The organism is Ruegeria sp. F12 (genome assembly GCF_056533885.1).
The window spans coordinates 57,672-113,699 of the sequence record NZ_JBQFOV010000005.1; the positions used below are offsets into that span (position 1 = coordinate 57,672).

At 59.2% G+C, this 56,028-nt stretch carries 54 protein-coding genes (2 of these 54 running past the window's edge); 30 read left to right on the plus strand and 24 right to left on the minus strand.

Going from position 1 to position 56,028, the window contains the following annotated elements:
* The 4 genes in view from ACR0CA_RS08640 to xdhA are tightly spaced (each overlapping or abutting the next) and all read right to left on the minus strand, a layout consistent with a single transcriptional unit that may run on beyond the window.
* Positions 1-273, minus strand: the beginning of a protein-coding gene (locus ACR0CA_RS08640; RefSeq protein ID WP_170768971.1) for an ABC transporter ATP-binding protein. The gene continues 1,245 nt to the left of window position 1, outside the view; 273 of the gene's 1,518 nt are visible here — the first part of the coding sequence; the start codon lies at positions 271-273; the stop codon falls past the left edge of the window.
* The gene (gene xdhC, locus ACR0CA_RS08645; protein ID WP_480898356.1) at positions 270-1,205 is read right to left on the minus strand and encodes a xanthine dehydrogenase accessory protein XdhC; all 936 of its coding nucleotides are present in this window, start codon (positions 1,203-1,205) and stop codon (positions 270-272) included. Before xdhC ends, ACR0CA_RS08640 begins: the two co-directional genes overlap by 4 nt.
* Complete coding sequence (gene xdhB / locus ACR0CA_RS08650; protein ID WP_480898358.1) at positions 1,205-3,607, minus strand: xanthine dehydrogenase molybdopterin binding subunit; 2,403 nt, start codon at positions 3,605-3,607, stop codon at positions 1,205-1,207. The genes xdhC and xdhB overlap by 1 nt, the downstream gene beginning before the upstream one ends.
* Positions 3,604-5,001, minus strand: coding sequence for a xanthine dehydrogenase small subunit (gene xdhA / locus ACR0CA_RS08655; RefSeq protein WP_480898360.1), 1,398 nt, complete (start codon positions 4,999-5,001; stop codon positions 3,604-3,606). The genes xdhB and xdhA overlap by 4 nt, the downstream gene beginning before the upstream one ends.
* Positions 5,002-5,345: 344 nt before the next feature.
* Between xdhA and dnaE the strand changes: the two genes are divergently transcribed.
* Complete coding sequence (gene dnaE / locus ACR0CA_RS08660) at positions 5,346-8,846, plus strand: DNA polymerase III subunit alpha (protein ID WP_480898363.1); 3,501 nt, start codon at positions 5,346-5,348, stop codon at positions 8,844-8,846.
* A 210-nt stretch (positions 8,847-9,056) separates the two neighbouring features.
* On the opposite strand, the gene ACR0CA_RS08665 is transcribed toward dnaE, so the two are convergent.
* On the minus strand, positions 9,057-9,251 hold the full coding sequence (locus tag ACR0CA_RS08665; RefSeq protein WP_170352274.1) for a SlyX family protein: 195 nt from the start codon (positions 9,249-9,251) through the stop codon (positions 9,057-9,059).
* A 124-nt stretch (positions 9,252-9,375) separates the two neighbouring features.
* On the opposite strand from ACR0CA_RS08665, the gene hisS reads away from it, so the two are divergent.
* From hisS to hisG, 3 genes are read left to right on the plus strand one after another with little or no spacing between them, the layout of a single operon-like run.
* Positions 9,376-10,863 (plus strand): histidine--tRNA ligase, encoded by a 1,488-nt coding sequence (gene hisS, locus ACR0CA_RS08670; RefSeq protein ID WP_480898366.1) that lies wholly within the window; start codon positions 9,376-9,378, stop codon positions 10,861-10,863.
* A gap of 3 nt (positions 10,864-10,866) precedes the next feature.
* Positions 10,867-11,955, plus strand: a complete 1,089-nt coding sequence (locus tag ACR0CA_RS08675; protein WP_170788148.1) for an ATP phosphoribosyltransferase regulatory subunit — start codon at positions 10,867-10,869, stop codon at positions 11,953-11,955.
* Complete coding sequence (gene hisG, locus ACR0CA_RS08680) at positions 11,952-12,641, plus strand: ATP phosphoribosyltransferase (RefSeq protein WP_170753491.1); 690 nt, start codon at positions 11,952-11,954, stop codon at positions 12,639-12,641. Before ACR0CA_RS08675 ends, hisG begins: the two co-directional genes overlap by 4 nt.
* On the opposite strand, the gene ACR0CA_RS08685 is transcribed toward hisG, so the two are convergent.
* Positions 12,638-13,069 (minus strand): DUF1489 family protein, encoded by a 432-nt coding sequence (locus ACR0CA_RS08685; RefSeq protein ID WP_480898369.1) that lies wholly within the window; start codon positions 13,067-13,069, stop codon positions 12,638-12,640. The two genes, hisG and ACR0CA_RS08685, sit on opposite strands and share 4 nt — an antisense overlap.
* Positions 13,070-13,198: 129 nt before the next feature.
* Here ACR0CA_RS08685 and ACR0CA_RS08690 point away from each other — a divergent pair, with 129 nt between their 5' ends.
* From ACR0CA_RS08690 to ACR0CA_RS08705, 4 genes are all read left to right on the plus strand, one after another.
* Complete coding sequence (locus tag ACR0CA_RS08690) at positions 13,199-15,481, plus strand: adenosylcobalamin-dependent ribonucleoside-diphosphate reductase (RefSeq protein ID WP_480898371.1); 2,283 nt, start codon at positions 13,199-13,201, stop codon at positions 15,479-15,481.
* 180 nt (positions 15,482-15,661) lie between these two features.
* Positions 15,662-16,156: a hypothetical protein gene (locus tag ACR0CA_RS08695; protein ID WP_170788152.1), complete on the plus strand. Its 495-nt coding sequence runs from the start codon at positions 15,662-15,664 to the stop codon at positions 16,154-16,156.
* Positions 16,157-16,356: 200 nt separating this feature from the next.
* Positions 16,357-16,977 carry a 30S ribosomal protein S4 gene (rpsD, locus tag ACR0CA_RS08700; RefSeq protein ID WP_170325974.1) on the plus strand — a complete coding sequence of 207 codons (621 nt, stop codon included), beginning with the start codon at positions 16,357-16,359 and terminating at the stop codon, positions 16,975-16,977.
* Positions 16,978-17,123: 146 nt separating this feature from the next.
* Complete coding sequence (locus ACR0CA_RS08705; protein ID WP_480898373.1) at positions 17,124-17,612, plus strand: hypothetical protein; 489 nt, start codon at positions 17,124-17,126, stop codon at positions 17,610-17,612.
* A 5-nt stretch (positions 17,613-17,617) separates the two neighbouring features.
* On the opposite strand, the gene ACR0CA_RS08710 is transcribed toward ACR0CA_RS08705, so the two are convergent.
* Positions 17,618-18,079 carry an Lrp/AsnC family transcriptional regulator gene (locus tag ACR0CA_RS08710; protein ID WP_170788153.1) on the minus strand — a complete coding sequence of 154 codons (462 nt, stop codon included), beginning with the start codon at positions 18,077-18,079 and terminating at the stop codon, positions 17,618-17,620.
* A gap of 102 nt (positions 18,080-18,181) precedes the next feature.
* Here ACR0CA_RS08710 and ACR0CA_RS08715 point away from each other — a divergent pair, with 102 nt between their 5' ends.
* The 4 genes from ACR0CA_RS08715 to ACR0CA_RS08730 all read left to right on the plus strand — a co-directional run bounded on the left by ACR0CA_RS08715 (position 18,182) and on the right by ACR0CA_RS08730 (position 22,471).
* Positions 18,182-19,597, plus strand: coding sequence for an aminotransferase class V-fold PLP-dependent enzyme (locus tag ACR0CA_RS08715; protein WP_480898375.1), 1,416 nt, complete (start codon positions 18,182-18,184; stop codon positions 19,595-19,597).
* 65 nt (positions 19,598-19,662) lie between these two features.
* The gene (gene hisC / locus ACR0CA_RS08720; protein WP_170768985.1) at positions 19,663-20,748 is read left to right on the plus strand and encodes a histidinol-phosphate transaminase; all 1,086 of its coding nucleotides are present in this window, start codon (positions 19,663-19,665) and stop codon (positions 20,746-20,748) included.
* Entirely contained in the window at positions 20,745-21,659 is a 915-nt protein-coding gene (locus tag ACR0CA_RS08725) for a prephenate/arogenate dehydrogenase family protein (RefSeq protein WP_170768986.1), read from the plus strand. Before hisC ends, ACR0CA_RS08725 begins: the two co-directional genes overlap by 4 nt.
* Positions 21,660-21,661: 2 nt before the next feature.
* Entirely contained in the window at positions 21,662-22,471 is an 810-nt protein-coding gene (locus tag ACR0CA_RS08730; protein WP_170768987.1) for an extensin-like domain-containing protein, read from the plus strand.
* On the opposite strand, the gene ACR0CA_RS08735 is transcribed toward ACR0CA_RS08730, so the two are convergent.
* Positions 22,468-23,469 carry a DUF2125 domain-containing protein gene (locus tag ACR0CA_RS08735; protein WP_480875649.1) on the minus strand — a complete coding sequence of 334 codons (1,002 nt, stop codon included), beginning with the start codon at positions 23,467-23,469 and terminating at the stop codon, positions 22,468-22,470. The two genes, ACR0CA_RS08730 and ACR0CA_RS08735, sit on opposite strands and share 4 nt — an antisense overlap.
* A gap of 67 nt (positions 23,470-23,536) precedes the next feature.
* Here ACR0CA_RS08735 and ACR0CA_RS08740 point away from each other — a divergent pair, with 67 nt between their 5' ends.
* The 3 genes from ACR0CA_RS08740 (at position 23,537) to ACR0CA_RS08750 (ending at position 27,044) form a co-directional block, all read left to right on the plus strand.
* Entirely contained in the window at positions 23,537-24,067 is a 531-nt protein-coding gene (locus ACR0CA_RS08740) for a gamma-glutamylcyclotransferase (protein WP_170768989.1), read from the plus strand.
* Positions 24,068-24,137: 70 nt separating this feature from the next.
* Positions 24,138-25,319 (plus strand): biopolymer transporter ExbB, encoded by a 1,182-nt coding sequence (locus tag ACR0CA_RS08745; protein ID WP_170768990.1) that lies wholly within the window; start codon positions 24,138-24,140, stop codon positions 25,317-25,319.
* Between the two features lie 3 nt (positions 25,320-25,322).
* The gene (locus tag ACR0CA_RS08750; protein WP_480898380.1) at positions 25,323-27,044 is read left to right on the plus strand and encodes a peptidoglycan -binding protein; all 1,722 of its coding nucleotides are present in this window, start codon (positions 25,323-25,325) and stop codon (positions 27,042-27,044) included.
* A 19-nt stretch (positions 27,045-27,063) separates the two neighbouring features.
* Here the strand turns inward: ACR0CA_RS08750 and ACR0CA_RS08755 are convergent, their stop codons facing one another.
* The 3 genes from ACR0CA_RS08755 to gloB form a co-directional block, all read right to left on the minus strand.
* Positions 27,064-27,951 (minus strand): YHYH protein, encoded by an 888-nt coding sequence (locus ACR0CA_RS08755; RefSeq protein ID WP_480898382.1) that lies wholly within the window; start codon positions 27,949-27,951, stop codon positions 27,064-27,066.
* A gap of 158 nt (positions 27,952-28,109) precedes the next feature.
* On the minus strand, positions 28,110-30,434 hold the full coding sequence (gene clpA, locus ACR0CA_RS08760) for an ATP-dependent Clp protease ATP-binding subunit ClpA (RefSeq protein ID WP_170783775.1): 2,325 nt from the start codon (positions 30,432-30,434) through the stop codon (positions 28,110-28,112).
* Positions 30,435-30,609: 175 nt separating this feature from the next.
* Positions 30,610-31,377, minus strand: coding sequence for a hydroxyacylglutathione hydrolase (gene gloB, locus ACR0CA_RS08765; protein ID WP_480898384.1), 768 nt, complete (start codon positions 31,375-31,377; stop codon positions 30,610-30,612).
* 62 nt (positions 31,378-31,439) lie between these two features.
* Here gloB and ACR0CA_RS08770 point away from each other — a divergent pair, with 62 nt between their 5' ends.
* The 7 genes from ACR0CA_RS08770 to ACR0CA_RS08800 all read left to right on the plus strand — a co-directional run bounded on the left by ACR0CA_RS08770 (position 31,440) and on the right by ACR0CA_RS08800 (position 37,812).
* The gene (locus ACR0CA_RS08770) at positions 31,440-32,174 is read left to right on the plus strand and encodes a class I SAM-dependent methyltransferase (protein ID WP_170768995.1); all 735 of its coding nucleotides are present in this window, start codon (positions 31,440-31,442) and stop codon (positions 32,172-32,174) included.
* 311 nt (positions 32,175-32,485) lie between these two features.
* Positions 32,486-33,046: a F0F1 ATP synthase subunit delta gene (locus ACR0CA_RS08775; protein ID WP_480898386.1), complete on the plus strand. Its 561-nt coding sequence runs from the start codon at positions 32,486-32,488 to the stop codon at positions 33,044-33,046.
* On the plus strand, positions 33,047-34,585 hold the full coding sequence (gene atpA, locus ACR0CA_RS08780; RefSeq protein ID WP_170788158.1) for a F0F1 ATP synthase subunit alpha: 1,539 nt from the start codon (positions 33,047-33,049) through the stop codon (positions 34,583-34,585).
* 12 nt (positions 34,586-34,597) lie between these two features.
* The gene (locus ACR0CA_RS08785) at positions 34,598-35,476 is read left to right on the plus strand and encodes a F0F1 ATP synthase subunit gamma (RefSeq protein ID WP_170788159.1); all 879 of its coding nucleotides are present in this window, start codon (positions 34,598-34,600) and stop codon (positions 35,474-35,476) included.
* A gap of 20 nt (positions 35,477-35,496) precedes the next feature.
* Positions 35,497-36,921 carry a F0F1 ATP synthase subunit beta gene (atpD, locus tag ACR0CA_RS08790; RefSeq protein WP_170783779.1) on the plus strand — a complete coding sequence of 475 codons (1,425 nt, stop codon included), beginning with the start codon at positions 35,497-35,499 and terminating at the stop codon, positions 36,919-36,921.
* A 12-nt stretch (positions 36,922-36,933) separates the two neighbouring features.
* Entirely contained in the window at positions 36,934-37,344 is a 411-nt protein-coding gene (locus tag ACR0CA_RS08795; protein WP_480898388.1) for a F0F1 ATP synthase subunit epsilon, read from the plus strand.
* A 117-nt stretch (positions 37,345-37,461) separates the two neighbouring features.
* Positions 37,462-37,812, plus strand: a complete 351-nt coding sequence (locus ACR0CA_RS08800; protein WP_170768999.1) for an H-type lectin domain-containing protein — start codon at positions 37,462-37,464, stop codon at positions 37,810-37,812.
* A 12-nt stretch (positions 37,813-37,824) separates the two neighbouring features.
* On the opposite strand, the gene rpiB is transcribed toward ACR0CA_RS08800, so the two are convergent.
* Both rpiB and ACR0CA_RS08810 read right to left on the minus strand, forming a co-directional pair.
* The gene (gene rpiB, locus ACR0CA_RS08805) at positions 37,825-38,265 is read right to left on the minus strand and encodes a ribose 5-phosphate isomerase B (protein WP_170769000.1); all 441 of its coding nucleotides are present in this window, start codon (positions 38,263-38,265) and stop codon (positions 37,825-37,827) included.
* A 60-nt stretch (positions 38,266-38,325) separates the two neighbouring features.
* Positions 38,326-39,345: a ribose-phosphate pyrophosphokinase gene (locus ACR0CA_RS08810; RefSeq protein ID WP_170753405.1), complete on the minus strand. Its 1,020-nt coding sequence runs from the start codon at positions 39,343-39,345 to the stop codon at positions 38,326-38,328.
* 108 nt (positions 39,346-39,453) lie between these two features.
* On the opposite strand from ACR0CA_RS08810, the gene ACR0CA_RS08815 reads away from it, so the two are divergent.
* A complete protein-coding gene (locus ACR0CA_RS08815) occupies positions 39,454-40,056 on the plus strand; it encodes a 2-hydroxychromene-2-carboxylate isomerase (RefSeq protein ID WP_170769001.1) in 603 nt (200 codons plus the stop codon).
* Between the two features lie 8 nt (positions 40,057-40,064).
* Entirely contained in the window at positions 40,065-40,877 is an 813-nt protein-coding gene (locus ACR0CA_RS08820) for an alpha/beta fold hydrolase (RefSeq protein ID WP_480898390.1), read from the plus strand.
* Positions 40,878-40,917: 40 nt separating this feature from the next.
* On the opposite strand, the gene ACR0CA_RS08825 is transcribed toward ACR0CA_RS08820, so the two are convergent.
* From ACR0CA_RS08825 to ACR0CA_RS08860, 8 genes are all read right to left on the minus strand, one after another.
* Positions 40,918-41,952, minus strand: a complete 1,035-nt coding sequence (locus ACR0CA_RS08825) for a threonine aldolase family protein (RefSeq protein ID WP_480898393.1) — start codon at positions 41,950-41,952, stop codon at positions 40,918-40,920.
* On the minus strand, positions 41,952-42,425 hold the full coding sequence (locus ACR0CA_RS08830; protein ID WP_170788164.1) for a YcgN family cysteine cluster protein: 474 nt from the start codon (positions 42,423-42,425) through the stop codon (positions 41,952-41,954). The genes ACR0CA_RS08825 and ACR0CA_RS08830 overlap by 1 nt, the downstream gene beginning before the upstream one ends.
* Positions 42,422-43,354: a bifunctional riboflavin kinase/FAD synthetase gene (locus ACR0CA_RS08835; RefSeq protein ID WP_480898396.1), complete on the minus strand. Its 933-nt coding sequence runs from the start codon at positions 43,352-43,354 to the stop codon at positions 42,422-42,424. Before ACR0CA_RS08835 ends, ACR0CA_RS08830 begins: the two co-directional genes overlap by 4 nt.
* A 47-nt stretch (positions 43,355-43,401) precedes the next feature.
* Entirely contained in the window at positions 43,402-43,845 is a 444-nt protein-coding gene (locus tag ACR0CA_RS08840) for a MaoC family dehydratase (RefSeq protein ID WP_170352332.1), read from the minus strand.
* A gap of 100 nt (positions 43,846-43,945) precedes the next feature.
* Positions 43,946-44,821, minus strand: coding sequence for a TIGR01459 family HAD-type hydrolase (locus ACR0CA_RS08845; RefSeq protein WP_480898399.1), 876 nt, complete (start codon positions 44,819-44,821; stop codon positions 43,946-43,948).
* 106 nt (positions 44,822-44,927) lie between these two features.
* Positions 44,928-46,004, minus strand: a complete 1,077-nt coding sequence (locus tag ACR0CA_RS08850; RefSeq protein WP_170788167.1) for a DUF389 domain-containing protein — start codon at positions 46,002-46,004, stop codon at positions 44,928-44,930.
* Between the two features lie 130 nt (positions 46,005-46,134).
* Entirely contained in the window at positions 46,135-47,055 is a 921-nt protein-coding gene (locus ACR0CA_RS08855; protein WP_480898404.1) for a manganese-dependent inorganic pyrophosphatase, read from the minus strand.
* A gap of 99 nt (positions 47,056-47,154) precedes the next feature.
* Positions 47,155-48,135: a TraB/GumN family protein gene (locus ACR0CA_RS08860; protein ID WP_480898407.1), complete on the minus strand. Its 981-nt coding sequence runs from the start codon at positions 48,133-48,135 to the stop codon at positions 47,155-47,157.
* Positions 48,136-48,274: 139 nt separating this feature from the next.
* On the opposite strand from ACR0CA_RS08860, the gene ACR0CA_RS08865 reads away from it, so the two are divergent.
* The 6 genes from ACR0CA_RS08865 (at position 48,275) to ACR0CA_RS08890 (ending at position 54,138) form a co-directional block, all read left to right on the plus strand.
* Complete coding sequence (locus ACR0CA_RS08865; protein ID WP_480898408.1) at positions 48,275-48,949, plus strand: DUF2161 domain-containing phosphodiesterase; 675 nt, start codon at positions 48,275-48,277, stop codon at positions 48,947-48,949.
* Positions 48,950-49,101: 152 nt separating this feature from the next.
* Complete coding sequence (groES, locus tag ACR0CA_RS08870) at positions 49,102-49,389, plus strand: co-chaperone GroES (protein ID WP_170352338.1); 288 nt, start codon at positions 49,102-49,104, stop codon at positions 49,387-49,389.
* Positions 49,390-49,444: 55 nt separating this feature from the next.
* On the plus strand, positions 49,445-51,085 hold the full coding sequence (gene groL, locus ACR0CA_RS08875; protein ID WP_170440794.1) for a chaperonin GroEL: 1,641 nt from the start codon (positions 49,445-49,447) through the stop codon (positions 51,083-51,085).
* 250 nt (positions 51,086-51,335) lie between these two features.
* Positions 51,336-52,178 carry a DMT family transporter gene (locus ACR0CA_RS08880; RefSeq protein ID WP_480898411.1) on the plus strand — a complete coding sequence of 281 codons (843 nt, stop codon included), beginning with the start codon at positions 51,336-51,338 and terminating at the stop codon, positions 52,176-52,178.
* 38 nt (positions 52,179-52,216) lie between these two features.
* Positions 52,217-52,990, plus strand: a complete 774-nt coding sequence (locus tag ACR0CA_RS08885; RefSeq protein WP_170769026.1) for an alpha/beta fold hydrolase — start codon at positions 52,217-52,219, stop codon at positions 52,988-52,990.
* Complete coding sequence (locus ACR0CA_RS08890) at positions 52,987-54,138, plus strand: alpha-D-ribose 1-methylphosphonate 5-triphosphate diphosphatase (RefSeq protein ID WP_480898413.1); 1,152 nt, start codon at positions 52,987-52,989, stop codon at positions 54,136-54,138. The genes ACR0CA_RS08885 and ACR0CA_RS08890 overlap by 4 nt, the downstream gene beginning before the upstream one ends.
* A gap of 62 nt (positions 54,139-54,200) precedes the next feature.
* On the opposite strand, the gene ACR0CA_RS08895 is transcribed toward ACR0CA_RS08890, so the two are convergent.
* The 3 genes in view from ACR0CA_RS08895 to purE are tightly spaced (at most 3 nt apart) and all read right to left on the minus strand, a layout consistent with a single transcriptional unit that may run on beyond the window.
* A complete protein-coding gene (locus tag ACR0CA_RS08895) occupies positions 54,201-55,268 on the minus strand; it encodes a 5-(carboxyamino)imidazole ribonucleotide synthase (protein WP_170788172.1) in 1,068 nt (355 codons plus the stop codon).
* 3 nt (positions 55,269-55,271) lie between these two features.
* On the minus strand, positions 55,272-56,027 hold the full coding sequence (locus ACR0CA_RS08900) for an NAD(P)-binding domain-containing protein (RefSeq protein ID WP_170788173.1): 756 nt from the start codon (positions 56,025-56,027) through the stop codon (positions 55,272-55,274).
* Positions 56,024-56,028 carry the 3' end of a 5-(carboxyamino)imidazole ribonucleotide mutase gene (gene purE, locus ACR0CA_RS08905; RefSeq protein WP_480503294.1) on the minus strand. 481 nt of this gene lie beyond the right edge of the window, so 5 of the gene's 486 nt are visible here — the last part of the coding sequence; its start codon lies off the right edge, out of view — the gene reads right to left on this strand; its stop codon occupies positions 56,024-56,026. Before purE ends, ACR0CA_RS08900 begins: the two co-directional genes overlap by 4 nt.

Here is a 56,028-nt window from a genome sequence, read left to right on the forward strand (position 1 = left end):
CAACGAGAAATGCTGGAACACCATCGCGATCCCATCGGCGCGGGCCGCGCGCGGTTCGGGCGGGGCGAACGGCTGGCCGCGCAGCAGCATCGTGCCGCTATCGGGTTTCACCAGCCCATAGATCATTTTTACCAGTGTGGACTTGCCAGCGCCGTTTTCGCCCAGCAGGGCGTGTACTTCGCCTTCGCCGATATCGAAGGACACCTGATCATTGGCCACGACGCCAGGATAAGCCTTGGTTAGCCCTTGCAGACTTAATAGTGGAGTGGTCACGCGCTCAGGTCCTTCTTCAACTCGGTTTGTCGGGCAGGGCGCAGAAGCTGCGCGGCGACGCCGACGGCGATCATCTGCGGGTGTTTGCCCAAGGCGGGGTCGCCGATTGGGCAAGTGATCCGACTGATCCGTTCGGGGGAATGCCCGAGGGCCGCCAGCCGCGACCGGAATCGCGCCCATTTCGTAGCGGAGCCAATCAAGCCAGCAAACCCAAAACCACGCGTCAACAGTCGATTGCACAGCTCAAGGTCCAGATTGTGCGAATATGTCAGCACAAGATGTTCAGCGTCCTGCGGGGCGTGGCGGACAAGCTCGGCAGGTTTGGCTGCTGGAACTGGTGTGACGCTCGCAGGAATACTGTCGGGAAATCGCTCAGGCCCCGTATCGACCCATGTGATCGCCAGATCGGGCAGGGGGGCCAAAACGTCGACCAGCGCCCGCCCGACATGACCCGCACCCCAAATCCAGAAGTTGCGGGTTGGTTGATGAACCGGCTCGACCATCCAGCCGTCCAGCAGTTGTGGCTCGGGCGCAATGCCCTGACCGCGCGCCTCGGCCAGCAGCCGTTTGACCGACAACGGCATGTCGCCGCCGGTCGGAGATCGCGCGATGACGGTATCGTCCAGCGCATTTACCGCTTTGTGATCATAGACTTCACTGAGCAGCGAAACCGCGCCGCCACAGCATTGACCCATGTCAGGACCCAGCGCGTGATGGGTCAGCCGCGCCGGCGCGGCCTGCGACCTTGCCGCCTGCGCAGCCTGATATTCCAACGTGCCGCCACCGATTGTGCCGCTTTGTCCGCCTTCCCAGACCAGCATGGCGGCACCGACCTCACGCGGGGACGAGCCCTTGATCACGGTGATGACCACGCGGACCACGCGTCCGTGGGTATTGACCGCCTCCCTCAAAGCCTCAAGATCAAATCCCATTAGATGCCCCCTTTCATCCGCTGGACGCCGTGCCAGACCTCTTCGGCAGTGGCGGGCGCATCCAAAGCGGGGTAAGCGTCACCGCAGGCTGCCACCGCATTCGACAGGGCCAGCCAAGCCGAGATACCCAGCATGAAGGGCGGCTCTCCCACCGCTTTCGAGCGATAGATCGTGTCCTCGCGGTTCTCGCCATCCCAGAGCGCGACATTGAAGATATCGGGCCGGTCTGAGCAGGCTGGGATTTTGTAGGTCGAGGGCGCATGCGTGCGCAGGTTACCTTTTCCGTCCCAGACCAGTTCCTCGGTCGTCAGCCAGCCCGCGCCCTGGACATAGCCACCTTCTACCTGCCCGATATCCAGCGCCGGGTTCAGCGAGGCGCCTGCATCGTGAAGGATATCCGTACGCAGGATGCGGTTTTCACCGGTCAGCGTGTCCACCGCCACCTCGGTGACGGACGCGCCATAGGCGAAGTAGAAAAACGGTCGGCCCCGGCCTGCGATCCGGTCCCATTCGATCTTGGGGGTTTTGTAGAACCCCGTGGCGGACAGGCTGATACGGCCCTGATAGGCCAGCGCGGCGGCTTCGGCGAAGGTATAGCGTTCTGCGCCGACCGAGACGTGCCCATCCGCGAACGTGACCGCCGATGGATCAGCCTGATGCCGTTCGGCCAGATAGTCCGCCATCCGGTCACGGATCTTGTCGCAGGCGGCCTTTACAGCCATCCCGTTTAGATCGCTGCCCGAGGACGCAGCTGTGGCTGACGTGTTCGGCACTTTGGCCGTGTCAGTGGCGGTGATCTTGACCATCTCAAGGGGAATACCGAACCGCGACGCGGCCACCTGCGCGACTTTCTGGAACAGGCCCTGTCCCATCTCGGTGCCGCCATGGTTCAGGTGAACCGAGCCGTCCTGATACACATGCACCAGCGCGCCCGCCTGATTGAGGTGGGTCAGCGTGAAGGAAATCCCGAATTTGACCGGCGAGAAGGCGATACCCTTCTTTATCACGCCGTTCTTCGCGTTCCACTCGGCGATGGCGGCCTTACGGGCGGCATAGTCGCTGGATGTCAGAAGTGCTTCGGTCATGCCGTGCAGTTCGAAATCGCTGACTTCCATACCGTAAGGCGTGGTGTTGCCGTCGGCGGGTAGGGGGCGAACGGGGGCATTCCCGGTTTCCACAGCACCACGGCTGGTCAGGTCTTCGTGTGGGTCGGGGCGGTCCAGCGGTTTCGCGTGCAGCGGTTGATCGGCCACCTTATGCGCAGGCTCATAATAGTTACGGCGGCGCAGTTCGACCGGGTCCAGCCCAAGCACGTGCGCGGCGTGATCCATCACGCGTTCGATCCCGACCATGCCCTGAGGGCCGCCGAACCCGCGATAGGCTGTGGCGGATTGGGTGTTGGTTTTCAGTCGATGGCTTTCAATCCGGGCATTCGGCAGCAGATAGGCATTGTCGGAATGCAGCATCGCGCGGTCAGCGACGGGCAGCGACAGGTCCTGCGCCCAGCCACAGATGACGTAATGGTGGAAGGAGACACCCTGAATATGGCCGTTCTCATCAAACCCAGCCTTGTAGGCAATGCGGAAGGCGTGGCGCTTGCCGGTGATGATCATGTCATCATCGCGGTCATAACGCATCTTGCAGGCCTTGCCGGTGGCGCGGGCGGCGATGGCGCAGGCGACGGCCAGAGCGTTGCCCTGACTTTCCTTGCCGCCGAACCCTCCGCCCATGCGGCGAGTTTCAACCCGTACGGCGTGCATGGGCACACCCAAGGCATCGGCTACTTTATGCTGAATCTCGGTCGGGTGTTGGGTCGAGCTGTGGACCAGCATGTCCGCGCCCTCATTCGGCAAGGCCAGAGCGGCCTGGCCTTCCAAATAAAAATGTTCCTGCCCGCCGAGTTCAAAGGAACCTTCGATCACGTGGGGGGCCGACGCGATCGCCACGTCTGCATCGCCCTTGGCATAGATGCGGGGGCCGTCCTCGAACCGGCTGTCAGCGGCCAGAGCCTGTTCGATGGTCAGGATCGGTGTGTCTTCGGCATAGTCAATCTTGCCCAGCCGTGCAGCCTTGCGAGCGGCCAGATGGCTGGTCGCCACCACCAGAAACACGGGCTGGCCGATATAATGAACCGTGCCGTCCGACAGCAGCGGCTCATCATGGATCGAGGGCGAGACATCATTGGTAAAAGGCAGATCATCCGCCGTCATCACTTGCACCACACCCTTGGCGGCTTTTACTGCCGACAGGTCCATCGTGGTGATCGTGCCCTTGGCAATCGGGCTGAGGCCAAAGGCCAGATGCAGCGTGCCCTTGGGCGTTGGGATGTCATCCACATAGCGCGCGGCACCTGCGACATGCAGCGGGGCTGCGTCATGGGGGAGGGGTTTGGTCACGCTCATGCCGTCACCTTGAGTACGTCGGTCACTTCGCCCCGATCTTCAAGGAAATACCGCTCCAGCATCGCTTTGGCGGTTTCCAGACGATAGGTGGCCGAGGCGCGCATATCCGTGAGTGGTTGGTAATCGTCAGCAAAGGCGGGCAGCGCGGCCTGAATGGTCGCAGCGGTCCAGGGTTTGCCGATCAATGCGGCCTCGACATGGGTGGCCCGCTTCGGAGTGCCCGCCATGCCGCCAAACGCGATCCGCGCCTGGGTGACGGTGTCGTCCGTGACGGTGATGTTGAAACAGCCGCAGACGGCTGAAATGTCCTGATCGAACCGTTTGCTGAGTTTGTAGGTTTTCAGCCGGTCCGGTTGGCGGGGGAAGCTGACGGCTTCGACGAATTCTCCGGGCGCGCGGTCTTGTTTGCCGTAGTCGATGAAGAAATCTTCCAACGGGATCTGACGGCGAGTGTCGCCTTTGCGCAGATGCAGGGTTGCACCCAATGCGATCAGGGCGGGCGGGTTGTCTCCGATCGGTGAGCCATTGGCGATATTGCCGCCCACGGTTGCGGCGTGGCGGACCTGAACGCTGGCATAACGCCGGATCATCTCGGCGTAGGAGGGATGGAGGTCTGTCAACGTGTCGCACATGCGGTTCATGTCGACCATGGCGCCGATGTGGATTTCGTCATTGGTGATGGTGATGTTTTTCAGGTCGTCGCAGCGGCTCAGGAAGATGACCGGATCCAGGTCGCGCAGTTGTTTTGTGAGCCAGAGGCCCACATCGGTTGCGCCCGCGATGAGCGTGGCGTTGGGATTTTGTGCATAGATCGCGGCCAGTTCGTCGGATGAGGTGGGGAGCAAGGGGGGCTCCGCCCCCCGGCCTGCGGCCGCCCCCCGAGGTATTTTTGAACAAGAGAAGGATTGGTCGTCTTTAACCCATGCTGGGACTGGCTGGGATTCGGCGGCTCGGGCCGCGCGGATGATGGGGGCGTAGCCAGTGCAACGGCAGAGATTACCCGCAATCTGGGTGTCGTGGTCGGTGACGCCATTGGTGTGGCCCGCGACCATCGACATGACAAAGCCAGGGGTGCAAAAGCCACATTGTGAACCGTGTAGGTCGATCATGGCCTGTTGCACGGGGTGAGCCTGCTGGTCGGGGCCGTTTGCGCCCTCGATGGTGCGGATGGCTTTGCCGTGTAGTTGTGGCAGGAATAGGATGCAGGCATTCAGTGCTTTGCTGGAACCTTCATCCGTGACCATGACGGTGCAGGCCCCGCAGTCACCTTCGTTACAGCCTTCCTTGGTGCCGGTCAGGCCGCGATCCTCGCGCAGCCAGTCCAGCAGAGTTGCTGTCGGATTGACGTCCGCCAGCTCCACTGTCTCTCCGTTCAGAAGAAACGTGATGTTCATTCGAGAAACCCGTCGCCTTACCCGGTTGCGCCCTTCGGTGCCCTTCTTCGATGCGACGTAGAAAAAGGGGCGGGCAGAGTGCTTGCCGTCAGATGTTAGAAACAGCGCGCCTTATCTGGCAAGAAAAACTGATTATGTGATGCACCATTGGACCTGAACGATCTGCGATTTTCGCCGTTGTCTAGACATCAGTTGTCTGTAAATAAAGCGCTTTTTGCAGATCGGGCCCAATTGCGGCCGAAGCACCTTCTGAAAAATCCGAATAATAGGTGTTGATTTTTTAGGCATCTCAAAGCGGCGGTTCCTGCTTTTGCCGCGTCGCTGGCTGGGATAGCGTAGCGGGTATGAGCAGTATTCCTCGATTCATTCACCTACGTGTTCACACCGAATATTCTCTGCTGGAAGGCGCTGTGCGGCTGAAGAAGCTGCCCGCTTTGTGCGAGAATATGGAGATGCCCGCTGTTGCGGTGACGGACACCAATTCTATGTTCTCGGCTTTGGAGTTTTCCGTGACTGCCAGCGGCGCTGGGGTGCAGCCGATCATGGGGTGTCAGGTTGATCTGACCTATGTGCAGCCGCAGCCAGGCGAGAAGCCCAAAGCTCCCGCGCCGCTGGTGCTGCTGGCGCAGTCCGAGGCGGGGTATGAGAACCTGATGAAGCTGAGTTCCTGCCTTTATGTGGACAAGGGCGGACAGTTGCCGCAGGTCAGGTTGGACGAATTGGCCGAGCGCTCGGACGGGTTGATCTGTCTGACCGGCGGGCCGGATGGGCCTGTGGGGATGCTGTTGCAGCAAGGCCAGCGTCCGTCGGCGGAGGCTCTGGTGGATCGCCTGGCTGGGATGTTCCCGGACCGCCTGTATATCGAATTGCAGCGCCATCCGGGCGAAGGGGGCCAGCCCGAGGCAGAGCGTCTAACCGAACGTGGGCATGTCGAGATGGCCTATGCCAAGAATCTGCCTTTGGTCGCCACCAATGACGTCTATTTCCCGACCACCGATATGTATGAGGCGCATGATGCGCTGATCTGTATCGCCGAGGGCGCGTATGTCGACCAACAGGACGGTCGCCGCCGCCTGACCGCGCAGCATTTTTTCAAGTCGCAGCAGGAAATGGTGACGCTGTTTGCCGACTTGCCTGAAGCGATTGAGAATACCGTCGAGATCGCGCGCCGGTGCGCTTTCATGGCGTATCGCCGAGATCCGATCCTGCCGAAATTTGCCGATGATGAGGTCGCCGAGCTGCGGCGTATCGCCAATGAGGGCTTGCAGAAACGTCTGACGGTGATCCCGCATGCGGTGACGCCCGAGGAATACCAGGAACGGCTGGATTTCGAACTCGGCATCATCGAGGGCATGGGCTTTCCCGGCTATTTCCTGATCGTTGCCGACTTTATCCAATGGGCCAAGGATCACGACATTCCGGTGGGGCCGGGGCGGGGGTCTGGTGCGGGCTCGCTCGTGGCCTATGCGCTGACGATCACCGACCTTGACCCGCTGCGCTATTCGCTGCTGTTTGAGCGGTTCCTGAACCCCGAGCGGGTCTCGATGCCGGACTTTGATATCGACTTCTGCATGGATCGTCGGGAAGAGGTGATCCGTTACGTTCAGCAGAAATACGGGCGCGACAAGGTGGGGCAGATCATCACCTTTGGTGCTCTGTTGTCGAAGGCCGCTGTGCGCGATATTGGGCGGGTGTTGCAGATGCCCTATGGGCAGGTGGACCGCCTGTCCAAGATGATCCCGGTGGAGGGGGTCAAGCCTGTCTCTATCGAAAAGGCCCTGAAAGACGAACCCCGCCTTCGCGAAGAGGCACGCAGCGAAGAGGTTGTGGACCGGCTTCTGACCTATGGCCAGCAGGTTGAGGGGCTGTTGCGGAATGCCTCGACCCACGCGGCGGGGGTGGTGATCGGTGATCGACCTCTGGATGCGCTGGTGCCGATCTATCAGGACCCTCGGTCCGATATGCCCGCGACCCAGTTCAACATGAAATGGGTGGAACAGGCCGGGCTGGTCAAGTTCGACTTTCTAGGTCTGAAGACTTTGACTGTGATCCAGAACGCGATGGATTTGATCTTCAAATCCGGGCGCGAACTTCATATCGCACCCGATGGCACCGAGTTGTATGAACCCGCCGAAGGCGCGGTGAATGAGATCAACGCCATCCCGCTGGATGATGAGGCGACGTACAAGCTTTATTCGGCGGCCAAAACGGTTGCGGTGTTTCAGGTGGAATCCTCGGGCATGATGGATGCGCTCAAGCGCATGAAGCCGGACTGTATCGAGGATATTATTGCCCTTGTGGCGCTATACCGTCCGGGTCCGATGGAGAACATTCCCAAGTTCTGCGAGGTTAAGAACGGGCTCAGTAAGCGGGACAAGCTGCACCCGTCCATCGACCACATCCTGGACGAGACGCAGGGCATCATCGTCTATCAGGAACAGGTGATGCAGATCGCGCAGGAAATGGCCGGTTACAGCCTTGGCGGCGCAGACCTGTTGCGCCGCGCGATGGGTAAGAAGATTCAGGAGGCGATGGATGCTGAGCGGCCCAAGTTCCTCAAAGGGGCTGCCGAAAATGATGTCGATGAGACCAAAGCGACCGAGGTCTGGAACCTGTTGGACAAGTTTGCCAACTACGGCTTCAACAAATCCCACGCTGCGGCTTATGCGGTGGTCAGCTACCAGACCGGCTGGCTGAAGGCGAACCACCCGGTAGAGTTCATGGCGGGTGTCATGAATTGCGATATCCACCTGACCGACAAACTAGCCGTTTACTTCGAAGAGGTCCGCAAAGGGCTTGAGTTGCCCTATGTGCCCCCTTGCGTGAACCGATCTCAAGCTACCTTCGATGTGGTGAACGGAGAGCTTGTCTATGCGCTGGGCGCCTTGAAAAACGTAGGCGTTGAGGCGATGAACCTGGTGGTCGATGGTCGCGCGGAAAAGCCCTTTGTGAACCTGTTCGATTTAGCCCGCCGGGTTGATCTGAAGAAGGTCGGTAAACGCCCGCTGGAGATGATGGCGCGGGCGGGTGCGTTTGATCAGTTGGATAAGAACCGCCGCCGCGTGTTCGAAAGCCTTGATCCGCTTGTGCAGTATTCGGCGGCTATCCACGAACAAAAGAACTCGAACCAGGTGTCGCTCTTTGGTGAGGCGGGTGACGACCTGCCGGAACCGCGCCTGTCGCCCACGCCCGATTGGCTGCCTGCCGAGCGGTTGAGCGAGGAATTCAAGGCCATCGGGTTTTACCTGTCAGGCCATCCGCTGGACGACTATATGCCCGCGCTGAAACGTAAACAGGTAATGACGCTGGATGAGGTGACGGAAAAGGCGCGCTCGGGGCCCTTCATCGCGAAGATGGCCGGTGTTGTTGCTGGTCGGCAGGAACGGAAATCGGCGCGCGGCAACCGGTTTGCCTTTGCGCAGCTTTCGGACCCCAGCGGCGCGTATGAGGTCACGCTGTTTTCGGAAACGCTGGAGAAATCGCGCGAATATCTTGAAACCGGTGCGCAAGTTGTACTAACCGCCGAGGCGACGATGGAAGCTGATCAGCTGAAGCTGCTTGGCCGGTCTGTCGGCCCGGTGGATACGGTCGTGGCCGAGGCGGGTGCAACCGGCCTGCGCATCTTTGTGGATGAGGAACAGGCGCTGCCTACTGTGGCTAAAGTGCTGGAGGATGCCGCCAGCGCAGCCAAGAACGCCGCGCGCGGGCCTATCCAATTGTTGCTGATGGCCCCCGGATTGCCGGGTGAGGTCGAGATGGACTTGGGTCAGAATTTCCCGATCAACCCCCAGATCAAGGGCGCGATCAAATCGCTGGAAGGCGTGATGTCGGTCGAGGAGTTTTGAGCCCAACTCGATGGTGCCACACAGCTGTGTTGAATGCGCTTAGCTTCATGCGGTTGGAAAGCCTTTTTGCGACCATGTCCGCTCTTGGACACGGATGGGCCGCGATCTCGGGGGTGACAATGCTGGCACCAGTTGCTGCCTAACCGCTGACAAAGTAACTACGCCGGCGTAGCAGGTCTTGCGGTGAAACGAGCGCTAAGGTTTCAGCCCTTAATAATGCGGTGGGCGTTCGTCGCCGAACACAACCCCGCCGGAACCTTCCTGCGCCCGTTCAGCCTCGCGCTGCAACAGCATCTCGACGCGCCGGGTCAGGCGGTCGATCTCGCTCTGTTGGGTTGTAACGACTGTGTTCAACTCTTCGACCGTGCGGGTCAGGTGGGCGATCTGCTCTTCCAGATGCTGCATGGGGCTCTCCTTTGGGCGTGGTCATAGCGGCGCTTTGACCTCAACACCAGTGAAAGCGCGCCTTGCCCCGATGCGGGCCATGGGATAGACCGCGCGCGGAACATGAACCGCAAGGACGCCCCACATGGCCAAGCCCAAGAAACAGCCCCGCCCCAAGGCCGTCACGCCGAAAGGGTTCCGCGACTATTTCGGCCAGGAAGTCTCGCAGCGCACCGAGATGCTGCGGACGATTGCGGATGTCTACCATCGCTACGGGTTTGATGCGCTGGAAAGCAGCGCTGTGGAAACCGTCGAGGCGCTGGGCAAGTTCCTGCCCGACGTGGATCGCCCGAATGAGGGCGTATTTGCGTGGCAGGAGTTTGACGAAGGCGGCAACGGTGACTGGATGGCCCTGCGCTATGACCTGACCGCGCCGCTGGCCCGTGTTTATGCGCAGCACCGCAACGAACTGCCGACGCCCTATCGCCGCTATGCGATGGGTCCGGTCTGGCGCAATGAAAAGCCGGGGCCAGGGCGGTATCGCCAGTTTTATCAATGCGATGCGGATACGGTTGGCACGGCCTCGATGGCGGCTGACGCCGAGATCTGTGCGATGTTGTCGGATACGTTGGAGACCGTGGGCATCCCGCGTGGTGACTACCTGGTGCGGGTCAACAACCGCAAGGTTCTGAACGGGGTGCTGGAGGCGATGGGTTTGGGCGAGGTCACCGCCGCCCGCGACAATGTTCTGCGCACCATCGACAAGTTCGACAAAGTGGGTGAGGCTGGGGTGCGTGAGCTGCTGACCAAAGGCCGACTGGATGCCTCGGGCGCGTTCATCGACGGTGTAGGCCTCAGCGACGATCAGGCCGAGCCGGTGATTGCTTTCCTAACCTCCAAGGCTGCGGATACCGCCGGAACACTGGCCAACCTGCGCGCCGCCGTTGGCGACAGCAAGATTGGGGCGGATGGAATTGCAGAATTGGAACAGATTGGGGCGCTGCTGGATGCGGGCGGTTACGGGTCGGATCGGATCGAGATTGATCCTTCGGTCGTGCGGGGCCTCGGGTACTATACCGGACCGGTTTATGAGGCCGAGTTGACCTTTGAGATTTTCGACGAGAAAGGCCGTAAGCGGCAGTTCGGTTCGGTCTCGGGCGGTGGGCGTTATGACGACCTGGTCAAGCGGTTCACAGGGCAGGAAGTACCTGCGACCGGCGTGTCTATCGGTGTCGACCGGCTGCTGGCCGCCCTGCGCGAAAAGGGCCGGATCGCGGCGCAAGCCACAGGCCCCGTGGTTGTGACCGTGATGGACCGCGACCGTATGGCCGACTATCAGGCGATGGTGGCCGAGCTGCGTAATGCAGGTATCCGGGCCGAGGTCTATCTGGGTAACCCCAAGAACTTTGGCAATCAGCTGAAATACGCAGACAAGCGGAACTCTCCCATCGCAGTGATCGAGGGGGGCGATGAAAAAGTAAATGGGATCGTGCAGATCAAAGACCTGATCCTTGGGGCCAAGATCGCCGAAAGCGCCACGCTTGAGGAATGGAAAGAACGCCCCAGCCAGTTCGAAGTGCCGCGTGGCGATCTGGTCGCCAAGGTGCGTGAAATTCTGGACAGTCAGGACTGACCCATGCCGAACCGTTCCCAGATACAAGCCCGCGCTGCCATGATGCGCGTGAGGTTCGAGGCCGCAGGCGCACAGGTCGTGGACCCTCCGCTGCTGCAACCGGCCGACACGCTGCTGGACCTTTATGGCGAGGATATCCGCGCGCGCGCCTACGTGACCTCGGACGCGCTGCGGGGCGAGCAGATGCTGCGCCCGGATTTCACCCTGCCCGTGGTGCAGATGCATATGTCCGACGGGGCCGAGCCCGCGCGCTATACCTATTCCGGCGAGGTGTTCCGCCGTCAGGAGCATGATCCGGATCGCTCGAATGAATACATTCAGGTCGGATACGAAGTATTCGACCGCAATGATCCCGCAGGCGCGGATGCAGAAGTCTTCTCGCTGCTCGCGTTGCAATTGCGAGGGCTGCCTTTGCGCGCGGCGACCGGGGATATCGGCATCCTGACTGCCGCTGTCGAGGGCCTTAAGACCACAGACCGGCGCAAGGCGGCGCTGATGCGGCACTTGTGGCGGCCTCGTCGATTCCGGGTGCTGCTGGACCGCTTTGCCGGTCGCAAACCGGGACCTGAAGGGCGCGACAGCCTGTTGGATGCAGAAAATCCGCTGGATACGGACATCCCGATGATCGGCAAGCGCCGTGCCTCCGAGATCGAAGCGCGGATCGCTGCCTTGCGCGAAGATCGCGACACACCGCCTATCTCCGACAACGAACTGGTTGGGCTGGAAACCCTGCTGAACGTGCGTGAGACCATGCCCTTTGCGTTGGAACAGCTGCGCGACGTGGCGGTGGATCTGCCGCAGATCACTCCGGCGCTGGACCGGCTTGAGGCGCGGATTGCCTCGCTACAGGCGCGTGGCGTGGATGTGGAACGTCTGGACTTCGAGGCCGCCTATGGCCGCACCTCGATGGAATATTATGACGGGTTTGTCTTTGGCTTCTACGCTGAGGGTCGCCCCGATCTACCCCCCATCGCCACTGGCGGGCGCTATGACGCGCTGACGCGGCAGTTGGGGAACGGGGCCGAAATTCCGGCGGTGGGCGGTGTCATCCGCCCCGACCTGATGCTGGAGATCGAGGAGGACGCGCAATGAGCCTGAAACTGGGCGTGCCCTCGAAGGGCCGTTTGATGGACAAGACCTTTGGTTGGTTCGAAAAGCGCGGCATCACCCTGTCGCGTAGCGGATCGGATCGGGAATATGCTGGCAAGGTCGAGGGCATCGACGGGGTCTCTCTGATCCTGCTGTCTGCCGGGGAAATCCCGCGCGAACTGGCCGCCGGGCGCATTCATCTGGGCGTCACCGGCATTGATCTGGTGCATGAGAAACTGCCCCGCTGGGAACAACAGGTCGAGGAGATCTCGCAGCTTGGGTTTGGCAAGGCCGACCTGATCATCGCGACACCTGCTTGCTGGGTTGATGTAGACACGCTGGATGATCTGGACGCGGCTGCAGCAGCGTTTCGCAAGACCCACGGGCATCGGCTACGGATTGCCACCAAATACCACCGGTTGGTGCGCGAGTTCCTGACCGATGCGGGAGTTGCCGATTACACTCTGGTCGATAGCCAGGGCGCGACCGAGGGCACGGTGATGAATGAGACCGCCGAGGCGATTGCCGATATCACGTCTACCGGCGAGACGCTGCGGGCGAACCACCTCAAAATCCTGACCGACGGGCTGATCCTGCAATCGCAGGCGACCCTGTGGCGCAGTCGGGTGGCGAAATGTGACCCCGAGACAAAGGCCACACTGAACGCATTGCTGGATCGCCTGCGTTAAAGCACGCCGATCTCGGCAAGCGCGCGATTCAGATCGTCGGGCAAGGCATCGTCCTGTTCTCGCCCTTCCGGCAGGTCGGCAGGGGTGTCTTCGGTTTTGAGATAGCGCCAGCCTTGGAATGGGCGTTTGAGCGCGGTCTGGGTGCGATGGACCTGCGGGTCCAGAACGATGGCGCAGCGGCGAATGCCGTCTTCGCCGCGCACCTCATCCAGACGCAGGATGCGCTGACGGCATTGGATTACGCCCTTGATCACCCAATAGATTGATCCGCCATTCAGAATCTCGGACTCGCGCTTGGGCCACATGCGGGTGACATGGCGCGGGCAGCCGTCCTCGTAAAGCGGTCTGCGACTGTCCTGCCACGCCATCAGCGTATCAACGCTTTCCGATCCGACGGACAGTTTGATGAGGTTTACGTACTTATCCACAGCTTTCCCACAGAGTCGTCCCAAGGCCCACCTTTATATTGTAGCTCGCAATGCGACGTCATCAAGGTGTTGTGGTTTGGATGTGAATTGGAGTAGTCTGGATACCTCTTTCAGAACAGGGAATCACCAATGAGCCGCTTTGCCGCCCCCATCGCCGAGCAGATCTGGGACATGAAATACCGCTTTAAAGAAGCGGATGGCACGCCCATCGACCAGACGGTCGAGGATAGCTGGCGACGCATAGCCCGCGATCTGGCGCGGGTCGAGGATGACGCGGCCCATTGGGAAGATAAGTTCTATGAGGCACTGGAAGATTTCAAATATCTGCCTGCTGGGCGCATCACAGCAGGCGCGGGCACAGCGCGGCAGGTGACTCTGTTCAACTGTTTCGTGATGGGCACCGTGCCCGACAGCATGGGCGGTATCTTCGACATGCTGAAAGAAGCCGCGCTGACCATGCAGCAGGGTGGCGGGATCGGGTATGATTTCTCGACCGTCCGTCCGCGTGGGGCCGATGTGAAAGGCGTGGCGGCGGATGCCTCTGGCCCGCTGAGCTTCATGGATGTGTGGGACGCGATGTGCCGGACGATCATGTCCGCAGGCTCGCGCCGCGGGGCGATGATGGCGACCATGCGTTGTGATCACCCGGATATCGAACAGTTCATCACCGCGAAATCTGACCCGGCCCGCCTGCGCATGTTCAACATGTCTGTGCTGGTGACGGATCCGTTCATGGAGGCCGTGAAGGCCGATGGCCCATGGGAACTGGTGTTCGACGGCAAGGTCTATCATACCGTTCAGGCGCGTGATCTGTGGAACAAGATCATGCAGGCCACCTATGACTATGCCGAGCCGGGCGTAATCTTCATCGACCGCATCAACAAGGCCAACAACCTGAGCTATGTGGAAACCATCGCCGCGACCAACCCCTGCGGCGAGCAGCCATTGCCACCCTATGGCGCGTGCCTTCTGGGCTCGATCAACTTGGCGCGGTTGGTGACAGATCCGTTCGAGGACGCGGCGCGTCTGGATGAGGCCGCGTTGCAAGAGTTGGTCGCGACCGCAGTGCGTATGATGGATAATGTTGTAGACGCGTCGAAATTCCCGCTGGCCGAGCAGGAGGCCGAAGCACAAGACAAGCGCCGGATTGGGCTGGGCGTGACCGGGTTGGCCGATGCGCTTTTGATGTTGGGTTTGCGCTATGGGTCCGACGAAGCGGCGCGTCAAACCGAACGCTGGTTGCACGCGATCGCCCGCGCCGCCTATCTGGCCTCGGTCGATTTGGCGAAGGAGAAGGGCGCTTTCCCATTGTTTGACGCCGAGAAATACCTGGCCAGCGGCAATATGCAGCAAATGGATGATGACGTGCGTGACGCGATCCGCGAACACGGTATCCGCAACGCCCTGCTGACCTCGATCGCGCCGACTGGGACGATTTCGCTCTATGCAGGGAACGTGTCGTCGGGGATCGAGCCGGTCTTTGCCTACGCCTACACGCGCAAGGTGCTGCAGAAGGACGGCTCGCGCACCGAGGAAGAGGTAGTGGACTATGCCGTGCAGATGTGGCGCGACAAGTTCGGCGAAGTCGCCTTGCCCGACTATTTCGTGAACGCGCAGACGCTTTCCCCGTCTGATCACGTCAAGATGCAGGCCGCCGCGCAGAAATGGATCGACAGTTCGATTTCCAAGACAATCAACTGCCCCGAAGATATCAGCTTTGACGCCTTCAAAGACGTTTACATGCAGGCCTGGGATCAGGGCTGCAAAGGCTGCACGACCTATCGCCCGAATGACGTGACCGGCTCGGTCCTGACAGTGTCCGAAAGCGCCGACAAAGCCCCCGGCGAAAGCGCGGATGCCCCGCATCAGGTGGATGGCGGCGAGGTTGTCTATATGTCCGAACCGCTGGACCGTCCGCAATCGCTGGAGGGGTCGACCTATAAGTTGAAATGGCCCGACAGCGAACACGCGATTTATCTGACCATCAACGATATCGTCATTGGTGGCCGCCGTCGTCCGTTCGAGGTGTTCATCAATTCAAAGAACATGGAGCACTACGCCTGGACGCTGGCGCTGACCCGCATGATTTCTGCCGTATTTCGACGGGGCGGGGATGTGTCCTTTGTCGTTGAAGAGCTAAAGGCCGTGTTCGATCCGCGTGGCGGGGCCTGGGTGCAGGGGAAATACATCCCATCGATCCTGGCCGCGATTGGCGGCGTGATCGAACAGCATATGGTCAATATCGGCTTTCTTGAAGGCGAAGGAATGGGTCTGAAATCCGACCCGCAGGCGCAGGTGGTCAATATTGACGCGCCCCGCGGCAAAGCCTGCCCATCCTGTGGTCAGTTCGATATGGCGATGATCGAGGGCTGCATGACCTGCCGAAGCTGCGGTCATTCTAAGTGCGGCTGACGCAGATCGCAGACAATTGCTGTGGCTTCTGGCGGGATCGTTTCCCGCCAGAAGCCAGAAGCTGAATCTCTTTAGCAACATTTTTATGAACGATATGTTAACGTCTCTTTTCTGCCAGAATTTGCCCTGATAAGAACGCCTGCGTAAGCAGTGATACGTTGAAAGGTGCGGGCGGGTATAATGAGAGCCGGGCAAAACGGTCGTATAGCCATTTTATGGAAACAGACGGAACTGGATGGGCTTGAGGCGGCGCCTCTGTCCTTTTTGAATGTTGGGGCTGCGTGGTCTTGGCGCGGGCATGCCGCCTTTGTGGACGGTTCTTTGCCGCACGGCCGAGAGGTGGCGCTGAATGTTCTGCATCATTTCATCTCGGAAGACGAATTGGGCAACGGTGCGCAGGGTGTTGTTATCCTGACCAACGGGGCACAGCAATTCTCGGCCCTGTTATATGTTTCGGCGACGCAGGCTGAACCTCTTTTGGTATTCGAAGAAGGATGTCCTGCACGCGAACAGGACTTTTGGGTCGATGAGTTTGTCGAAATCCGTCAGGCTGGCGGCGAATCGGCCAGCCACGCGAATACGGTGGTCTCGTTCCCGACTCGTCCACGCATGGATCCCAATCTTCACGCAGTGCCGCGCCTGCCTGCGGCGAATGCGGGACCGTTGGTGGATTGATCCGTTTCAACGGACCGGATTTTTTCAGGACCTGTTGACTCTGACGGAACTGCAGATATAAGCGCGGCTTCATTGGTGTTGGTGGCCCCCGCAAGGGGATGCCTGTCATGGGGGAAACCCCAAGAGGACAACGCCCTTCATAGTAGGCGCCTACTCCTGTAGCAGTGCAGCGCCTTCGAACATAAAGAAGGAGATCAGCCGTGACGAAACGCACGTCTGCCAAGTACAAAATCGACCGCCGGATGGGCGAAAACATCTGGGGTCGTCCGAAATCCCCGATCAACCGTCGTGAATACGGCCCAGGCCAGCACGGTCAACGCCGCAAGGGCAAACTGTCGGATTTCGGTCTGCAACTGCGCGCCAAGCAGAAGCTGAAAGGCTACTATGGCGACCTGACCGAGAAGCAGTTCCGCCGCATCTACGCCGAAGCCGAGCGTGTCAAAGGCGACACCGGTGAAAACCTGATCGGTCTGCTGGAGCGTCGTCTGGACGCTGTTGTTTACCGCGCCAAGTTCGTGCCAACCGTGTTTGCTGCACGTCAGTTCGTGAACCACGGCCACGTCAAAGTGAACGGAAAGCGAGTGAACATCCCCAGCTACCGCGTCAAAGAAGGCGACGTGATCGAAGTACGCGACAAGTCCAAGCAACTGGCCGTTGTACTGGAAGCAGTTGCGCTGGCCGAGCGTGATGTGCCTGACTATATCGACGCCGACCACTCGAAAATGACCGCAACCTTCGTGCGCGCACCGGGCCTGAGCGATGTGCCTTACCCGGTCATGATGGAGCCGAACCTGGTCGTCGAATTCTACGCGAAGAACTAATCTTCGCCGATCTGGAAAGTTTCGAAAACCGCGCCATCCGGCGCGGTTTTTTCGTTTACACAGTTCTGTTGCCATCGCGCTGAAATTCCAACATTTTGGTCCGTGACCAAGCGCATATAAGACAACACAGTGAATTTGAGACCGCTATGACAGCACGTTTTCAGAAAATCCTGACCGCAGCAGGGCTGGCCGTTCTACTTGTCGGTTGCTCCGACGCCACCAGACCGCTGACATCAAGTGGGCTGCGGTCCGAGGACCCGCTTTTGACCGGTATCCTGCAGAGTTTTCAACATGGATGTATCGAGACCGCCCCGACATTCGAAGAATCGCGGGTTCGTGCCGGGTTCAATGCCAATGAGCCGAAACTTGAGCGGGGGATGGAATTCCTTGGGGGCAGTACAAGAAATCGGTCCTGTGAGGTGATCGTGCGTGGATATGGTACGACCCGGCCGGTGCCGACGGTTGGCGATATCAATCGGTTGGCACGTGCTTTCGCGTCGAACACGCGGTTGGCCTATACCCCTGCGATCCCGGGTGAATCGACACGGGCTTGGGTGTCGTCCGGAAATCGCAATTTCTTCGTGACCGGTTTTGTAACCGGGGATGGGGATTTGCAGCTGATTGTTGGTGAGTGATCCAGTCAGATCGGCAGCGGTCGCCCCTCGGCGATCGCTTCCATAGCGAAATAGGACGTGACGCTGTCCAGTTCGACCTTTTCGATCAGGCGTTGGTACACCTTGTCATAGGATGCCATGTCCTGCGTCACGACCTTGAGCTGATAGTCATAATCGCCCCCGATCCGGTGAAAATCCACAACCTCGGGGATGGTCAGTACATGGCGGCGAAACGCCTGCAGCCACTCGGCCGAGTGATGCCGGGTTCGTAGCATCACAAATACCACAAGGCTGAGGCCCAGTTTCTCGCGCGCGATCTTGGCGGTCGACCCGGTGACGACGCCGCTTTCGTTCAGCGCCTTCAGCCTACGCCAGCACGCATTCTGAGACAGGCCGACCCGATCCGCCAGTTCTCGCTGTGACAGGGTCGCGTCTTTTTGCAGTTCGCGCAGTATGCCTTGATCAATCTGATCTATTCTTTCGGTCATATCAGATCATATGACACAAAAAATGGAAAAACTACCCAAAGAAATGTGAAGTTTATCCAAAAAATAACAATCATATTGTCAGGGTAATACGGAGCCTGAGCCATGACCCTGAACCAATTCCGCGCGTCCATCCAATCCGCCGATTGCATAACCCCCTTTCGTGATGGGCTGATCGGAGAAGGCGTCATGATTCCGGGTCTGCGCGGGGACGTGCCGCTTGTGTATGCGGATTACGTTGCCTCGGGCCGCGCGTTGCGGCAGGTCGAGGATTTTGTGGCTGCGCATGTGTTGCCGTTTTATGCCAACAGCCACACCGAGGCTTCGTATTGCGGCGCGTATATGACGCGCCTGCGCGGAGAGGCTCGCGCAGAGATTGCCCGCATCGTTGGCGCCCAGGAAGAGGATTCGGTGATCTTCACCGGCTCTGGCGCCACTGCGGGTCTCAACCGGCTGGTCAGCCTGATGGGTGTTAACGAGGCGGACCGGCCGGTTGTTTTGTTGGGGCCGTATGAGCATCACTCGAACATTTTGCCGTGGCGCGAAAGCAAGGCGCGGGTGATCGAAATCCCCGAAGCATCGGACGGGGGTGTCGATCTGCAAATGCTCGAACGTATATTGGTCGATCATTCTGCGTCCGATCTTATCATCGGGTCGTTTTCAGCGGCCTCGAACGTGACCGGCATCATCACCGACCCCGATCCGGTGACACGCTTGCTGAAAGCGCATGGTGCGCTGGCAGTTTGGGATTATGCCGGGGGTGGGCCTTACCTGCCGATGGATATAGGGGAAGGCGATACACGTAAGGACGCAATAGTTGTCTCTCCGCATAAATTTCCAGGCGGTCCGGGGGCTTCGGGCGTGTTGGTTGTCAACACGGAGGCCGTGCGTCGGACCTGTCCCAGTTGGCCCGGTGGCGGGACAGTCAGCTTTGTGTCGCCATGGCGGCATGACTACAGCGCTAACCTGTCCGCGCGCGAAGAAGCCGGAACACCCAACGTTATCGGCGATATCCGAGCGGCGCTGGCTTTTATCGTCAAGGATGTAGTTGGCGTAAAAGAGATCACCAAACGCGAGGTACAGTATAACCAAATGGCGTTGCAGGGATGGGGGGACAACCCGAACCTCACGCTGCTGGGCGTGGATAATCCACATCGCCTGCCGATTTTCTCCTTCCTCGTGCGCGACAACGCGGGGCACCCGGTGCATCAGCAACTGTTCACCCGTATGCTCAGCGATATCTACGGCATTCAGGCGCGGGGCGGCTGTGCCTGTGCTGGGCCCTATGCGCATCGCCTGTTGGGCATCGACAGGGACACGTCCGAGGCGTTGCACGCCGCGCTGTCTGCCGGAGAAGAGATGAAGAAGCCCGGTTGGGTGCGGTTGAACTTCTCATATTTGATGAGCGAACAGACGGTGCAGTTCGTGATCGACAGCGTCAATGACTTGTCGCGCCGCACCGCTGAATTCGCACCATTCTACACGGCCGACCCGGCGACCGCCCGCTTCAAAGCGGCGTGACGGAATTGCCGCTTTTCTCAACGCCTTGAGACAGGTATGAGAGGCTCCAATCAACGGAGCCTCTTATGACCAAGATCACCCCGCAACCCGGCATTATGGACATCGCGCTGTATCAGGGCGGCCAGTCGCATGTGGCCGGGGTTTCGCATGTGATCAAGCTGAGTTCCAACGAAAACCCGTTTGGTCCCAGCCCCAAGGCGATCGAGGCTGTGCGCGACAGTGCCGCCAACCTGCATCGCTATCCCAGCACCGACCACGCGCCCCTGCGCGACGCAATCGGTGTACGGCACGGGCTGGACCCAGCGCGGATCATCTGTGGTGTCGGCAGCGATGAGGTGCTGCAATTCGTGGCGCAAGCCTATGCCGGGCCGGGGGATGAGGTCATCTATACCGAGCACGGCTTTTCCATGTACCCGATCATCGCGCGGATGGCGGGGGCAACGCCGGTGATGGTGCCTGAAAAGGACCGCCGCGTGGATGTTGACAACATCCTTGCCGCTGTGACGGATCAGACGCGGATCGTGTTTGTGACCAATCCGGGTAACCCGACCTCGACCATGATCCCCGAAAGTGAGCTTGTGCGCCTAGCCGAGGCTCTGCCCGACAGTTGCCTGATGGTGATCGACGGGGCCTATGCCGAGTTCGTCGATGATTTTGATGGTGGGGCATCCATCGTGGGTCGGTTCGACAACGTGATCATGACCCGGACGTTCTCGAAAGTGTACGGCCTGGGTGGGATGCGCGTGGGCTGGGGCTATGCCGTGCAGTCGATCATTGATGTGCTCAACCGAGTGCGTCAGCCGTTTAACTTATCACTGACCGCTTTGGCGGCGGCCGAAGCTGCGGTTAAGGACGAAGAGTTCTTGTCTCATTGTCAGGCCGAAAACACGCGCCTGCGGGTGTGGTTGTCCGACGAACTGGCCAAGATCGGGGTGCCTTCGGATGCGTCCTGTACCAATTTCATTCTCGCCCGGTTCACCGATCAGGCCGAGGCTGAGGCTTGCGACGACTATTTGAAAACCCAAGGTTTGATCGTGCGGCGTGTGGCGGGATACAACTTGCCAAATGCGCTGCGCATCACCGTGGGCGATGAAGACGCCTGCCGCCGGGTCGTTGCGGCAATCTCCGCATTCAAAGAGGGCGCAGCATGAGCCAGATCTACGACCGTGTTGCACTGATCGGGCTGGGGCTGATCGCCTCGTCCATGTTCTGGGCCATCAAACGCGCCGGGCTAGCGGGGGAAGTGACGGGATACGCGCGGTCCAAGGCGACGCGCGACACCGCGCGCAAGATCGGTCTTTGCGACCGGGTGTGCGATACCGCCCAAGATGCGGCGGAGGGCGCCGATCTTGTCGTTCTCTGTGTTCCGGTCGGCGCGATGGGTGCGGTGGCCGCAGATATCGCACCAATGCTGAAACCGGGCGCGACGGTGTCTGACGTGGGTTCGGTCAAACGTCATGTGATCGAGGCGGTGTCGCCACATATCCCCGAGGGCGTGCATTTCATCCCCGCGCACCCGCTGGCCGGGACGGAACACTCGGGCCCAGAATCCGGTTTTGCCGAATTGTTCGACAATCGTTGGAGTCTTTTGGTGCCGGTTGAAGGCACCGACCCCGCCGCCGTCGCGCGCTTGCGTGCGCTTTGGGAGGGGATGGGATCGAACGTCGATGAGATGGACGCCGACCACCACGATCTGGTGCTAGCCGTTACGTCCCACGCACCGCATCTGATCGCTTACACGATGGTCGGTGTGGCCGATGACCTGCGCCGGGTGACGGATAGCGAGGTTATCAAATATTCGGCTGCCGGTTTCCGGGATTTCACGCGGATCGCGGCCTCGGACCCGACCATGTGGCGCGACGTGTTTCTGACCAACAAGGACGCGACTTTGGAAATTCTTGGCCGGTTCACAGAGGAACTGTTCGCCTTACAGCGGGCCATCCGAACCGGAGATGGTGAACAGCTATTCGACTATTTCACACGCACCCGCGCGATCCGGCGTGGGATCATCGACGCAGGCCAGGATACGGATGCGCCGGATTTCGGCCGGGGGAAATCCTAGCCATGAGGGCGATCCGGCGGACCATTGCTTTTGCGCTTGTTGGGGCCTTGGCTTCAACAGCGCAGGCAGCGCCGGAACAGTCATTGATTCCCGTGGCGCGGCCATCGGTCGAGCAGGTTGTTGGCCCCACAAAGCTTCGCCCCGTGTTGCGTCCTGTTTCAGCACAGGTTCTGGCCGTCGCTGCGCGCCCGACTGCGCTGCCGTTCCTGGGGCCGGACACATCCTTGATGCCTTATCTGCGCCCGAAAGCTCTGGAACAGGAGGCGCTGTTCAAGAAACGCAAGCTGCGCAAGGGTTCGGTCTGCGGGGATATCGACATTCAAGGCAAACCGGTGGGGCAGGTTCCTGGCAAGATCAAGGCCTGCGGGATCCAGGACGCGGTGCAGATTACTTCGGTCGCCGGTGTCAAACTCAGCCGCCCGTCTACGATGGATTGCGGAACTGCCATTGCGCTGAACAAATGGGTCGATAAATCGGTCAAGCCAACCTTCAAACGCCGCGGTCCGGTGGTCGAACTACAAGTCGCCGCCCACTATGCCTGCAGAACACGAAACAATCAGAAAGGCGCGCGGATATCCGAGCATGGCAAGGGGCGCGCGATTGATATCTCGGGTTTTCGAATGGCGGACGGTGAGCTGGTGACGGTTCTAAACGGCTGGCGCAAGAACCCGTCAAAGAAACAACTGACCAAAATCTGGCGCGGCGCGTGCGGGCCGTTTGGTACGGTGTTGGGGCCAAACTCGGACCGCTACCACCGGGATCATTTCCATCTGGATACGGCACGCCACAGACGGGGTCCGTATTGCCGTTAACGTAGAATTAGCCGCGGGGCTGGGCCAAGGGGCAGGGGGCCGACCGCAACGAAGCCGTCTCGGAAATTCAACTGCAAATCCAACGCATTGGGGTTTCCGCCTAGTCCGGCCATGAAGTTCAGCGCGCGCGTCACCGGGTCGACGGCTTGATCAGGCAATGCGCCAGCCGCGTTGGCCATGGCGATCATATCGCGCCAGTTCTCGGCTTTTATGGCGATCTCTCCGGTGGGGATGCCTTGCGCGTCCACATCTAGTTCTCCGGCCGCAAAAAGACGAAGGGCCCCCCATTTCATCTCGGCCAGCCGCAGATCAATTCTGGTGGGTTGCGGGCGACCCTGTTCCAGCGCGGACCGGTCCCATGGCTTGTCGAACACGGTCGTCATGTCCAGTTCGAGCGTCTCAAAGGATTGCGGCAGAGTGGTGGCCGAGCGCATGAGCTCGCGCAAGTCGTCACCGGGGGTGAAACCGTCAATCCGGGCGCTGATGGCATAGGTCTCAGGGCTTGCTGTCTGCGCCATGATCAGCTGCAGCGTCTCGCCCGCCGCTTGCGCTTCTCCGTCGTCAGCGATTGACCACGACCCGGAAGTCAGCGCCATCTTCTCAAGCACCAGCGCAATACCGGGTTGCAGTTGCAACTCTGCCACCAAATCCGCCGCCGTGATGGTCGAGGTTTGGTCGAAATACGATAACCGCTGCGGCGTGTCGGCAAATCGCAGCATTTGCTGGCCGGGCCAGATGGCGGGGCTTTGGAATTCGATCCAATCCGCGCTCCAGGCGGTGCCGTTGACCGGATCGGCCAGCGCGGGATTGTCCAGACGGGTGACATGGTTGAACGGATACCCTGCGGTGGCGACCTGCGAATACTCAGCCTGCCAACCCCGGTCCTGTTGTCCGTCGAACCACGCAGTGATGGCATTGCGCAAGCCAAAACCGGCGACAAACCAATATGCGCTCCAGATCACAGTTATGACAATGACTAGCCGTATCAGCCCGCGCATGGCAGTTCGCCCTTTTTCCCGCACCTGAATTGATGTTTATAGGCGCAAACGGGCAAGGACCAGAGCTATGACGATGTGGGTATTCGGATATGGATCGCTGTTGTGGAATCCGGGGTTTCCCGTGGCCCGCAGCGCGCGTGCGACGTTGCACGGATATGCCCGATCCTTCTGCATGAGCTCGATCCACCATCGCGGGACCGAGGATCATCCCGGCCTTGTGCTGGCTTTGGACGAACAGGACAGCGCCCAATGCAAGGGTCTGGCCCTGTCGGTCGAGCCCGGTCACGAGGACCGCACCCTGCACGAGTTGCGCGAGCGTGAGCTCATTTCGTCAGCCTATGTTGAGAAGATGCTGGACGTGCATCTGGAAAGCGGCGAAACGGTCGAGGCTGTCACCTATGTGATCGAAAAAGACCACGTGCAATATTGCGGTGGAATGCCGCTTGAGGAACAGGCTCAGATCATCGCCCACGCCGTGGGCGGGCGCGGGCCGAACACCGAATACCTCTATAACACCGCCGAACATCTGGCCGAGATTGGCCTGCGCGACCCTGATCTTGAGTGGTTGGCGCAACGGGTGCGTAGCATTACCGCATAAACCCTTGGCGTCACCGGCGGATTTTCGCTAGATTCACTGTCAGAGCAGGTAAGAACCGGGAACCACGCGCATGGCGCAGGCACATCAGGGCGCGAGACCGCATTTCTCGCAACCCATTCGTCAGATCGTAACGATGCTGATCGCTATAGGTCTGGCGGGGGCGGGCGTGTTTATGGCGCTGCCCTATGTCTTGCCGGTCTTCTATGCCAACCCGTATCTCAATGGGTTTATCCTGCTCGTCTTTGCGATCGGTGTTCTGGCCTGTTTTCTTCAGGTGACACAGTTAATCGGCTCGGTCCGCTGGATCGAAGCTTTTGTCGGTGGCGTCGTCCGCGAAGATGCGCGCACCCCGCAATTGCTGGCGCCGCTGGCCTCGTTGCTGCGTGAACGTGGCGCGCGGTCTCAGATCAGTTCCAGTTCAACCAGGTCCATTCTGGACTCGGTGGCCGAGCGGATCGAGGAAGAGCGTGAGATCACGCGATATATCACCAACGTCCTGATTTACTTAGGCCTTCTGGGTACATTCTTCGGCCTCGCCACCACGGTCCCGGCCATTGTCGACACGATCCGCAGCCTCAACCCGCAAGAGGGCGAAGAGGGGCTGGCCGTGTTCAATCGCTTGATGGTTGGGCTTGAGGCGCAGTTGCAGGGCATGGGCGTGGCCTTTGGGTCCTCGTTGCTGGGTCTGGCCGGGTCGTTGATAGTCGGCTTGCTGGAGCTGTTTGCGGGCCATGGTCAGAACCGGTTCTACCGCGAGATGGAGGAATGGCTGTCCTCGATCACACGGGTCGGCTTTGCGCTGGGTGATGAAGGCAGCAGCGCAGAACTGGCCGTACTGTCCCCGGTGTTGGATACGATGTCAGAACAGATGGACGCCTTGCAGGACCTGTTCTCGGCACAGGAGGGGGATCGGGCCGAGCTGTCCGCCAAGCTGGGTCAGTTGGTGGACGTGATCACCGATATGAACCTGCGCCAATCCGACAACGAAGGCGTCACCGCCGCGCTGGAACGCGTGGCGCTGGGACAGGATGCCCTGCTGGATCACATGCGCGAACAGGGCACCGGCGACGGGATCGACGCCGAAAGCCGGATGCGCCTGCGGTCGATGGATGTGCAATTGCTGCGCATCCTCGAAGAAATCTCGGCCGGTCGCCAGGAAAGCATGAGCGAGATGCGCAAGGATATCGAGCTGCTGGTCAAGGCCCTGACATTGCCGCGCGGTGCTGTACGCACGACGCCGGGCGGAGAATAAAAGATGGCCCTGTCCCGTCGCACAGGTCAACGGTTTCAGGGCTCGGTCTGGCCCGGCTTCGTGGATGCGATCACCGGGCTTTTGATGGTTTTGACCTTCGTTTTGACGATCTTCATGGTGGTTCAGTTCGTCCTGCGGGAAACGATTTCGGGGCAGGAAGACGAGCTGACAGCGCTGTCTGACGAAGTTGCCGCGTTGGCCGGCGCGCTGGGGTTGGAAGAACGCGAAAACAGCCGACTTGAAGCTCGGCTTGGGGCGCTGAACGCGACATTGTCTGAAACCGAAGATGAGTTGGCTCAGGCCGAAGATAGCCTTTCGGAGGCGCAATCGCGGATCACGGGTTTTGAGGCGCAGGTTGCGGCATTGCTGGCCGATCAGGATCGCGCGCAAGATGTCATTGCCTCGCTTGAGGCGGAACGGCAGGGGCTACAGGACCAACAGGATCAGTTGCTGTCGGAACAGGATGCTTTGAATCTTGCGCTGGCCCAAAGTCGCGCCGAGATTGATGCACAGGCCGAGGCCGCCCGGTTGGCTGCGGCCCGCCGCGAAGCGCTGGAAGCTCTGGTTGCCGATCTGGAGCAAAGCGAAACTGCCCAGGCGGCGCTGATCACGGAACTTGAAGATCAACTCAGTGCCGAAGAGGCAGCCCGTCTGGCCGAAGCGGCAGCGGCAGAGAACCTGCGCGACCGATTGCAGAACGCCGATGCCGAGCTGACTGCGATGACACTGGCGTTGGAAGCGCAGCGCAAAGAGGCCGAGGAAACGCTGACCCTTTTGGCTGCCGCCCAAGCCGCTCGTGCCGAGCTTGAGCGTCAATTTGGAGAACTGAATACCGAAGAGCTTGAGGCGCAGTTGCAGGCTGCCCTTGCCGCACAAACTCAGGCGCAGACGGATGCACAGGAACAACGCACATTGGCCGAGGAGCGCGCTGCCCTGCTGGCCGTGGCCCGCGAAGCGATTTCGACTGAAAAAGAAGTATCTGAGCAGGCGCAGCGTCAAACCGCTTTGTTGAACCAGCAACTCGCTGCGCTGCGTCAACAATTGGGCGGGTTGCAGGCGCTGCTGGACGATTATGAAGAACGCAACGCCGCCGCCGATATCCGCATCCAAACGCTGGGGCAGGATCTTAACGCGGCTTTGGCCCGCGCGGCCTCGGAAGAACGTCGCCGCCGCCTGCTGGAAGAGGCCGAACGCGCCCGTCTGGAGGCTGAAGCCGAAGCTCTGTCAGGCCAGAATGAGGAACTGGCCGCGCAGGCCGAGGATTTGCAGCGCTATCGTTCTGAATTCTTCGGCAGATTGCGCGATGTTCTGGGGGATCAAGACGGGGTGCGGATCGAAGGGGATCGGTTCGTCTTTTCGTCCGAGGTTCTGTTTGACACCGGCTCGGCCGTGCTGTCGCCCGAAGGCCAACTCGAGGTCGCCAAAGTGGCCGACATCCTACGCAGCGTGGCCGCTGAAATCCCCGAAGGGCTGAACTGGGTCATTCGTGTCGACGGCCACACGGACAATGTCCCCCTCGCGGGGTCGGGGCGCTATCGTGACAACTGGGAACTGAGCCAGGGTCGCGCCCTGTCGGTGGTTCTGTATATGGTTGAGGCGCTGGGTATTCCGCCCAGCCGGCTTGCGGCAAACGGCTTTGGAGAGTTCCAGCCCGTCAATCCGGCCGACACACCCGAAGCACGGGCCCAGAACCGGCGCATCGAGCTGAAGCTGACGGAACGATAACTAGCGCTTTGCCTTGTGCTCAGCGACGCCCAAAGCGAAAGCTGTCGTCTGGCGTACCAGTGAAACACTGTGGGATGACCGGGTAGTTATCAGTTAGGAAATAGGCGTATGTTCCAGACGGATATTCGGGTGAGACCGTGATGCCTCCGTTGCATTCGTCCAGATTTCCGGTTCCTGCGCGGTAAACATAGTCCTCATTGAAAGTGCCATCAAAGTTTCCGTCTGGTGCGCTGCCTCCGGGTCGATTGCCGTTCTTCAGTTGGTAGGATGAGGACATTTGCGTCACGTTCCCATCCTCAATACCAGTCATCGCATAGATCGGGAAACCATCTGCGGCATATCCGACCAGAGGCGAATGTCGGGTCGGCGTGTATTCCAATAGTTCGATCAAGCCGGTCGGGATACCGTGATAGTGGTACTTTCCTCCGGGGAGAACATGGGCGTGGTTTTCATCAAGACCCAGCGAAATTGCACCGCCAAGTGCGTTGTAAGACCAACCCGATCTTGGATCTCCATTCCAGTATTCTGCCGCCAGCGGATCAAACACCACACCGTCTATCGACACGCCGAAATTCCAACCCAGCTCCAGAGGCTTAGGCATGCGACTTGGTTTTGGGCGCGCGGGTACGTTGAGATTGACTCGTTGCTCGGAAAGGCCGTGCGGGTTGCCTCGGTTTGGAAAGCGACCGACCAGATGGTCCGGTATTCCATTTGCGGAAACGCTTACGCGATTTTTGGCTTCGGTGAGATCAACGTAACTGACCCCCGGATCAATCGTGGCCGGTTGCAGAATTAGTGGCCGCGTTGTCGTTTCATCTTGATAGCGAAACCTGTGTTGTGCGGTCGTTATTGTGGCGATCACGGCAAATGTTAAGGAAGAGCCCCAAAGGACGGCGGGTTTAAGCATTCGACTCTCCAATTTGCTTCAACGGTGATTGTGAAACGTGCGCGAGAAGTCGTTCCGTCGAAAAACGCGCCCACGGGCGCGCAATCGTCTGGCGTTGATGCAAAATCGCCCGGATGCAGGTGCAACCGGGCGATCAATGTTTCTAAACGCTTGTGCAATCAGTCTGCTGTTAGCAGCGGCGGCTTGTCGCCCGGAATGCGGGGCTGATCGGGGCCCAGAATTTCCAGGTTCAGATCGCCTTTCTTAACCGAAACGCGAACCACACCACCCTTGGCCAACTTACCGAACAATAGCTCTTCAGCCAGAGGCTTCTTGATGTGTTCCTGGATCACCCGGCCCAGAGGGCGTGCGCCCATCTTGTCGTCATACCCTTTGTCCGCCAGCCATTCGGCGGCCTTGGGTGTCAGGTCAAAGGTCACATTGCGGTCCATCAACTGTGCTTCCAGTTGCAGGACGAATTTCTCGACCACTTGCAGGATGACCTCTTTCGGCAGCGGTGCGAAGGAAATCACCGCGTCCAGACGGTTGCGGAATTCCGGCGTAAAGGTCCGCTCAATCGCAGCCGTATCTTCACCTTCGCGGCGATCACGGCCAAAGCCGATCGCGGCCTTGGCCTGTTCCTGTGCACCCGCGTTCGAAGTCATGATCAGCACCACGTTGCGGAAATTCACCGTGCGACCGTTGTGATCGGTCAGCTCACCATGGTCCATCACCTGCAACAGGATGTTGAACACATCCGGGTGCGCCTTCTCGATCTCGTCCAGCAGCAGCACGCAATGCGGATGCTGGTCAACGCCGTCGGTCAACAGGCCACCCTGATCGAACCCAACATAACCCGGAGGTGCACCGATCAAGCGCGAGACCGCGTGCTTCTCCATGTATTCCGACATGTCAAAGCGCAGCAGTTCAACACCCAGCGTATCGGCCAGCTGTTTCGCCACTTCGGTTTTGCCCACACCGGTCGGACCTGCGAACAGGTAATTGCCGATGGGCTTTTCAGGTTCACGAAGGCCCGCGCGCGCCAATTTGATCGCGCTGGACAGTGCCACAATGGCGTCATCCTGTCCGAACACCACCCGTTTTAGCGAGGTCTCAAGGTCTTTCAGAACCTCGGCATCGTCCTTGGTGACGTTCTTGGGCGGGATGCGGGCGATCTTGGCGACCACGGCCTCAATCTCTTTCACGCCGATGGTTTTTCGGCGCTTGCTTTCCGCGACCAGATGCTGAGCTGCGCCGGCCTCGTCAATCACGTCGATAGCCTTGTCAGGCAGTTTGCGGTCATTGATGTAGCGCGCCGACAGTTCCACCGCCGTTTTGATCGCGTCCGCAGTGTATTTGATCGCGTGATGCTCTTCAAAATACGGTTTAAGGCCGCGCAGAATTTTCACGCTGTCCTCGACCGAAGGCTCATTCACGTCGATCTTCTGGAACCGGCGGCTGAGCGCGCGGTCCTTTTCAAAGTGTTGGCGGAACTCCTTGTAAGTGGTCGAGCCCATGGTGCGCAGCTTGCCACCCTGCAGTGCAGGTTTCAGCAGGTTCGACGCATCCATCGCGCCACCCGAGGTGGCGCCTGCGCCGATGACCGTGTGAATTTCGTCAATGAACAGCACCGCATCTGGATGCTCTTCCAACTCGGTCACGACCGCCTTCAGCCGTTCCTCGAAATCACCGCGATAGCGCGTACCGGCCAGCAGCGCGCCCATATCCAGCGAATAAATCGTTGTCTCGGACAGCACATCGGGGGCTTCGCCCGCGACGATTTTGTGCGCAAGACCTTCGGCAATAGCCGTTTTGCCCACGCCCGGATCGCCAACCAGCAACGGATTGTTCTTGCGGCGGCGGCAAAGCACCTGGATACAGCGTTCAACCTCGTCCGAGCGCCCAATCAGCGGATCAACGTCACCCGCGCGGGATTTGGTGTTCAGATCGACACAGTACTTTCCAAGAGCGCTTTCTTTTTGCTCGCCTTCGCCCGTGCCAGACTGCGGTTCCTCTTCAACCTGATCCGCGCCCGAAACTGAGCGGTTTTCGCCGTAAGCAGGGTCTTTAGCGACGCCGTGAGCGATGAAATTCACCGCGTCATAGCGTGTCATGTCCTGTTCCTGCAGGAAATAGGCTGCGTTGCTTTCACGTTCCGCGAAGATGGCGACCAGAACATTGGCGCCCGTCACCTCAGTCCGGCCCGAGCTTTGCACGTGGATCGCGGCGCGCTGGATCACGCGCTGGAAAGCGGCTGTTGGCACGGCCTCTGACCCGTCAATGTCGGTGACGAGGTTGGATAAATCTTCGTCAATGAATTCGACCAGAGTGCTACGCAAGTCCTCAAGATCAACGCTGCAGGCTTTCATGACGCGGATCGCATCCGGTTCTTCCAGCAGCGCCAGAAGCAGATGCTCCAGCGTGGCGAATTCGTGTCGCCGTTCGTTCGCTGCCGCAAGGGCCGCGTGAATGGCTTGTTCTAAAGTGCTCGAGAATGAAGGCACGCGGGTGCTCCTCTGTCTTGGGTCGGAAGGGGCGCGGGCTTTCGGCCGGATCCCCATCCCAACCATGTCCTCATACTATTAGAGTTTGGTTGATCATGGCCCGGCTTCAAGGGTTTTCTTTCACTTGACAGTCACATTTATTGTGACCGTGGCTGTGAAGTTGGGGAAATAGGCATCAAAAGCGGTCTTTTCTAGCCCGGATTTCCGCAAATACAGCCGCCGGATCCGCGCCCGCCATGCCCAGATGCGCTTGAATCGCCGGATCTGTTGCGCGCAGGAAAGGATTTGTCGCCTTTTCCAAAGCCAATGTCGAGGGCACCGTTGGTTCATTCGCCGCCCGGGCGCGGTCGATATCAGCAGCGCGATCCTGCAACGCCGCATTGTCCGGATCCACCGTCAGGGCAAACTTGGCGTTCGATTGTGTATATTCGTGACCTGAACACACCACAGTATCGTCGGGCAGGGCGGCCAATTTCGACAGGGAGGCCCACATTTGAGGCGCTGTGCCTTCGAACAGACGCCCGCAGCCGAGGGCCATCAGGCTGTCTGCGGTAAAAACGGCAGCACTTTGGGGCATGTAAAACGCGATATGTCCGACCGTATGGCCTGAGACATCCAACACCTGAACTTGCTCTCCGCCCAGTTCAAACGTATCGCCATCGCTGACTTGTTGATCCAATGGTGGCAAGCGGTGCGCGTCGGCAGCGGCCCCGATCACTTTGGCGGTGTGCTTTTCCAGAATGGCCGGCAAGCCGTCCACATGGTCATAGTGGTGATGAGTCAACAACACGTGGCTGAGCGTCCAGCCGCGCCGGTCCAGCTCGGCCACAATGGGTCCTGCTTCGGGCGCGTCGATCAAAGCGGTGTTGCCGCTTGCGGCGTCATGCGCCAGAAAAGCGTAGTTATCGCTGAGACATGGAATGGTGACGATTTCAAGAGGCATGGCCTTTTGCCCTTTCGTTGCTAGACTGCGCCGAAGCTAAGCCGATTGACCGGGTGTCCGCAATGCATCTTGATGTGCAGGATCTGAGGAATTTCTACTACCGCAGCACATTGGGGCGTGCGGCGCAGGCGGCGATCCGGGGCCGGTTGATCGAACAATGGCCCGAAGCCAAAGGCCAGACAGTCGCCGGGTTTGGCTTTGCCGTACCCTTGCTGCGCCCTTACCTGGCAGATGCCCGGCGGGTGATTGGGCTGATGCCTGGGCCGCAAGGCGTTATGCCGTGGCCCGCGGGGATGCCCAATGTCTCGGTCCTGACGGAAGAGACGATGTGGCCGATAGAGACCGGGCACGTGGACAAGCTGGTGGTGATGCACGGGCTTGAGACCTCGCAGCGGCCAAGCGAACTGTTAAATGAATGCTGGCGGGTTCTGGGCCCTGGTGGGCGCGCGTTCTTTATTGTGCCCAACCGCGCGGGATTGTGGTCACGGACGGATCGGACGCCGTTTGGCTTTGGACGTCCGTATTCAGCATCGCAGCTAGAAAACCAGCTCCGGGCGCATCATTTTGAACCGGAAAGCCATTGCTCAGCATTGTATTTGCCTCCCTCGTTCCGGCGGTTCTGGCTCAAGTCGGGCAATCTGATTGAAAAGACGGGCCAGCGGATACCCACCGTCATGGCTGGAGGTGTTCTGATGGTCGAAGCAACAAAGCATATTCGACCCCCAAGCGGCAGCGTCACCAAGGATCCTGTCCGTCGTCCGATCAAGGCACTAGACGGTCTGTTGAAGCCCGCCTAGCTCTTGCTTGCTTTTACGCCACGTCAAAGCGGGAAAACGCGGCAAAAACGCCTCAGGAATCGCAAAAACCTACACTTTCGTAACATTTTTCGCCCCTTGCAGCCGGACAAAAGGGTCGCACCCTTTGTAACCATTTGAAATCAAACACTTTGTGGATAAAGTCACCCCCGTGATAATATGTTGCTAGCTGGGTTCGGCTCTGCTACATCCCCGGTGATTTTGATCCCCGCCCTAAAAGGACGGGGTTTCCTCACGCCCCAAGGTAGCGGCCGCTACCCGAAATCGGGGCCTCAAATATCGGAAGGGTGGACGTGTCCGAACCAGCTTCGATTTCCACAGGCATCGCCGAGCGCTATGCCACCGCGATCTTCGAGATCGCGAAAGAGAATAAAGACCTCGCAGGTCTGGAGACCGGAATTAACGATCTGGCAGCAGCATTGGGCGGCAGCGCCGAACTGCGTAACCTGATCGCTTCGCCTCTGGTTTCGCGCGCCGAACAGGAAGGCGCCATTACCGCAATCGCCGACAAAATGGGCCTGAACGCCATCCTGCGCAACACGCTGGGCCTGATGGCACAAAAACGCCGCCTGTTTGTCGTACCGCAGCTGGTGCAGGTTCTGCGCGACATGCTGGCCGAAGAGCGTGGTGAAGTGACTGCCGATGTTGCCTCGGCCAAAGCGCTGACCAAGACACAGATGGAAAAACTGTCCAAGACGCTGTCCGAGCGTGTGGGCAAGACCGTGACAATCAATGCGACCGTGGATGAAAGCCTCATCGGCGGTCTTGTCGTTAAAGTGGGCTCGAAAATGATCGATAGCTCGATCCGTTCGAAGCTGAACTCCCTACAGAATGCAATGAAAGAGGTCGGATAAATGGGAATCCAAGCTGCAGAGATTTCTGCAATCCTGAAGGACCAGATCAAGAATTTTGGTCAGGAAGCCGAAGTGGCCGAGATCGGCCGCGTGCTGAGCGTCGGTGACGGGATTGCCCGTGTATACGGCCTGGACAACGTACAAGCCGGTGAGATGGTCGAATTCCCCGGTGGCATCATGGGCATGGCCCTGAACCTGGAAAGCGACAACGTCGGTGTCGTTATCTTCGGTTCCGACCGTGACATCAAAGAAGGTGACACAGTCAAGCGCACCAACTCGATCGTGGACGTTCCGATCGGTGACGAACTGCTGGGCCGCGTTGTTGACGGTCTGGGCAACCCGCTGGACGGCAAAGGCCCGATCAATGCCTCCAAGCGTGGCGTTGCTGACGTCAAAGCCCCCGGCATCATCCCGCGTAAATCGGTGCACGAGCCGATGGCAACCGGCCTGAAATCGGTTGACGCGATGATCCCGATCGGCCGTGGCCAGCGTGAGCTGATCATTGGCGACCGTCAGACCGGTAAAACCGCCGTTGCTCTGGACACCATCCTGAACCAGAAAGTCTACAACGACGCAGCAGGCGACGACGAGTCGAAGAAACTGTACTGCATCTACGTGGCGGTTGGTCAGAAGCGTTCGACCGTTGCACAGCTGGTGAAGAAACTGGAAGAATCCGGCGCGATTGAATACTCGATCGTTGTGGCCGCAACCGCGTCCGACCCGGCGCCGATGCAGTTCCTGGCGCCTTACTCGGCGACTGCGATGGCCGAATACTTCCGCGACAACGGCCGCCACGCGCTGATTATCTATGATGACCTGTCGAAACAGGCTGTGTCCTATCGTCAGATGTCCCTGCTGCTGCGTCGTCCGCCCGGACGTGAAGCCTATCCTGGCGACGTTTTCTACCTCCACTCGCGTCTGCTGGAGCGTTCGGCGAAGCTGAACGAAGACTTTGGTGCAGGCTCGCTGACCGCTCTGCCGGTTATCGAAACGCAAGGTGGTGACGTTTCGGCGTTTATTCCGACCAACGTGATCTCGATCACCGACGGTCAGATCTTTCTGGAAACCGAACTGTTCTATCAGGGTATCCGCCCTGCTGTGAACACCGGTCTGTCGGTTTCGCGCGTGGGCTCCTCGGCTCAGACTGACGCGATGAAATCGGTCGCCGGTCCGGTGAAACTGGAGCTGGCTCAGTACCGCGAAATGGCTGCGTTTGCGCAGTTCGGTTCCGACCTTGATGCCGCAACTCAGCAGCTGCTGAACCGTGGTGCGCGCCTGACCGAGCTGATGAAACAACCGCAGTACTCGCCGCTGACAAACGCGGAAATCGTCTGCGTTATCTTTGCAGGCACCAACGGCTACCTCGACAAGATCGACGTATCTGATGTTGGCCGCTACGAGGCCGGTCTGCTGTCGCACCTGCGCGGCAAGCATGCTGACCTGCTGAAGTGGATCACCGACGAAGATCCGAAGATCAAAGGTGACGCAGCAGACAAACTCAAGGCAGCGATCGACGAATACGCCGCGACCTTCGCTTGATAGGGGGTTCCGATGCCTAGTCTGAAGGACCTTAAAAACAGGATCGAGTCGGTCAAGTCGACCCGCAAGATCACCAAGGCCATGCAGATGGTCGCGGCTGCAAAACTGCGCCGCGCCCAGGAATCTGCTGAAGCCTCACGCCCTTATGCCGAGCGGTTCAATGCCGTGATGGCGGGGCTGGCGGCTTCGGTCGGGGGCAGCGACAGCGCCCCCAAGCTGCTCCGAGGTACGGGCAGCGATGATGTCCATCTGCTGGTTGTGATGACAGCTGAACGCGGCCTGTGTGGCGGCTTCAACTCGAACATCGCCAAGCTGGCCCGCCAAAAGGCGGAAGAGCTGCGCGGCAAAGGCAAGACGGTCAAGGTTCTGACCGTTGGCAAGAAAGGCCGCGACGCGCTCAAGCGCGATTTGGGCGATCTGTTCGTTGGACATGTCGACCTTAGCGAGGTCAAGCGCATTGGCTACACCAACGCGCAAGACATCGCCAAGGACGTACTGTCACGCTTTGATGGGGCTGAGTTCGATGTTGCCACGATCTTCTACTCGAAGTTCGTCAACGTTGTGACCCAGATCCCGACGGCACAGCAAATCATCCCCGCCTCGTTCGAGGACGACGCGGCAGGTGACGACAGCGGTGCCATTTTCGACTATGAGCCCAGCGAAGAGGCTATCCTGGCCGACCTGCTGCCCAAGGGGGTTGCAACCGCGATCTTCTCGGCTCTGCTCGAAAACGGAGCGTCTGAACAGGGGGCACGGATGTCCGCGATGGACAACGCGACGCGCAACGCGGGTGAGATGATCGACAAGCTGACGATCCAGTTCAACCGCTCGCGTCAGGCCGTGATCACCAACGAGCTGATTGAAATTATTTCCGGCGCCGAAGCGCTGTAGAGACATACCGGAGACGAAACATGGCGAATGCAAAAGGCAAAGTCACACAGATCATCGGGGCCGTCGTCGACGTGCAGTTCGATGACGCACTGCCTGAAATTCTGAACGCGCTGGAAACCACCAACAACGGCAAACGCCTGGTGTTGGAAGTTGCTCAGCACCTGGGTGAAAACACCGTCCGTACCATCGCGATGGATGCGACCGAAGGTCTGGTCCGTGGCGAAGTTGTGACCGACACCGGCGCACCGATCTCGGTTCCGGTTGGCAACGCCACCCTTGGCCGCATCCTGAACGTGGTCGGCGAGCCGATCGACGAAAAAGGCGACGTTGTTGCGTCGGAAACCCGCGCAATCCACCAGCCCGCACCTGAGTTCGCGGAACAGTCGACCGAGTCGGAAATCCTTGTGACCGGCATCAAGGTTGTTGACCTGCTGGCTCCTTACGCCAAAGGCGGTAAAATTGGCCTCTTCGGTGGCGCGGGCGTTGGTAAAACCGTTCTGATCATGGAACTGATCAACAACATCGCAAAAGTGCACTCGGGCTTCTCGGTATTCGCGGGTGTTGGTGAACGGACCCGTGAAGGGAACGACCTGTACCACGAAATGATCGAATCCAACGTCATCAAGCCCGACAATCTGTCGGAATCGCAGGTTGCGCTGGTTTACGGTCAGATGAACGAACCTCCGGGAGCGCGTGCGCGTGTTGCTTTGACCGGTCTGACCCTGGCCGAGCAGTTCCGCGACCAGTCCGGTACCGACGTTCTTTTCTTCGTCGACAACATCTTCCGCTTCACGCAAGCGGGCTCCGAGGTTTCGGCTCTGCTGGGTCGTATTCCTTCGGCGGTGGGCTACCAGCCGACGCTGGCCACCGACATGGGCGCCCTGCAGGAACGCATCACCTCGACCAAGTCGGGCTCGATCACCTCGGTGCAGGCGATCTACGTGCCTGCGGACGACCTTACCGACCCTGCGCCGGCAACCTCGTTTGCTCACTTGGATGCGACTACCGTTCTTAACCGCGCGATCTCGGAAAAGGGTATCTATCCGGCTGTTGACCCGCTCGACTCGTCGTCGCGTCTGCTGGACCCGGCCATCGTTGGTGAAGAGCACTACGCGGTTGCAACCGACGTTCAGCAGATCCTCCAGCGCTATAAGTCGCTTCAGGACATCATCGCCATCCTCGGTATGGACGAACTGTCGGAAGAAGACAAACTGACCGTTGCCCGTGCCCGTAAGATCGAGCGCTTCCTGTCGCAGCCGTTCGACGTGGCCGAGGTTTTCACTGGTTCGCCGGGCGTTCAGGTTCCTCTGGATGTCACCATCTCGTCGTTCAAAGCCGTTGTGGCTGGCGAATATGATCACCTGCCTGAAGCGGCCTTCCTGATGGTTGGTGGCATCGACGAAGTGATCGCCAAAGCGGAAAAGATGGCCGCAGAAGCCGCCTAAGGAGTATCCCTGATGGCAAACACGATGCAATTCGACCTCGTCAGCCCAGAGCGGAGCCTTGCTTCGCTTGAGGCCACCGCGGTCCAGCTACCCGGAGCGGACGGGGACATGACGGCAATGCCCGATCATGCCCCCACCATCACCACGCTACGCCCCGGTCTGCTGAAGGTTGAGGCACCTGCCGGAGCCAGCGAATACCTGGTCACTGGCGGGTTTGCCCAGATCAACGGCGACGGCCTGTCGGTTCTGGCTGAAAAAGCCATACCGCTTGCCGAAGTGACCCGGTCGCATCTGGATGACCTGATCGCTGAAGCCCGCGCCTCGCACGAGGCCGCAAAGGCCGGGGACGATCAGTCCATCGTTGACGATGCAGCCAAACTGCTGGCCGACATGGAAGCGCTTGGGACGCATATGAGCCTGTAACGGCTTGTTGCAAATGGATCATTCGAAACGGCCTCGCAATGCGGGGCCGTTTTTTTGTCGTGATTTGCTTGAAGTCTCAGATTAAGTTTTCAGTGTAAATGGTTATAGACGATAAAGATGAAGACATTTCGCACCCACCCGATTGGTATCGACCAAGGCGAGACTGTACTGTTTTCCGAATTTTCCAATGGCGGGGACATGTGGACAGGCAACGGAACCCGAGAACGGCGCGCGGCTGTTACGTTCAGCCAGCCGTTCAGGACCACGCCAGTGGTTCAGGTTGGCATATCCCTATGGGATGTGGACACAACCACCGCCCTGCGCGCCGAGGTCAAGGCCGAGGATATCTCAGCCGAAGGCTTCAGCGCCGTTTTCCGCACTTGGTCAGACACCCGCATCGCGCGGATCAGGATGTCCTGGACAGCGATCGGAGAGGTGGCGCATGAGGATGACTGGGACATCTCCTAGCCATCCGACGTTTCAGGATTCGATCATGTCCACCCGTGTTGCGTGACGGCCGCCTTCGAAATCGGCTCCAAGGAAAGCATCCACGATATCCAGCGCCTGACCTTCACCTACGACGCGTGCACCGATGGACAGCATGTTGGCGTCGTTATGCTGGCGGATCATCCGGGCTGAGAACGCGTCGGAACACACACCGCAGCGAATGCCGGGGACCTTGTTCGCCGCCATCATGATGCCCTGTCCCGTGCCGCAAAGGATGATACCCAGTGCGCAATCACCCGAGGCAACGGCGTCAGCGGCGGCTTTGCCGTGGATCGGATAATGCGTGCTCTCAGGTGTTTGAGGGCCGATATCCATGACCTCCCATCCTTGGTCCGCGATATGTTTGGCAACCGCTTGGCGCAGCTCGATGGCGGCGTGGTCGCTGGAAAGAACGATGCGTTTGGGGGCTGTCACGGAAAGCTCCTGCCTTAGAGGGGTCACGAAAAAGGGCGGCTGCAAGGCCGCCCGTTCAGATCAGTCCATGTGGTACATGGATTCGTAGATCGGGGTCAGGGTCTTGTCCTCGAACAGCGACGAGACCGAGGTGCCGTTCCAAATGTTCAGGATCGCCTGCGTAAAGATGGGCGCTGTCGGAACAATGCGGATATTTTTGGCTTTGGCGACTTCTTTGGTGGGTTGGATTGTGTCGGTCAGAACCAGAGATTTCATCACCGAGTTTGTCACACGCTCAACCGCCGGGCCGCTCATGACACCGTGGGTGATATAGGAATGCACCTCTTTCGCGCCGTTATCCAGCAGCACTTGCGCGGCCTTGCAGAGTGTACCCGCTGTGTCGCACATGTCGTCCACGATCAGGCAGATCTTGTCTTTGACGTCGCCGATGACAGTCATCTCGGCCACTTCGCCGGCCTTTTCGCGGCGCTTGTCCACGATCGACAGCGGCGCTTCGATCCGCTTGGCCAATTCACGCGCACGGGCTACACCGCCGACATCGGGTGAGACCACCATGATCTCATCCATCTGGTCCTTGAACTGGTTTTTCACATCCAGCGCAAAGATCGGCGAGGCATAAAGGTTGTCCACCGGGATATCAAAGAACCCCTGAATCTGCGCGGCGTGCAGGTCCATGGTCAGAACCCGCTCGATCCCGGCGCCGGTCAGCATGTTGGCAACCAGCTTGGCGGAAATCGGCGTGCGCGCCTTGGTGCGACGGTCCTGACGGGCATAGCCGAAATAAGGGATCACGGCAGTGATCCGCTGCGCGGATGAGCGGCGCAGCGCGTCGGCGATGATCAGCAGTTCCATCAGGTTATCGTTTGCCGGGTTCGAAGTCGGCTGGACGATGAACATATCCTCGCCGCGTACATTCTCGAACACTTCGACGAAAATCTCGCCGTCGTTAAAACGTTCGACCCGCGCGTCAACCAACCCCTGGTCAACGCCGCGATACAGGCTCATGCGGCGTGCAATGGTCTGGGCAAGCGGAAGATTGGCGTTCCCAGCGATCAGCTTGGGTTCGTTGAGTGTCGGCATCGGCTGAGGTCCCCGGGCAGCAAAGGCTAATGTGACAGATTCGTGATGTTGACACCGCTTAGCATGGCCTTACCGTCTCGCAAAGATAACGCAGCGGAGAAAGTGAACATGGCCACCATTGACTACTATTTTGCGACAATTTCGCCCTTCACCTACTTGGCCGGAACCCGGTTGGAAGAGGTGGCCGCGAAACATGGCGCGACAATTAACTACAAACCACTGGATATCATGGCCCTGTTTGGCAGGACCGGAGGCACCCCACCCAAGGACCGGCATATTTCGCGCACCGAATACCGAGCACAGGAATTGCAGCGTCAGGCCAAAAATCTGGGGATGGAATTCAACATTCAACCCGCACATTGGCCGACGAACATGGCGCCATCGTCCTATGCCGTGATCGCGGCGGCCAAGGATGGCTCAGGCGATGTGGGCAAGCTGGTCCATTCCTTCCTGCGCGCCTGCTGGGCCGAGGAAAAGGACATCGCGCAGGATGACGTGATCCGCGATTGCCTGTCGGCAGCCGGGTTCGACCCGAACCTCGCGGATAGCGGGTTGCTGGACGGTGCCGAAACCTATGCCGCCAATCTGGAACAGGCCGTGGACAGCGGTGCCTTTGGCGCGCCCTTCTATGTCACCGAGGACGGACAGCGGTTCTGGGGTCAGGACCGGATCGAGGACCTCGACCGTCACCTTTCCGAGATGAAAGGGTGAAGGACGGGGTGACTCTACCTTCCATATTTGTTCGATCACTGGGGCAGGGCGCGCGACAGGTGCTCGCCCTGCACTGCACGATTGCACATTCGGGGGCTTGGGCCGGTTTGGCGGCCTCATTGGGCGCACAAGCCACGCTTGTTGCGCCCGATATGCTATCGCACGGCAAAAGCCCTGATTGGGATGGGCAGAGCGACTTTTTTGACCTGACCACCACTTTGTCTGCGGCACAATTGACCCAGCCGATGGATGTGATCGGGCATTCCTTTGGCGCGATGATTGCCCTGCGCCTTGCGGTCAATCACCCGAGACTGATCCGCAGCGTGGTCCTGATCGAACCCGTATTCTTCGCCGTCGCCAAGTTGGATGCGCTCGATCTTCTGGCGCAGCACGATGCGGCGGCACAGCCTTATGTAGAGGCGCTGGAAACCGGGGATATGCCGCTGGCGGCCCGCCTGTTCAACCGAATGTGGAGCACCGAGGAAAGCCCGCGCTGGCCGGATATGCCCGAGAAAACGCGCGCGGCGATGATCCGGGGGATCCGGGTCGTTCCAGATGTGGAACAAGCTCTGTTCCAGGATACAAAAGGGCTCCTGACGCCAGGTGTTCTGAACGAAGTCAAACGACCAACCTTGCTGATGACCGGCGGACACTCTCATCCGGTCATGCCTGCAATTTCACATGGATTGCAAAAACGCCTGCCCAACGCGTCCATCATCACTATCGAAGACGCAGGGCACATGCTGCCAATCTCGCACCCTAATGAAACCGCCGCCCAGATAACCAATTTCTGGCACAGGCTGCCTCCTTCTTCTGTTTGAAAATACCTCGGGGGTTTGGGTGCAGAGCCCCCAACCAGCTTCAGATCAAACCCAAAAACCGGTCGACCTCTTCGGGTGGTAGTGACCAGTCACACACCAGCCGACAGGCAAGGCGTTCGTCCTCATCCACCCCTTCCAATTCGGCGCCCCACAGATGATAGACCGCTCCGGCCTCGTGAAGCTGTTTGTGCCGGGCGCGCGAGAATTCCGCGAAGATCATGTTCGCCTGCGGTTCATGCAAGAATGATGCCCCCTTGGCCCGCAACCCATCCGCCAGACGTGCGCAGTTGTCATTGGCCTGCCGCGCCATCCTCAACCAAAGATCATCCTGCAGATACGCGGCCATCTGCGCCGACAAATAACGGTGTTTCGAAAACAGATGCGCGCCGCGCTTGCGGCGCAGCTCGAATTCCCAGGCTTTGGCCTCGTCGAAAAAGACCACCGCCTCGACCCCCATCAGCCCGTTCTTTGTGCCGCCAAAGCTGACCGCATCAACCCCCGACTTCCACGTCATCTCGGCGGGGGAACAGTTCAGCGCGACTAGCGCATTGGTGAACCGCGCACCGTCCAGATGCACCGGCAGGCCGTATTCCTTGGCAACACCGCACAGCGCCTGCAACTCTTCCAGCGAATAAACCGAACCTCGCTCGGTCACCTGCGTGATCGAGACTGGCCCGCGTTGCGGCCCATGCACACCGCGAGTTTCTTCGGCCAGAATGGTGCTGCGCAATGCGTCTGCCGTCATCTTGTCACCACCGGGCACCAGCGTCAGCTTGGCGCCGCTGTAGAATTCCGGGGCGTTGCACTCGTCCTCATGAATATGCGCAACGGGGGAACAAAACACGGTGTCCCACGGGTTCGCCAGCGTCGACAGAGCCAAAGAATTCGCTGCTGTCCCGGTCGCAACCAGATAGACAGCTGCCCCCGGCGCTTCAAAGATACCACGGATACGGTCGCGCACCTCGTTCATCAGCGTGTCGGCCCCGTAGGCCATCTGATAGCCCTCATTCGCGGCGCTCAACGCGGCCATCACTTGCGGGTGAACCGGCCCGGAATTGTCAGAAGCGAAATACATCAGTTGGGCTCCTCGATGATATAGTCTTCCCACTCTTCCATGGGGGTTTCGAACTCGGACACCGTGCGCCCCTGAACCGAGACCCCGGCGGCGTGTACGCTGTCGGGCGTACCAGATATCAAAGGGTGCCAGTCGTAAAGGGGTTTGCCCTCCCACAGCAGCCGATAGGCGCAGGTCTGGGGCAGCCAATAGGCGTGTTCATCGATATTTTCGGGCGTCATCACGATGCATTCCGGCACGAATTGGTGGCGGATGTCGTATTGGGTGCAACGGCAGGTCTCATCGTCAAGCAGCCGGCAGGCGACGCAGGTCAGGGCAACCTCGCCAGTGTCTTCGTCTTCCAGCTTGTTCAGACAGCACTTACCGCAGCCGTCGCACAGCGCCTCCCACTCGCGCTGGTTCATCTTGGTCAACGGTTTGCGTTCCCAGAAGCGGGCGGACAGGCCGTTGCGGTCAATCGGGTCGGTGGTCATAGCGCCGCCAGTAGCGCACGGGCCTTTTCGCAATCGGCATCCATCTGGGTGATCAGCCCGTCCAACCCGTCAAACGTCATCTCGGGGCGCAGGTATTCGACCAGACCAACCGAGAGCGTCGCGCCATAAAGATCACCCGAGAAATTGAACAGGAACGTCTCGATATTGGGGACTTCGCCGTTAAACATCGGCCGCGTGCCCACTGAGGCTGCACCGTGATAGCTGCCCTGATGAGGGCCATCCAGCACATCGACCAGAACCGCATAGACGCCGAATTTGGGGGGGTGTAGCCCCTCGATCGACATATTCGCGGTAGGATAACCCAGCTCGCGTCCGCGCTGTTCGCCGCCGATCACCTCGCCCTCGATCCGGTGCCAGTGACCCAGCATCGCGGCGGCATCCCGAGGGCGGCCTTCGGACAGCGCAGTGCGGATCGCGGTTGAGGACACGACGTTTTCCGACCGCTCCATCAGCGGCGCGATGGTGACGCCAAAGCCCATCTGGGCCCCGAACTGAACCAGATCATCCGCAGTGCCGCTGCGGCCTTTGCCGAAACAGAAATCGGCACCGACCACCACATGCGACAGGCCCAGCCCGTCACAGATCACGTTGCGGGCGAATTCCTCGGGCGTCAGCCCGGCCAGCGCTGCGTTGAAAGGCAATTCATAGAGTTTCTGAACCCCAAGTTTCTGCAACCGATGCGCGCGGGCATTGCCGCGCATCAGGCGAAAAGGGGGGCTGTCGGGTGCAAAATATTCCCGCGGATGCGGCTCGAACGTCATCACACCCAGTGGCGCGTCTGGCGCGGCGTTGCGGGCCAGTTCGATCACAGAGCGGTGGCCGATATGCACGCCGTCAAAATTACCGATGGCGACACTGGCACCACGGTCCTGCGGCTCAACAAACTGGAAATCCCGGATAATGCGCATAGCGCCTGCCTAGCGGGACTGCGAGGCAGGTTCAAGGGTCTGAGACGTCAGTCGAACTTGCGCGATGGCGCCAGCACCATAGCCTCGCCCATCAACACCTTTTTGCCGTCTACCGCACAATGGCAATCCAGCTTGACCCGGCGCTTGGCAAAGTCGATGTCGATCACCTTTACCTCGGCATAGACCATGTCACCGGGGCGGACCGGGGCCAGGAATTTCAGCGACTGCCCCATATAAACTGTGCCGTGGCCCGGCAGTTGTTCCCCTATCACAGCCGAGATCAGCCCCGCCGTCAGCATCCCGTGGGCAATGCGCCCCTCAAAGATCGTGTCGCGGGCATAATCGTCATCAAGATGCACCGGGTTGCGGTCGGTTGAGACCTGCGCGAACATTTCGATATCTTCGTCCGTCACCACTTTGCGCAGGTGGCGGGTCATGCCCATTTCGATGTCTTCAATACAGATCGTGCCGCGCGGAAGATTGTCCAACATGTCACCCTCACTCGATTTCTATGAGCAACAAAAAAACCAAAGTCACCCAAGTTGGGAAACTTTATTACTTCGCAGCTGCAGAAAATCAAGTCTTTTCTGACTAGCGCAAGCGGCCGATTGTGAAGGTGGGGTTGATGTTTTCCCTTGCGATATAACCAGATAGGGATTCGTGATGCGGATGGTGCGACGTTTTAGTTTCAGCCGCCGCCAAGCCGCCCGAGATGAACAGAGAATCAATCCCCTCACCCATACCGCCCAGAATGTCGGTATGGGGGCCGTCGCCGATCACCAGAATATCGCCGTCAGGGATATCATGACCCAACTCCTGCAGTCGCCGACGTGCCAGATCATAGATCGGCGGATGCGGCTTGCCGAAATAAAGGCTCTCGCCCCCCATCTCGGTGTAAAGCTTGGCCAGAGCGCCCGCGCACCATTCCCGAACCTCGCCCCGGTCGACCACGATATCTGGATTGGCGCAGAGAAGTTTCATGCCCTTCTGCTTAGCGTAAAGGAAATCCGCGCGGTTGACGTCAGGGTCGGCCATCGGATCGAATGGTCCACAGCAGACAATCCCTTCGGCCTGATCCAGTGGCACACGCTCGATCTGAATTGGGTGGTGCAAAATCTTCAGCGGCTCGAAAAAGCCAGCATCGCGCGCCCATTCTCCCATGAAGTAAACTTTTTCGCCTACAGCGCCTCGAAACATAGCTGAGCGCGCCGAGTCTCCGCTTGTGGCGATCGTATCATAGGCGTCGTTGGGAACGTTGAATTGTTCCAGTTGCTCAGCCACCCCTGCACGGGGCTTGGGCGAGTTGGTGACCAGAACAACAATGCCCCCTTTGGCGCGATAACCTTGAAGCGCTGCCACGGCTTCGGGATAGGCGGTTATGCCGTTATGCACACAGCCCCAGAGGTCGACAAACAGCGCTTTGTAGCGATCGGAGATTTCATCAAGTTTGTGAATAATCTGAGTCATTGAGCTGCCCCCGGGGCTCTGGAGTCGAAGTTGTGCCAGCTATGTCAAAGCTTCGGTCTTTTGACCATCCCAGCTGCAACTTTTCTGAATGAATAGCCGTATACGTTCAGTTGTCTTCACTGATTTCCTCGACATCCGGTGCCAGTTGAACGTTTTCAGTACCTAGAATGATCTGGGCGCCGATCCTGTTCTGAAAGCGAACGACAACCAGATAACCCGGCCCCAACTCGTTGCGCAGTACGTCGACCAGGGGTTTCTCGCGCAGGCTTTCCGGCAGGAGGCCTGCGATTGAAGACACCTTGAACGCGGCTTCAATTGGCAGGTCAACGATCAGCCAGATATCGGCTTGCTTGCGTTGAGCGTTGACGTCGACGCGAACAATCTCGACCGAGACTGGATCAGCCCAATCGCGTATTGTCTGTGCCAATTGCGCTTCGGTTCGGGTTTCCAGATAGCGGTTATATGTCGACTTGCCCAATTGAATGACTACGAAGGTCAAGAACGCCAAGGTCACAACGACGCTGGCAGTAAAGTTCAGCTTGCGACGCCCCTTGCTGAAAACCACCGAACGAGCAGCGTACACGATGTAAACCGCGCAAGCCGATAGGATGATCGCCCCAAGGTTTGTTGCGAACAGCAAGCCGGCCTCATAAGCTTCAGCCGCTTCTTCAAAATACATCAATACCCCCGAGGCGGATAACGGGGGCACCAAAGACACGCCGATCGCAGCACCTGGCAGCAGGCTAACTTCCGATCGATTTATCTGCACATACGCTCCGGCGACGCCAGCCGCCAAGGCAACGATCAGATCTTCAGTCCCGGGATCGGTACGCGCCAGAACCTGATCAGGGATTAGAATTCCGCGGGGAACATCGGCGATATAGACAAGAAACCAGGCCAGAAAGACGCAGATAACTGCCGCCCCGCTTACAATCAAGGCAAGCTTGAACGCACGTCCCAGCCACCCCATGACCATCGAGGCAGCTATGCCCAGTATCGGTGTCATCAACGGTGCGACCAACATGGCGGCAATCACCACTGCGCCTGAATCGCGAAGCATCCCCATGGTCGCGATCACAACCGACAGTGTCAAAAGCATCGCAAATCTGCGCCAATACGCCGCTCGGTCATGCCCTTCGAACCGAAGGATGTCCCTGGTGGTGCTGAATTTTCGTTTACTCATTCCTGCGACCAAGACCCAAGCAAGACTATCCGCACCAGACTATCAACGGATACGCTCTATGCAAAATCTTGTGTCTTAACGAAAAAAGGCGCCCCGATACAGGCGCCTTTTGTTTGTGGTGCAACGAAGATCACACTTTGAGGTTGGGGATGATCTGCTTTTTCCGGCTCATGATTCCGGGCAGAACCACGGCGTCACCGTCTACTGTCGCACCAAAGCTCTTCTCGGCCACGCCTTTCACAAGGTCATTGGGCACAAGCAGGGTGGCTTCTTCGTTGAGGATGTCGACGACAAACAGCAATACCTGATCAACGCCGTCTTCCTTGGCAACATCCACCATCGACGCTGCCAGGCTGTCTTTGCGGTCCAGAACGACGCCCGGAGCGGTGGTTTCCAGAACTGAAACGCGGAATTTGGTGCCGTCGACTTCGTATTCCTTGCTGTCCATGCGGATTAGTTCGGCGTCCGAGAACGAGGATACGTCCGACTTAGCGGCAAACATGTCAGCCGCATAGGCCGAAACGTCCAGACCCAGTTCAGCCGCCAGTTTTTCAGCCACTGCACGGTCATGGGCGGTGGTGGTGGGCGAGCGGAATTCCAGCGTGTCCGACAGGATGCAGGTCAACGCCGCGCCTTTGACGGCGTCAGGCATTTTGGCAGCGTCGTCGCCCATCAGGTCAACCATGATCGTCGCGGTGCAGGCCAGTGGGCGCACGGTGATGTCGATTGGGCCTTTGGTTTCCAGTCCGCCGACCAGCTTGTGGTGGTCGATGATGGCGCGGATGTCTGCGCTGTTGACGTTGGCGGGCAGTTCGGCGGGGTTGTTGGTGTCAACGATTACAACTGGCACGTCCGCGTCCACGTCGGCGATAATACGCGGCTTGGGCAGGTCCCAGCGCTGCAGCATAAAGGCGGCCTCGGTGTTGGGTTCACCCAGCAGTACGGGTTCAGCCTGTTCACCTTTGACTTCGTTCAGATACCACGACCACAGGATCGGGGAGCCGGTGGAATCGGTGTCGGGGGATTTATGTCCAAATACGAGGGTTGTCATGTCAGCGTCCTGAGGATGGTAAATTTGCGCGCCTTATAGGGTGGTCAGGCGCGCTTGTCACCCGGTCTCGGTTACACTGCGACGATAGGTAAAACCGGCTTAGAACGGCCCGCGCTCCAGAGTGTAGCCAGCCTGTTCCAACAGGTTCAGAAGGCCATGTTCTCCTCCAAGGTGTCCAGCGCCGACCGCGATCACGGCAGTCTGGTCCTGAATGTCCAGAATATGCGCCATCCAGTTATTGTTGCGCCCGATCAGAAGCTGTTCTTCGAACCCGTCCCATTCCTCGTCGAAAATCTCTTCCGTCAGGCCCGAGGTCTCAAGCCCCTGCAACCGCGCGAATTGTAGGATTTCGCCGTGTTTCTCTTCGAGATAGGCGTTCAGCATCGTGGCCAGCTGGTCTTCGCTGCTTTCGAAGGCGTCTGCCATTCGGACGAGGGATTGCACCTGCTGCTCCATCGGGAATTCGTTGAACATCGCCATCAATTCCGCCGTTGTCTCAAGCGAGAACTGAGGGATGTCGTATTCGGCCGCCAAATCGGTCAGACGGGCATCCATTCCGTAACTGGCGTTCGGTTCGTGCACCATGCAGGGCGGCACGCCCAAAGTCATGCTGAGAAACCAGGGGCGCATTTTGGCCCCCATCCAGCTTGGGATGCCGCGATCGGCTAGACCTTGTGACAGGGTCTCCCACTGCTCGGCGGGGATCATGTCAATCAGCGTCGGGCCCGAGGTGATCAGAACCGGGCTCAGATCTTTAGCCAAACCTTGCTGAAAGGCGTCCATCTCGGCCTTGGTCACTTCGAAAAAAAACGAATCCGCCTGGCTGAGCGTTGGCTCTAGCCGCTCGACCACCGCGTCCATGCGGGCGTCATTGGTGTGAACGGTGCCAATCAGATGCAGGGTTGCACCGTCCTTGGTGGCGATCCAGTGATTGCCTTCGGGGTAGGGGAAATCAACGAGCGCCTGTTGAATCTGATCCTGCATTTCAGCCGATAATTCCGGGCGCAGGTCGCGCCCCTTGCAGGCCGCATAAGCGCTCAGCGGTAGAAATAGACAAATGAAGACGAACAGAAAACGCATTGGAGCCACCCTTCAAACCTCGGACTTTTTTATATGTGCCGCGACCTTGCATTGCGCAAGGCATGGGATCAAGCGGTGCAAAGCGCCGCCGGTCCGATCTGTGTCTGGCATTCCACAGCAAATCCCCTAGCATGGCCGTATGGAGCGTGAGCAGGATCTTTACCCCCCCATCAAAGCGTTGTTGGAGCGTCAAGGTTACACCGTCAAGGGTGAGGTGGGTGCTGCCGATATAGTCGCCGTGCGCGCTGGGGAAGATCCGGTGATTGTCGAGTTGAAGTTGCGGTTCTCGCTGGCCTTGTTTCATCAGGCGATCGCGCGGCTGAAGGTGACGGATCAGGTTTATATCGGGGTGCTCAAACCCAAAGGTCGCAGCGCTCGGCGGGCTCTGAAGGACAATCTGGCCTTGTGCCGACGTCTGGGGCTGGGTCTGATTACCGTACGCGCTGATGGCGCGGTTGAAGTGCAATGCGATCCGGGACCCTATGCTCCCCGTATGAGCAAGACGCGAAAGGGGCGGCTGCTGCGCGAGTTTGACCGCTTGGAGGGCGACCCCAATGCGGGCGGGGCCACGCGTCATGGGATTGTTACTGCCTATCGACAGGATGCGCTGAAATGTGCGGCGCATTTGGCCGAGTGTGGGGCGACAAAGGGATCTGACGTAGCCAAAGCGACGGGCGTGACCGAGGCGACAAGGCTGATGCGTACCAATCACTACGGGTGGTTCGACAAGGTTGAAAAGGGCATTTATGCCTTGTCAGACGCAGGGCGGGACGGTCTGAAACACTGGGCCTACAGTTGGGATCACCCCGAATAGGGGCGGAGGTCCAAAAAATCCTTCACAGCTTGTTGACTCGGGGAATTGCACCCCCTAGCTATGCGTCGTTATCACTCGACAAGCATGAGTGCTAACGCCCCGCCATCCGGCGAGGGGAGGATTAACAACTTTGAGCCCAAGGAGCTGCAAAGATGGCATTGAAACCGCTTCATGACCGCGTGCTAGTTCGCCGTACCGAAAGCGAAGAAAAAACCGCAGGCGGCCTGATCATTCCTGACAGCGCAAAAGAAAAGCCCAGCGAAGGCGAAGTCGTCGCAACCGGCGAAGGCGCACGCAAGGACAGCGGCGAGCTGATCGCAATGGCTGTGAAAGCTGGCGACAAGATCCTGTTCGGCAAATGGTCGGGCACCGAGGTTCAGGTCGACGGCGAAGAGCTGCTGATGATGAAAGAAAGCGACATCATGGGGATCATCGAGTAAGCCGCGCGCTTCACTCTGATCTTCATTTACAACTTATTTCTCAAGGAGAAACGACATGGCTGCAAAGGACGTCAAGTTCGACACCGATGCCCGTAACCGCATGCTGGCAGGCGTAAACATCCTGGCCGATGCTGTTAAAGTGACCCTGGGCCCCAAAGGCCGTAACGTGGTTCTGGACAAATCCTTCGGCGCACCGCGCATCACCAAAGACGGTGTTTCGGTTGCCAAGGAAATCGAACTGGAAGACAAGTTCGAAAATATGGGCGCGCAGATGGTGAAAGAAGTCGCCAGCCGCACCAATGACGAAGCCGGTGACGGCACCACCACTGCAACTGTTCTGGCTCAAGCAATCGTTCGCGAAGGTCTGAAGCAGGTCGCTGCTGGCCTGAACCCGATGGACTTGAAGCGCGGCATCGACCTGGCAACTGCCAAGGTTGTCGAAGGCATCAAGTCGGCCTCGCGTGAAGTCAAAGACTCGGCAGAAGTTGCTCAGGTTGGCACCATCTCGGCCAACGGCGAAGCCGAAATCGGCCAGCAGATCGCAGACGCGATGCAGAAAGTTGGCAACGAAGGCGTTATCACCGTCGAAGAAAACAAAGGTCTGGAAACCGAGACCGATGTTGTCGAAGGTATGCAGTTCGACCGCGGCTACCTGTCGCCTTACTTCGTCACCAACGCAGACAAGATGATCGCAGAGCTCGACGACTGCATGATCCTACTGCACGAAAAGAAACTGTCCTCGCTGCAGCCGATGGTTCCGCTGCTGGAGCAGGTGATCCAATCGCAGAAGCCGCTGCTGATCATTGCCGAAGACGTTGAAGGCGAAGCGCTGGCAACTCTGGTTGTCAACAAACTGCGCGGCGGCCTGAAAATTGCTGCTGTCAAAGCACCGGGTTTCGGCGATCGCCGCAAAGCCATGCTGCAAGACATCGCGATCCTGACTGGCGGTCAGGTCATCAGCGAAGATCTGGGCATGAAGCTCGAGTCCGTCACCATGGACATGCTGGGCACCGCCAAGAAGATCGAAATCACCAAAGACGAAACCACCATCGTCGACGGTGCAGGCGAAAAAGCCGAGATCGAAGCACGTGTTGCTCAGATCCGCACTCAGATCGAAGAAACCTCGTCGGACTACGACCGTGAGAAGCTGCAAGAGCGCGTTGCCAAACTGGCAGGCGGTGTTGCTGTTATCCGCGTCGGCGGCATGACCGAAGTTGAAGTGAAAGAGCGTAAGGACCGTGTGGACGATGCTCTGAACGCGACCCGCGCTGCTGTGCAGGAAGGCGTTGTCGTGGGCGGCGGTGTTGCTCTGGTTCAGGCCGGTAAAGCACTGGAAGCTCTGGAAGGTGCAAACGCTGACCAGAACGCAGGCATCAACATCGTTCGTAAGGCAATCGAAGCGCCGCTGCGCCAGATCGCTGAAAACGCAGGCGTTGACGGTGCAGTTGTTGCTGGCAAAGTCCGCGAAAGCGGCGACGCCGCGTTCGGCTTCAACGCGCAGACCGAAGAATATGGCGACATGTTCTCGTTCGGCGTGATTGACCCGGCCAAAGTTGTCCGTACTGCACTGGAAGATGCAGCATCGGTTGCCGGCCTGCTGGTCACTACCGAAGCAATGGTTGCCGATAAGCCCCAGAAAGACGCACCCGCTGCAGGCGGCATGCCCGACATGGGCGGCATGGGCGGCATGATGTAAGCACATCGAATTCGCTCAGGCGAATTCTGACGATCCCCCCGATAGGTGCTTGGCCTCTATTGACCAAGCTGTCGAAAGGGAAGCCGCAATATCAAGATGGGGTCGCCTTCGGGCGGCCCCGTTTCGTTAGGAATGCCCGCTGCGCGGACATGCCTCCGGCGGAGGTATTTTTGAACAGAAGAAGAGCGGGCACGGTTTGTCGTCGGGAATGTGAGTGTGCAAATGCGTCCGAACACGCTATGCGGTGGGAATGCGACTGTTTTTGCTGACTGCCCTGACTATGTGCGCCTTTGCGGCGAATTCGATCCTAAACCGTTTGGCCATTGATAGCGGCGCGAGCGACCCTGCCGGGTTTGCCATCGTGCGTGTGTTGGCTGGGGCAGTTGTGTTGGCAGCGCTGGTTTCATTCCGAGGGGGGCAGTTGCCTTTGCGGAACAGGCGTCGCATTGCGGGGGCCGGATCCTTATCCCTGTATATGATCGGGTTTTCTATTGCCTATCTGACCTTGGATGCGGGGTTAGGGGCTTTGATTCTGTTCGCAGTGGTTCAGATCACCATGTTTGCCGTGACATCCGTCACGGGGTCGGCGCCTAGCACACGGCAGATCGCAGGAGCTGGTATCGCTTTGGCTGGTCTGGCATGGGTTCTGTGGCCGAGCGGAGAGATTCAGGTGAACCCGGTGGGAGCGGCATTGATGATTGCGGCAGGGGTCGGATGGGCAATCTATTCGCTGGTTGGCCGGTCCGAACCAGATGCGCTGGCCGGAACAGCCGCCAATTTCGTCGTTGCTCTGCCTATCACAGGGCTAGCGTTGTTGCTGGTTGGAGGAGAGTGGAACATGACAGCCACCGGGTATGTACTGGCCGCTTTGTCTGGCGGTGTGACATCTGGGATGGGCTATGCCCTGTGGTATAGGGTTCTGCCGCAGCTGGCCCCGACGACCGCCGCCGTTGTGCAGTTGAGCGTGCCGATCATTGCCATTGTGGGGGGCGTTGCCTTGTTGGGTGAAACCGCCAGCCTACGTCTGATCCTTGGTGCCACGCTGGTTCTGGGTGGCATTGCGTTGGCTGTTCTGCGCCTGTCGCGGCGCTAGGGGTTTCATCGCGCCCGCTTTGCCCTTATCTGGCCGCTATGAGATATGTGTTGGCCATTATTCTGTTTTTGTTGCCCGCCGCGGCCCATGCGAAATGTGTGGTGCTGCTGCACGGGCTTGCCCGGACCGAGGCGTCCTTTACGGTGATGGAGCAACTCTTTCAGGCGCATGGCTACACTGTTGTGCGGCCCGGATATCCCTCGACCGATCTGCCGATTGCCGAATTGGCGGCTCAGACCCTGCCAGATGCCTTTGCGGCTTGTGGTGACGATACCGTCAACGTGGTGGCGCATTCCATGGGGGGTATCCTGTTGCGTTTCTGGTTGCAGGACAACATGCCCGAAAACCTGGGCCGCGTGGTCATGCTTGGCCCGCCCAATCAGGGTAGCCAACTGGTGGATGAGTTAAGCGCCTACGAGGTCTTTGGTATCCTGAACGGCCCTGCCGGGCTGGCGTTGGGCACAGGTCCCGAAGGTATCCCGCGCAAGTTGCCGCCGGTGGACTTCGAACTTGGGGTGATCGCCGGTGAAAATTCGCTGAACCCGCTGTTTTCATCGCTGATCGAGGGCAAAGATGACGGTAAGGTCTCGGTCGAGACGACCAAGGTCGAGGGCATGAAGGACCATATCGTTCTGCCCGTGACCCATACTTTTATGATGAACAATCCTCGCGTGATGGCGCAAGCACTGCATTTCATCGAATTCGGCCAGTTTGACCCTCAGATTACATGGCTGGATGGCGTGCAAGCCATCATAGATGAGATCTGCCTCGGTTGGGATTGCTCCGAACCAGAATCGGAACCCTCGGAATGAGCGATCTGGCCCTGACGTTCACCGGCGCCGAGGTTCTGTTGCCAGGGGACGGTCTGGCCTTAGCTAATTTGTCGCTTGCAAAAGGAGTCATTCAACCCGATCGCGCTGGCCGCGCCGTCGACCTAAACGGATTTCTCGTTTTACCTGGCATTATCGACCTGCACGGGGATGGGTTCGAACGTCACATCGCGCCGCGCCGTGGGGCGATGAAACAGATGGATGATGGTATTCTGGCGGTCGAGGCCGAACTGGCGGCCAATGGCATTACCACCGCCGTGCTGGCGCAGTTTTACAGTTGGGAGGGCGGCGTGCGCGGTCCCGAATTTGCAGGGCAGGTCTTTGATTCAATTGCGTCCGTCAGAGACAGCGTTGTGACCGATCTGTTGCCCCAGCTACGGTTCGAGACGTATATGCTGGACGACTATGTTGATTTGCCGGAGCGAATTGCGGCGTGGCAGGTGCCCTATGTCGTGTTCAACGACCATCTGCCGCATGATCGTCTTGCCGAAGGGCGCAAACCACCGCGTCTGACCGGGCAGGCGTTGAAGGCTGGGCGTAACCCTGAAATGCATTTCGAAATGCTGCTGTCCATGCACGCGCGGGGATCAGAGGTTCCAATGGCATTGGATAGCTTGTGCACGGTGTTGGAAAAGCAAAACGTGCGCATGGGCAGCCATGACGATGCCACTGCCCAAACCCGCGCAGATTGGCGCGCGCGTGGGGCGAAGATATCGGAATTCCCCGAAACGCTCGAAGCTGCCGAAACCGCTCGCGCCGCAGGGGACCATATCATTCTCGGCTCGCCCAATGTGGTGCGCGGGGGCTCGCATAAAGGCAATGTCAGCGCGTTGGACCTGATCACGATGGGGCTCTGTGATGCGTTGGCCTCTGACTATCATTACCCAAGCCCCCGCCGCGCCGCACTGATGCTGGCTAAGTCTGGTTTGTTGGATTTTGCCGAGGCTTGGGCGCTTGTGTCCTCGGGCCCTGCGCGCGTTCTGGGTCTGAATGACCGGGGTACGCTGGCCCCCGGAAAACGCGCGGATCTGACCATTTTGGACAAACAAACCCACCGCGTTGCCGCGACCATGGCAGAGGGGCGCTTCAGCTATATGGCCGGGGATATCGCGGCCCGGTTCCTTGTCTGATCCGCAAACTTCATCTGGCTAAAAATATCCCCGCCGGAGGCATCGCGCACCAGCGCGATTTCCTAGCGCGAAATGCGGTTGAAATGCCCCATCTTGCGGCCTGCCTTGACCTCGGCCTTACCGTAAAGATGCAAGGCTACATCGCGCTCTCTCGCCAAATCAAGCACCCGATCCATGTCATCGCCGATCAGGTTCTCCATCACCACATCACTATGGCGCTGACCGTCGCCCAAGGGCCACCCGGCGACCGCGCGGATATGCTGTTCGAACTGATCCACAGCACAACCGTTCTGCGTCCAGTGGCCCGAGTTATGCACCCGCGGCGCAATCTCATTCACGATCAATCCGCGCGCGGTCACGAACAGCTCGACCCCCATGACGCCCACATAGTCCAGCGCGTTCAGGATATTGGCTGCCAACAGCACCGCATCGGTGCGCTGCGCCGGAGGCAGTCGGGCCGGGACAGTCGTAGTATGCAAGATACCATCGCGGTGGACATTCTCGCCGGGATCGAAACAGGCGACCTGACCATCCAGCCCGCGTGCGGCGATGATCGAGACTTCGTGGCTAAACTCTACAAACCCTTCAAGGATCGCTGGTGCACCCGCCATATCGGCCAGAGCAGCCTCGGCATCTTCGGGCGCGCGCAACCGGGCTTGCCCCTTGCCATCATAACCAAAGCGGCGGGTTTTCAGGATCGCGGGCGTGCCGATTTCCTCAATCGCGGATTTCAGGCTGCCCAGATCGGTGATATCGGCAAAAGGCGCGGTTTGTAGGCCCAGACCTTGCAGAAAGTTCTTCTCGGTCAGCCGATCCTGACTGACTCGCAACGCCTCGCGGCCCGGGCGAATGGGGCGGTGTGCCTCCAGCAGGTCCAGAGCCTCGGTCGGGATGTTCTCGAACTCATAGGTGATAATATCGACCGACTCGGCAAAGGCGCGCAGGGCGTCGGCATCGTCATAGGCGGCTGTGGTCACGCGGTCTGCGACCTGACCAGCGGGCGGGTTCGCGCCAGGCTCGAATATATGCGTCACAAAGCCCAGTCGCGCTGCGGCAACGGACAGCATCCGGCCCAGTTGTCCACCGCCAAGGATGCCAATCGTGGCTCCGGGTGCAAGCATGTCCGTCATTCTTCAGGTCTCCAGCCGTTTGCCGATTGCAGTCAGGGCGTCGCGCAGGGCCGCATGGGCCTTGCCCGCTTGCAGGGTTCGCGTCATTTGCAAGCTCAGTGTTCCGTCGGTTGCCAGCGCATCGCGTTCGGCGGCAAGCCGACCAGCCTGACCCTTTTCCATGCTGGCCAGGAAACCAGCCATCAATTGGGTCGTGTAGAATTCCGCACCATCCGCATCGCCGGTCTGTTCGGTTAGCCAATCCACGCCGGTGGTCAGCAGATCTAGAACACCCGGAACCATCGCGCAGATAGCAAAATGAGCATTAAGCGAGGCCTCATTGGCTACCTTCACAACCGGGTTTTCGGGGCCCATCAGACCCGCCAACAGATCATCGTTCCCATAAGCCGCCAAGGGGCAACCGCCCTGTTCCAAAAAGCCCAGAGGGATCGTCTGCACGAAATCCCCCGCAGGGGCGCAGAGCGACCTGAGATCCGCCTCGGACACTGCCGCCATCACCGAAACGATCCGATGGTCGGCCCGAAAGGACAGGGGGGCCAGCACATCCGTTGCAACATGCGGACGCAGACACAGGAACACGATCTCGGACTGGTCGATCACCGATTGCGGATCGCCGACCGTTGCGTTGATGTCGACCTTCAGTGCTGCCGACACGGTGGCGTTACGCTCGGTCACATAAATCTCATGCCCCTTACGGGCCAGCAGCCGGGCAATTGGCGCTGCGATGTGGCCGGTGCCGATGAACCCGACACGGCTCATC

What these genes read in the sequence shown, in the direction of transcription:
- ACR0CA_RS08800 (WP_170768999.1), top strand. Translation starts at nt 37,462, where the DNA reads ATGAAGACATTTCGCACCCACCCGATTGGTATCGACCAAGGCGAGACT.
- groES (WP_170352338.1), top strand. Translation starts at nt 49,102, where the DNA reads ATGGCATTGAAACCGCTTCATGACCGCGTGCTAGTTCGCCGTACCGAA.
- ACR0CA_RS08795 (WP_480898388.1), top strand. Translation starts at nt 36,934, where the DNA reads ATGGCAAACACGATGCAATTCGACCTCGTCAGCCCAGAGCGGAGCCTT.
- ACR0CA_RS08745 (WP_170768990.1), top strand. Translation starts at nt 24,138, where the DNA reads ATGGCGCAGGCACATCAGGGCGCGAGACCGCATTTCTCGCAACCCATT.
- ACR0CA_RS08850 (WP_170788167.1), bottom strand. Translation starts at nt 46,004, where the DNA reads ATGAGTAAACGAAAATTCAGCACCACCAGGGACATCCTTCGGTTCGAA.
- ACR0CA_RS08845 (WP_480898399.1), bottom strand. Translation starts at nt 44,821, where the DNA reads ATGACTCAGATTATTCACAAACTTGATGAAATCTCCGATCGCTACAAA.
- ACR0CA_RS08705 (WP_480898373.1), top strand. Translation starts at nt 17,124, where the DNA reads ATGACAGCACGTTTTCAGAAAATCCTGACCGCAGCAGGGCTGGCCGTT.
- ACR0CA_RS08900 (WP_170788173.1), bottom strand. Translation starts at nt 56,027, where the DNA reads ATGAGCCGTGTCGGGTTCATCGGCACCGGCCACATCGCAGCGCCAATT.
- ACR0CA_RS08890 (WP_480898413.1), top strand. Translation starts at nt 52,987, where the DNA reads ATGAGCGATCTGGCCCTGACGTTCACCGGCGCCGAGGTTCTGTTGCCA.
- ACR0CA_RS08715 (WP_480898375.1), top strand. Translation starts at nt 18,182, where the DNA reads ATGACCCTGAACCAATTCCGCGCGTCCATCCAATCCGCCGATTGCATA.
- ACR0CA_RS08810 (WP_170753405.1), bottom strand. Translation starts at nt 39,345, where the DNA reads ATGCCGACACTCAACGAACCCAAGCTGATCGCTGGGAACGCCAATCTT.
- xdhC (WP_480898356.1), bottom strand. Translation starts at nt 1,205, where the DNA reads ATGGGATTTGATCTTGAGGCTTTGAGGGAGGCGGTCAATACCCACGGA.
- ACR0CA_RS08730 (WP_170768987.1), top strand. Translation starts at nt 21,662, where the DNA reads ATGAGGGCGATCCGGCGGACCATTGCTTTTGCGCTTGTTGGGGCCTTG.
- ACR0CA_RS08725 (WP_170768986.1), top strand. Translation starts at nt 20,745, where the DNA reads ATGAGCCAGATCTACGACCGTGTTGCACTGATCGGGCTGGGGCTGATC.
- atpA (WP_170788158.1), top strand. Translation starts at nt 33,047, where the DNA reads ATGGGAATCCAAGCTGCAGAGATTTCTGCAATCCTGAAGGACCAGATC.
- ACR0CA_RS08675 (WP_170788148.1), top strand. Translation starts at nt 10,867, where the DNA reads ATGCCGAACCGTTCCCAGATACAAGCCCGCGCTGCCATGATGCGCGTG.
- ACR0CA_RS08695 (WP_170788152.1), top strand. Translation starts at nt 15,662, where the DNA reads ATGAGAGCCGGGCAAAACGGTCGTATAGCCATTTTATGGAAACAGACG.
- ACR0CA_RS08835 (WP_480898396.1), bottom strand. Translation starts at nt 43,354, where the DNA reads ATGCGCATTATCCGGGATTTCCAGTTTGTTGAGCCGCAGGACCGTGGT.
- ACR0CA_RS08690 (WP_480898371.1), top strand. Translation starts at nt 13,199, where the DNA reads ATGAGCCGCTTTGCCGCCCCCATCGCCGAGCAGATCTGGGACATGAAA.
- groL (WP_170440794.1), top strand. Translation starts at nt 49,445, where the DNA reads ATGGCTGCAAAGGACGTCAAGTTCGACACCGATGCCCGTAACCGCATG.
- ACR0CA_RS08885 (WP_170769026.1), top strand. Translation starts at nt 52,217, where the DNA reads ATGAGATATGTGTTGGCCATTATTCTGTTTTTGTTGCCCGCCGCGGCC.
- ACR0CA_RS08830 (WP_170788164.1), bottom strand. Translation starts at nt 42,425, where the DNA reads ATGACCACCGACCCGATTGACCGCAACGGCCTGTCCGCCCGCTTCTGG.
- ACR0CA_RS08740 (WP_170768989.1), top strand. Translation starts at nt 23,537, where the DNA reads ATGACGATGTGGGTATTCGGATATGGATCGCTGTTGTGGAATCCGGGG.
- xdhA (WP_480898360.1), bottom strand. Translation starts at nt 5,001, where the DNA reads ATGAACATCACGTTTCTTCTGAACGGAGAGACAGTGGAGCTGGCGGAC.
- ACR0CA_RS08770 (WP_170768995.1), top strand. Translation starts at nt 31,440, where the DNA reads ATGCATCTTGATGTGCAGGATCTGAGGAATTTCTACTACCGCAGCACA.
- ACR0CA_RS08855 (WP_480898404.1), bottom strand. Translation starts at nt 47,055, where the DNA reads ATGACAACCCTCGTATTTGGACATAAATCCCCCGACACCGATTCCACC.
- ACR0CA_RS08880 (WP_480898411.1), top strand. Translation starts at nt 51,336, where the DNA reads ATGCGACTGTTTTTGCTGACTGCCCTGACTATGTGCGCCTTTGCGGCG.
- ACR0CA_RS08860 (WP_480898407.1), bottom strand. Translation starts at nt 48,135, where the DNA reads ATGCGTTTTCTGTTCGTCTTCATTTGTCTATTTCTACCGCTGAGCGCT.
- xdhB (WP_480898358.1), bottom strand. Translation starts at nt 3,607, where the DNA reads ATGAGCGTGACCAAACCCCTCCCCCATGACGCAGCCCCGCTGCATGTC.
- ACR0CA_RS08785 (WP_170788159.1), top strand. Translation starts at nt 34,598, where the DNA reads ATGCCTAGTCTGAAGGACCTTAAAAACAGGATCGAGTCGGTCAAGTCG.
- ACR0CA_RS08825 (WP_480898393.1), bottom strand. Translation starts at nt 41,952, where the DNA reads ATGTATTTCGCTTCTGACAATTCCGGGCCGGTTCACCCGCAAGTGATG.
- dnaE (WP_480898363.1), top strand. Translation starts at nt 5,346, where the DNA reads ATGAGCAGTATTCCTCGATTCATTCACCTACGTGTTCACACCGAATAT.
- ACR0CA_RS08895 (WP_170788172.1), bottom strand. Translation starts at nt 55,268, where the DNA reads ATGACGGACATGCTTGCACCCGGAGCCACGATTGGCATCCTTGGCGGT.
- atpD (WP_170783779.1), top strand. Translation starts at nt 35,497, where the DNA reads ATGGCGAATGCAAAAGGCAAAGTCACACAGATCATCGGGGCCGTCGTC.
- hisC (WP_170768985.1), top strand. Translation starts at nt 19,663, where the DNA reads ATGACCAAGATCACCCCGCAACCCGGCATTATGGACATCGCGCTGTAT.
- ACR0CA_RS08710 (WP_170788153.1), bottom strand. Translation starts at nt 18,079, where the DNA reads ATGACCGAAAGAATAGATCAGATTGATCAAGGCATACTGCGCGAACTG.
- ACR0CA_RS08815 (WP_170769001.1), top strand. Translation starts at nt 39,454, where the DNA reads ATGGCCACCATTGACTACTATTTTGCGACAATTTCGCCCTTCACCTAC.
- ACR0CA_RS08755 (WP_480898382.1), bottom strand. Translation starts at nt 27,951, where the DNA reads ATGCTTAAACCCGCCGTCCTTTGGGGCTCTTCCTTAACATTTGCCGTG.
- ACR0CA_RS08735 (WP_480875649.1), bottom strand. Translation starts at nt 23,469, where the DNA reads ATGCGCGGGCTGATACGGCTAGTCATTGTCATAACTGTGATCTGGAGC.
- ACR0CA_RS08865 (WP_480898408.1), top strand. Translation starts at nt 48,275, where the DNA reads ATGGAGCGTGAGCAGGATCTTTACCCCCCCATCAAAGCGTTGTTGGAG.
- ACR0CA_RS08840 (WP_170352332.1), bottom strand. Translation starts at nt 43,845, where the DNA reads ATGTTGGACAATCTTCCGCGCGGCACGATCTGTATTGAAGACATCGAA.
- ACR0CA_RS08750 (WP_480898380.1), top strand. Translation starts at nt 25,323, where the DNA reads ATGGCCCTGTCCCGTCGCACAGGTCAACGGTTTCAGGGCTCGGTCTGG.
- gloB (WP_480898384.1), bottom strand. Translation starts at nt 31,377, where the DNA reads ATGCCTCTTGAAATCGTCACCATTCCATGTCTCAGCGATAACTACGCT.
- hisS (WP_480898366.1), top strand. Translation starts at nt 9,376, where the DNA reads ATGGCCAAGCCCAAGAAACAGCCCCGCCCCAAGGCCGTCACGCCGAAA.
- hisG (WP_170753491.1), top strand. Translation starts at nt 11,952, where the DNA reads ATGAGCCTGAAACTGGGCGTGCCCTCGAAGGGCCGTTTGATGGACAAG.
- ACR0CA_RS08665 (WP_170352274.1), bottom strand. Translation starts at nt 9,251, where the DNA reads ATGCAGCATCTGGAAGAGCAGATCGCCCACCTGACCCGCACGGTCGAA.